This is a genomic window from Thermomonas fusca DSM 15424, assembly GCF_000423885.1.
GTDB classification, from domain to species: Bacteria; Pseudomonadota; Gammaproteobacteria; order Xanthomonadales; family Xanthomonadaceae; genus Thermomonas; species Thermomonas fusca.
The window spans coordinates 117,830-171,331 of sequence record NZ_KE384101.1 but is presented as its reverse complement, the minus strand read 5'-3'; the positions used below and the strand labels follow the sequence as shown (position 1 = coordinate 171,331).

The 53,502-nt window shown below is 69.4% G+C and carries 58 protein-coding genes (1 of these 58 running past the window's edge); 30 read left to right on the top strand and 28 right to left on the bottom strand.

What is annotated here, in order from left to right; genetic code table 11:
* The 3 genes in view from G582_RS0114130 to G582_RS0114120 are tightly spaced (at most 37 nt apart) and all read left to right on the top strand, a layout consistent with a single transcriptional unit that may run on beyond the window.
* Positions 1-266: the 3' portion of a DUF2069 domain-containing protein gene (locus G582_RS0114130; protein WP_028840374.1), read on the top strand. 73 nt of this gene lie to the left of the window's left edge; the window shows 266 of its 339 coding nt (coding positions 74-339); the start codon falls outside the window, past its left edge; its stop codon occupies positions 264-266.
* Positions 263-1,840, top strand: coding sequence for a tetratricopeptide repeat-containing sulfotransferase family protein (locus G582_RS0114125; RefSeq protein ID WP_028840373.1), 1,578 nt, complete (start codon positions 263-265; stop codon positions 1,838-1,840). The genes G582_RS0114130 and G582_RS0114125 overlap by 4 nt, the downstream gene beginning before the upstream one ends.
* A gap of 37 nt (positions 1,841-1,877) precedes the next feature.
* Positions 1,878-2,366: an asparaginase domain-containing protein gene (locus tag G582_RS0114120; protein WP_028840372.1), complete on the top strand. Its 489-nt coding sequence runs from the start codon at positions 1,878-1,880 to the stop codon at positions 2,364-2,366.
* A gap of 122 nt (positions 2,367-2,488) precedes the next feature.
* Here G582_RS0114120 and G582_RS0114115 read toward each other — a convergent pair whose 3' ends face one another.
* Positions 2,489-4,687 carry a M4 family metallopeptidase gene (locus G582_RS0114115; RefSeq protein ID WP_051247313.1) on the bottom strand — a complete coding sequence of 733 codons (2,199 nt, stop codon included), beginning with the start codon at positions 4,685-4,687 and terminating at the stop codon, positions 2,489-2,491.
* A gap of 438 nt (positions 4,688-5,125) precedes the next feature.
* Positions 5,126-5,677: a putative Fe-S cluster assembly protein SufT gene (gene sufT, locus G582_RS0114110; RefSeq protein WP_028840370.1), complete on the bottom strand. Its 552-nt coding sequence runs from the start codon at positions 5,675-5,677 to the stop codon at positions 5,126-5,128.
* Between the two features lie 74 nt (positions 5,678-5,751).
* Between sufT and G582_RS0114105 the strand changes: the two genes are divergently transcribed.
* The gene (locus G582_RS0114105) at positions 5,752-6,231 is read left to right on the top strand and encodes a hypothetical protein (protein ID WP_051247310.1); all 480 of its coding nucleotides are present in this window, start codon (positions 5,752-5,754) and stop codon (positions 6,229-6,231) included.
* On the opposite strand, the gene G582_RS0114100 is transcribed toward G582_RS0114105, so the two are convergent.
* Positions 6,197-7,633 (bottom strand): NAD(P)(+) transhydrogenase (Re/Si-specific) subunit beta, encoded by a 1,437-nt coding sequence (locus G582_RS0114100; protein WP_028840368.1) that lies wholly within the window; start codon positions 7,631-7,633, stop codon positions 6,197-6,199. The two genes, G582_RS0114105 and G582_RS0114100, sit on opposite strands and share 35 nt — an antisense overlap.
* The gene (locus tag G582_RS0114095; protein ID WP_028840367.1) at positions 7,630-7,929 is read right to left on the bottom strand and encodes an NAD(P) transhydrogenase subunit alpha part 2; all 300 of its coding nucleotides are present in this window, start codon (positions 7,927-7,929) and stop codon (positions 7,630-7,632) included. Before G582_RS0114095 ends, G582_RS0114100 begins: the two co-directional genes overlap by 4 nt.
* Before the next feature lie 139 nt (positions 7,930-8,068).
* Between G582_RS0114095 and G582_RS0114090 the strand changes: the two genes are divergently transcribed.
* From G582_RS0114090 to G582_RS0114080, 3 genes are read left to right on the top strand one after another with little or no spacing between them, the layout of a single operon-like run.
* Positions 8,069-8,641, top strand: coding sequence for an RNA polymerase sigma factor (locus G582_RS0114090; protein WP_038054447.1), 573 nt, complete (start codon positions 8,069-8,071; stop codon positions 8,639-8,641).
* The gene (locus G582_RS0114085) at positions 8,638-9,024 is read left to right on the top strand and encodes a hypothetical protein (RefSeq protein WP_051247308.1); all 387 of its coding nucleotides are present in this window, start codon (positions 8,638-8,640) and stop codon (positions 9,022-9,024) included. Before G582_RS0114090 ends, G582_RS0114085 begins: the two co-directional genes overlap by 4 nt.
* Positions 9,025-9,027: 3 nt before the next feature.
* Positions 9,028-9,465 carry a DUF3106 domain-containing protein gene (locus G582_RS0114080; RefSeq protein WP_028840364.1) on the top strand — a complete coding sequence of 146 codons (438 nt, stop codon included), beginning with the start codon at positions 9,028-9,030 and terminating at the stop codon, positions 9,463-9,465.
* Here G582_RS0114080 and G582_RS0114075 read toward each other — a convergent pair whose 3' ends face one another.
* The gene (locus G582_RS0114075; RefSeq protein ID WP_028840363.1) at positions 9,466-10,569 is read right to left on the bottom strand and encodes an NAD(P) transhydrogenase subunit alpha; all 1,104 of its coding nucleotides are present in this window, start codon (positions 10,567-10,569) and stop codon (positions 9,466-9,468) included.
* A gap of 71 nt (positions 10,570-10,640) precedes the next feature.
* Between G582_RS0114075 and G582_RS0114070 the strand changes: the two genes are divergently transcribed.
* The 3 genes from G582_RS0114070 to G582_RS0114060 all read left to right on the top strand — a co-directional run bounded on the left by G582_RS0114070 (position 10,641) and on the right by G582_RS0114060 (position 12,778).
* The gene (locus G582_RS0114070) at positions 10,641-11,210 is read left to right on the top strand and encodes a nitroreductase family protein (RefSeq protein WP_028840362.1); all 570 of its coding nucleotides are present in this window, start codon (positions 10,641-10,643) and stop codon (positions 11,208-11,210) included.
* Between the two features lie 7 nt (positions 11,211-11,217).
* Complete coding sequence (locus G582_RS0114065; protein ID WP_038054385.1) at positions 11,218-12,105, top strand: 5'-3' exonuclease; 888 nt, start codon at positions 11,218-11,220, stop codon at positions 12,103-12,105.
* A gap of 130 nt (positions 12,106-12,235) precedes the next feature.
* Positions 12,236-12,778, top strand: coding sequence for an NUDIX hydrolase (locus tag G582_RS0114060; RefSeq protein ID WP_028840360.1), 543 nt, complete (start codon positions 12,236-12,238; stop codon positions 12,776-12,778).
* A 4-nt stretch (positions 12,779-12,782) separates the two neighbouring features.
* Here the strand turns inward: G582_RS0114060 and pip are convergent, their stop codons facing one another.
* Entirely contained in the window at positions 12,783-13,730 is a 948-nt protein-coding gene (gene pip, locus G582_RS0114055; RefSeq protein ID WP_028840359.1) for a prolyl aminopeptidase, read from the bottom strand.
* Between the two features lie 73 nt (positions 13,731-13,803).
* Positions 13,804-14,637: a peptide chain release factor N(5)-glutamine methyltransferase gene (gene prmC, locus G582_RS0114050; RefSeq protein WP_028840358.1), complete on the bottom strand. Its 834-nt coding sequence runs from the start codon at positions 14,635-14,637 to the stop codon at positions 13,804-13,806.
* 189 nt (positions 14,638-14,826) lie between these two features.
* On the opposite strand from prmC, the gene ahpC reads away from it, so the two are divergent.
* The 4 genes from ahpC to oxyR all read left to right on the top strand — a co-directional run bounded on the left by ahpC (position 14,827) and on the right by oxyR (position 18,452).
* Positions 14,827-15,390 (top strand): alkyl hydroperoxide reductase subunit C, encoded by a 564-nt coding sequence (gene ahpC / locus G582_RS0114045; RefSeq protein WP_028840357.1) that lies wholly within the window; start codon positions 14,827-14,829, stop codon positions 15,388-15,390.
* A 156-nt stretch (positions 15,391-15,546) separates the two neighbouring features.
* Positions 15,547-17,127 (top strand): alkyl hydroperoxide reductase subunit F, encoded by a 1,581-nt coding sequence (gene ahpF, locus G582_RS0114040; protein WP_028840356.1) that lies wholly within the window; start codon positions 15,547-15,549, stop codon positions 17,125-17,127.
* Positions 17,128-17,130: 3 nt separating this feature from the next.
* Positions 17,131-17,550, top strand: a complete 420-nt coding sequence (locus G582_RS0114035; protein ID WP_028840355.1) for a VOC family protein — start codon at positions 17,131-17,133, stop codon at positions 17,548-17,550.
* On the top strand, positions 17,547-18,452 hold the full coding sequence (oxyR, locus tag G582_RS16885) for a DNA-binding transcriptional regulator OxyR (RefSeq protein WP_051247306.1): 906 nt from the start codon (positions 17,547-17,549) through the stop codon (positions 18,450-18,452). Before G582_RS0114035 ends, oxyR begins: the two co-directional genes overlap by 4 nt.
* A gap of 27 nt (positions 18,453-18,479) precedes the next feature.
* Here oxyR and G582_RS0114025 read toward each other — a convergent pair whose 3' ends face one another.
* Together G582_RS0114025 and G582_RS0114020 are read right to left on the bottom strand one after the other, a co-directional pair.
* The gene (locus tag G582_RS0114025) at positions 18,480-19,397 is read right to left on the bottom strand and encodes a DMT family transporter (protein WP_028840354.1); all 918 of its coding nucleotides are present in this window, start codon (positions 19,395-19,397) and stop codon (positions 18,480-18,482) included.
* Complete coding sequence (locus tag G582_RS0114020) at positions 19,394-19,657, bottom strand: putative signal transducing protein (RefSeq protein ID WP_028840353.1); 264 nt, start codon at positions 19,655-19,657, stop codon at positions 19,394-19,396. Before G582_RS0114020 ends, G582_RS0114025 begins: the two co-directional genes overlap by 4 nt.
* Before the next feature lie 107 nt (positions 19,658-19,764).
* Between G582_RS0114020 and G582_RS0114015 the strand changes: the two genes are divergently transcribed.
* The 3 genes from G582_RS0114015 to rlmM are packed head-to-tail and all read left to right on the top strand — an operon-like array spanning position 19,765 to position 23,138.
* Entirely contained in the window at positions 19,765-21,510 is a 1,746-nt protein-coding gene (locus G582_RS0114015; RefSeq protein WP_028840352.1) for a glutamine--tRNA ligase/YqeY domain fusion protein, read from the top strand.
* A gap of 7 nt (positions 21,511-21,517) precedes the next feature.
* The gene (locus G582_RS0114010) at positions 21,518-22,081 is read left to right on the top strand and encodes a nucleoside deaminase (protein WP_028840351.1); all 564 of its coding nucleotides are present in this window, start codon (positions 21,518-21,520) and stop codon (positions 22,079-22,081) included.
* Complete coding sequence (rlmM, locus tag G582_RS0114005; protein WP_028840350.1) at positions 22,077-23,138, top strand: 23S rRNA (cytidine(2498)-2'-O)-methyltransferase RlmM; 1,062 nt, start codon at positions 22,077-22,079, stop codon at positions 23,136-23,138. The genes G582_RS0114010 and rlmM overlap by 5 nt, the downstream gene beginning before the upstream one ends.
* Positions 23,139-23,159: 21 nt before the next feature.
* Here the strand turns inward: rlmM and G582_RS0114000 are convergent, their stop codons facing one another.
* Positions 23,160-24,362, bottom strand: coding sequence for an FAD-dependent oxidoreductase (locus G582_RS0114000; protein ID WP_028840349.1), 1,203 nt, complete (start codon positions 24,360-24,362; stop codon positions 23,160-23,162).
* Positions 24,359-25,591 carry a 2-octaprenyl-6-methoxyphenyl hydroxylase gene (gene ubiH / locus G582_RS0113995; protein ID WP_038054382.1) on the bottom strand — a complete coding sequence of 411 codons (1,233 nt, stop codon included), beginning with the start codon at positions 25,589-25,591 and terminating at the stop codon, positions 24,359-24,361. The genes G582_RS0114000 and ubiH overlap by 4 nt, the downstream gene beginning before the upstream one ends.
* Before the next feature lie 42 nt (positions 25,592-25,633).
* Here ubiH and G582_RS0113990 point away from each other — a divergent pair, with 42 nt between their 5' ends.
* The 10 genes from G582_RS0113990 to G582_RS0113945 all read left to right on the top strand — a co-directional run bounded on the left by G582_RS0113990 (position 25,634) and on the right by G582_RS0113945 (position 35,074).
* The gene (locus tag G582_RS0113990; RefSeq protein WP_051247304.1) at positions 25,634-26,203 is read left to right on the top strand and encodes a DUF6580 family putative transport protein; all 570 of its coding nucleotides are present in this window, start codon (positions 25,634-25,636) and stop codon (positions 26,201-26,203) included.
* A gap of 60 nt (positions 26,204-26,263) precedes the next feature.
* Entirely contained in the window at positions 26,264-26,815 is a 552-nt protein-coding gene (locus G582_RS0113985) for a cob(I)yrinic acid a,c-diamide adenosyltransferase (protein ID WP_028840346.1), read from the top strand.
* Positions 26,816-26,840: 25 nt separating this feature from the next.
* Positions 26,841-27,752: a histone deacetylase family protein gene (locus G582_RS0113980; RefSeq protein WP_028840345.1), complete on the top strand. Its 912-nt coding sequence runs from the start codon at positions 26,841-26,843 to the stop codon at positions 27,750-27,752.
* A gap of 101 nt (positions 27,753-27,853) precedes the next feature.
* Positions 27,854-30,154 carry an LPS assembly protein LptD gene (lptD, locus tag G582_RS0113975; protein ID WP_028840344.1) on the top strand — a complete coding sequence of 767 codons (2,301 nt, stop codon included), beginning with the start codon at positions 27,854-27,856 and terminating at the stop codon, positions 30,152-30,154.
* Positions 30,151-31,563 carry a peptidylprolyl isomerase gene (locus tag G582_RS16880; RefSeq protein WP_083961232.1) on the top strand — a complete coding sequence of 471 codons (1,413 nt, stop codon included), beginning with the start codon at positions 30,151-30,153 and terminating at the stop codon, positions 31,561-31,563. The genes lptD and G582_RS16880 overlap by 4 nt, the downstream gene beginning before the upstream one ends.
* A 7-nt stretch (positions 31,564-31,570) precedes the next feature.
* On the top strand, positions 31,571-32,545 hold the full coding sequence (gene pdxA, locus G582_RS0113965) for a 4-hydroxythreonine-4-phosphate dehydrogenase PdxA (RefSeq protein WP_028840343.1): 975 nt from the start codon (positions 31,571-31,573) through the stop codon (positions 32,543-32,545).
* Entirely contained in the window at positions 32,542-32,883 is a 342-nt protein-coding gene (locus tag G582_RS0113960) for a tRNA-binding protein (protein WP_343122289.1), read from the top strand. Before pdxA ends, G582_RS0113960 begins: the two co-directional genes overlap by 4 nt.
* 26 nt (positions 32,884-32,909) lie before the next feature.
* Positions 32,910-33,716, top strand: a complete 807-nt coding sequence (gene rsmA / locus G582_RS0113955; RefSeq protein WP_028840341.1) for a 16S rRNA (adenine(1518)-N(6)/adenine(1519)-N(6))-dimethyltransferase RsmA — start codon at positions 32,910-32,912, stop codon at positions 33,714-33,716.
* A 43-nt stretch (positions 33,717-33,759) separates the two neighbouring features.
* Complete coding sequence (gene apaG / locus G582_RS0113950) at positions 33,760-34,140, top strand: Co2+/Mg2+ efflux protein ApaG (RefSeq protein ID WP_028840340.1); 381 nt, start codon at positions 33,760-33,762, stop codon at positions 34,138-34,140.
* A 1-nt stretch (position 34,141) separates the two neighbouring features.
* On the top strand, positions 34,142-35,074 hold the full coding sequence (locus tag G582_RS0113945) for a symmetrical bis(5'-nucleosyl)-tetraphosphatase (protein ID WP_028840339.1): 933 nt from the start codon (positions 34,142-34,144) through the stop codon (positions 35,072-35,074).
* On the opposite strand, the gene G582_RS0113940 is transcribed toward G582_RS0113945, so the two are convergent.
* The 10 genes from G582_RS0113940 to G582_RS0113895 form a co-directional block, all read right to left on the bottom strand.
* On the bottom strand, positions 35,059-35,550 hold the full coding sequence (locus tag G582_RS0113940) for a dihydrofolate reductase (RefSeq protein WP_028840338.1): 492 nt from the start codon (positions 35,548-35,550) through the stop codon (positions 35,059-35,061). The genes G582_RS0113945 and G582_RS0113940 overlap by 16 nt on opposite strands.
* 7 nt (positions 35,551-35,557) lie before the next feature.
* The gene (locus G582_RS0113935) at positions 35,558-36,352 is read right to left on the bottom strand and encodes a thymidylate synthase (RefSeq protein WP_028840337.1); all 795 of its coding nucleotides are present in this window, start codon (positions 36,350-36,352) and stop codon (positions 35,558-35,560) included.
* Positions 36,352-37,233, bottom strand: a complete 882-nt coding sequence (gene lgt, locus G582_RS0113930; RefSeq protein WP_028840336.1) for a prolipoprotein diacylglyceryl transferase — start codon at positions 37,231-37,233, stop codon at positions 36,352-36,354. Before lgt ends, G582_RS0113935 begins: the two co-directional genes overlap by 1 nt.
* 38 nt (positions 37,234-37,271) lie before the next feature.
* Positions 37,272-38,021 carry a TerC family protein gene (locus G582_RS0113925; RefSeq protein WP_028840335.1) on the bottom strand — a complete coding sequence of 250 codons (750 nt, stop codon included), beginning with the start codon at positions 38,019-38,021 and terminating at the stop codon, positions 37,272-37,274.
* A 32-nt stretch (positions 38,022-38,053) separates the two neighbouring features.
* Entirely contained in the window at positions 38,054-38,434 is a 381-nt protein-coding gene (locus G582_RS0113920) for a diacylglycerol kinase (protein ID WP_028840334.1), read from the bottom strand.
* A 198-nt stretch (positions 38,435-38,632) separates the two neighbouring features.
* Complete coding sequence (locus G582_RS0113915) at positions 38,633-39,871, bottom strand: ABC transporter permease (RefSeq protein ID WP_028840333.1); 1,239 nt, start codon at positions 39,869-39,871, stop codon at positions 38,633-38,635.
* Positions 39,868-40,578 (bottom strand): ABC transporter ATP-binding protein, encoded by a 711-nt coding sequence (locus G582_RS0113910; RefSeq protein WP_038054378.1) that lies wholly within the window; start codon positions 40,576-40,578, stop codon positions 39,868-39,870. Before G582_RS0113910 ends, G582_RS0113915 begins: the two co-directional genes overlap by 4 nt.
* Positions 40,578-42,149 (bottom strand): efflux RND transporter periplasmic adaptor subunit, encoded by a 1,572-nt coding sequence (locus tag G582_RS0113905; RefSeq protein WP_028840331.1) that lies wholly within the window; start codon positions 42,147-42,149, stop codon positions 40,578-40,580. The genes G582_RS0113910 and G582_RS0113905 overlap by 1 nt, the downstream gene beginning before the upstream one ends.
* Before the next feature lie 100 nt (positions 42,150-42,249).
* Positions 42,250-42,960 (bottom strand): sensor histidine kinase, encoded by a 711-nt coding sequence (locus G582_RS16875; RefSeq protein ID WP_051247302.1) that lies wholly within the window; start codon positions 42,958-42,960, stop codon positions 42,250-42,252.
* A gap of 15 nt (positions 42,961-42,975) precedes the next feature.
* Positions 42,976-43,677, bottom strand: a complete 702-nt coding sequence (locus tag G582_RS0113895) for a response regulator transcription factor (protein ID WP_028840330.1) — start codon at positions 43,675-43,677, stop codon at positions 42,976-42,978.
* A gap of 101 nt (positions 43,678-43,778) precedes the next feature.
* On the opposite strand from G582_RS0113895, the gene G582_RS0113890 reads away from it, so the two are divergent.
* On the top strand, positions 43,779-44,120 hold the full coding sequence (locus tag G582_RS0113890; protein WP_038054375.1) for a DMT family protein: 342 nt from the start codon (positions 43,779-43,781) through the stop codon (positions 44,118-44,120).
* Positions 44,121-44,164: 44 nt separating this feature from the next.
* Here the strand turns inward: G582_RS0113890 and G582_RS0113885 are convergent, their stop codons facing one another.
* The 4 genes from G582_RS0113885 to nudE are packed head-to-tail and all read right to left on the bottom strand — an operon-like array spanning position 44,165 to position 46,650.
* Positions 44,165-44,467 carry an Mpo1-like protein gene (locus G582_RS0113885; protein WP_028840328.1) on the bottom strand — a complete coding sequence of 101 codons (303 nt, stop codon included), beginning with the start codon at positions 44,465-44,467 and terminating at the stop codon, positions 44,165-44,167.
* Positions 44,468-44,496: 29 nt separating this feature from the next.
* A complete protein-coding gene (gene mazG / locus G582_RS0113880; protein ID WP_028840327.1) occupies positions 44,497-45,321 on the bottom strand; it encodes a nucleoside triphosphate pyrophosphohydrolase in 825 nt (274 codons plus the stop codon).
* Positions 45,318-46,103: a 3'(2'),5'-bisphosphate nucleotidase CysQ gene (gene cysQ / locus G582_RS0113875; protein WP_425476555.1), complete on the bottom strand. Its 786-nt coding sequence runs from the start codon at positions 46,101-46,103 to the stop codon at positions 45,318-45,320. Before cysQ ends, mazG begins: the two co-directional genes overlap by 4 nt.
* Positions 46,096-46,650: an ADP compounds hydrolase NudE gene (nudE, locus tag G582_RS0113870; protein ID WP_028840325.1), complete on the bottom strand. Its 555-nt coding sequence runs from the start codon at positions 46,648-46,650 to the stop codon at positions 46,096-46,098. The genes cysQ and nudE overlap by 8 nt, the downstream gene beginning before the upstream one ends.
* A gap of 29 nt (positions 46,651-46,679) precedes the next feature.
* Here nudE and G582_RS0113865 point away from each other — a divergent pair, with 29 nt between their 5' ends.
* Both G582_RS0113865 and G582_RS0113860 read left to right on the top strand, forming a co-directional pair.
* Positions 46,680-48,080 carry an adenosylmethionine--8-amino-7-oxononanoate transaminase gene (locus G582_RS0113865; RefSeq protein WP_051247300.1) on the top strand — a complete coding sequence of 467 codons (1,401 nt, stop codon included), beginning with the start codon at positions 46,680-46,682 and terminating at the stop codon, positions 48,078-48,080.
* Positions 48,081-48,132: 52 nt separating this feature from the next.
* A complete protein-coding gene (locus G582_RS0113860) occupies positions 48,133-48,864 on the top strand; it encodes a 16S rRNA (uracil(1498)-N(3))-methyltransferase (protein ID WP_028840323.1) in 732 nt (243 codons plus the stop codon).
* Between the two features lie 36 nt (positions 48,865-48,900).
* On the opposite strand, the gene G582_RS0113855 is transcribed toward G582_RS0113860, so the two are convergent.
* The 3 genes from G582_RS0113855 to G582_RS18270 form a co-directional block, all read right to left on the bottom strand.
* Positions 48,901-49,371 (bottom strand): chemotaxis protein CheW, encoded by a 471-nt coding sequence (locus G582_RS0113855; RefSeq protein WP_028840322.1) that lies wholly within the window; start codon positions 49,369-49,371, stop codon positions 48,901-48,903.
* Positions 49,372-49,378: 7 nt separating this feature from the next.
* Positions 49,379-50,359 (bottom strand): chemotaxis protein CheB, encoded by a 981-nt coding sequence (locus G582_RS17325; RefSeq protein WP_028840321.1) that lies wholly within the window; start codon positions 50,357-50,359, stop codon positions 49,379-49,381.
* A partial coding sequence (locus G582_RS18270; protein WP_038054372.1) for a hybrid sensor histidine kinase/response regulator occupies positions 50,356-53,502 on the bottom strand: 3,147 nt, incomplete at its 5' end. The genes G582_RS18270 and G582_RS17325, both read right to left, overlap by 4 nt.

Genomic DNA, 53,502 nt, shown 5'->3' with positions numbered 1-53,502 from the left:
GCGCCGAGGCACTGCCTGGGCTGCTGGTATTCGCGCTGCCGCCCGCCCTGCTGGCGATCACTGCCCTGCGCGGCTGGCATCGCGCCGGCTTCACCGCCGCGGTGCTGGCCCTGCTGTGGTTCAGCCACGGCGTGATGCTGGCCTGGGCGGAACCCGCGCAGCGGCTGTTCGCACTGGCGGAAGCCGCGCTGGCGCTGCTCATCGTCCACGCTGCCTGCCTGCCCGGCATGCGCGCCCGCCGCGAGCGACGCCAAACCCCGGAATGAACGCCGATCCGCGCATGGCCGGGCTCGACCCGGAGGTTGTCGCGATGGTGCAAGCCGGCGCCCGCGCGCTGCGCGACCGCGATCCCGCGCGTGCGGAATCGCTCTTGGTGCAGGCCTGCCGACAGGCGCCCGCGCATCCGGAGCCGCTGCGTTATCTCGCGATACTGCAGTTGCATACGCGCCGCGCGCCGCAGGCCGTCGACACGCTGCAGCGTGCGCTGGCACGGACGCCGGGCGACGCGCTGCTGCATTCGGACCTCGGCAGCGCGCGCGCGGCCTGCGGCCACGCCGATGCCGCGCTGGACAGCTGGCGGCGCGCCTGCGAACTCGACCCCGCGCAGCCGACGCCATGGTTCAACCTCGGCCGCAATCTGCAGCAACGCGGCGATACCGATGCCGCCATCACCGCGCTGGAGCGCGCCACCGCGCTGGCGCACGCCCTGCTGCCCGCGCAGGTGCTGCTGGGCGACGCGCTGGCGCACGCCGGCCGCTTCGAAGAATCCGCGGCCCGCTACCGCGAGGCGCTGCGCCTGCATCCGGCCTGCGGCGATGCCTGGCGCGGGCTGTCCAACATCAAGACGGTGCCGTTGGATGAGGCCGATGCCGCCCTGCTGCGCGCGCAGCTGCAGCGTCGCGACCTCTCCAGCGCAGATCGGGTGGCGATGGGCCACGCGCTCGGCAAGCTGGAAGAGGACCACGGCCGCTACGACGCTGCCTACGTCGCATTCCAGGCCGCCAACGGGCTGCAGAAGCAGCTGACGCCGTGGCGCGCGCAGGCGTTCGAACGCTACGTTGAAGACGCGCTGGCGGCAACCGCCAGCCTGCCGCCGCCACTTGATCCTGCGCTGGGGCAGGAGGTGATCTTCATCGTCGGGCTGCCGCGCTCCGGCTCCACCCTATTCGAACAGATCCTGGCAGCGCATCCGCTGGTGGAAGGCGCGGGCGAACTGCCGGACCTCGGCATCGTGCTGCAGCAGGAATCGCTGCGCCGCGGCCGGGCCTATCCGCAGTGGGTGGCCGAGGCCAGCGCGACCGACTGGGACCGGCTGGGCCGCGACTACCTCGCGCGCACCGCGCGCTGGCGCAGCCGGCACCCGCGCTTCACCGACAAGCATCCGGACAACTGGAAGCATGCCGGCGTGCTGCGCGCGATGCTGCCGGGCGCGACGGTGATCGAAACCCGGCGCGAACCATTGGAAACCGCGTGGTCCTGCTACAAGCAGCAGTTCTACGCACAACCGCATTTCGCCAACGACCTGGCCGACATCGCCTGCTACCTGCGCGGCTGCGAGCAGGCGATGGCAACCTGGCGCGCGCGCGACCCGGCGCGCCTTTTCCTGCATCGTTACGAATCGCTGCTGGAAGACCCGGAGCCGGCCATCCGGGGGCTGCTGCGCGATTGCGGGCTCGCTTTCGATGCGGCTTGCCTGGCGCCGCATCGCGCCACCCGCAGCGTGCGCACGGCCAGCGCCGCGCAAGTGCGTCAGCCGCTGCGCGCCGGCACCGCCCGGGCCATCGCCTATGGCAGCCTGCTCGACCCGCTGGCATCGCTGCTGGGATCGCTGCTGTTCTAGCCGGGCATGCCGCCCGCTGGGGTTTTACAATGGGCGCATGGACAACCTGCTCATCGTCACCACCGGCGGCACCATCGACAAGATCTACTTCGACGACAAGTCGGACTACCAGATCGGCGATCCGCAGATCGGCATGATCCTGCGCGAGCTCGGGGTGACCTTCCAGTTCAACGTGATACCGATCCTGCGCAAGGATTCGCTGCACATCAGCGACGACGACCGCGAGCTGATCCGCGCCACCATCGCCGCGCAGTCCACCCGCCATGTACTCGTCACCCATGGCACCGACTCGATGGTCGCCACCGGCAAGGTGCTGCAGAGCATTCCCGGCAAGACCATCGTGATGACCGGTGCGCTCAGTCCGGCACGCTTCCGCGGCTCAGACGCCGAATTCAACATCGGCTGCGCCATCGGCGCTGTTCAGTCGCTGCCGGAAGGCGTCTACATCGCCATGAACGGCCGCATCTGGACACCCGACCGGGTGCGCAAGAACGTGGCCGAGAACCGCTTCGAAGCGGCCAACTGAGCCCGCCTGGCGCACGCCGGGCTTGACCCGCAACAGAAAACCCCGGCCGGAGCCGGGGTTTTTGTTGGTGCCACCGGAGCTGCGACAGGGCTGCGCCGTGAGGCGACGCAGCCCTGGCAGGCTCAGTTGGTGCTGCTGCTCAGGGTGACCCCGGAGAACGTCGAGTACGCGCGCACCTTGATGTAATAGGTGGTGGCGGTGGTAGGCGTCAACGTGCAGGTCTCGTTGTTGCCGGTGTTGTACGGACGGCAGGTGTAGGTACTGGTGGTCGGCTCGGCGCCGGCGCGGACGAACAGATCCGCATCGCCGGTGCCACCCGAGGTCTTGATGGTGGCGGTCTTGCCGGCCGCCACTGCGAGCGTGTAGGTCGAGGACCAGTTGCCGGTGCTCACCGTCGGCAGGTTCACCGAGGTGTCACCGCCGCCACCGCCGCCAGCGGTGTAGTCGCCCACCAGACTGACGCCGGTGAATGCCGAATAGGCCTTCAGGCGGATATGGTACGTGCCGCCGGCCGAGGTTGCGAAGGTGCACGTCTCGGCATTCCCGGTCTTGTACGGACGGCAATCGTAGACGGTGTCGGTCGGGGCGCTGCCCAGCTTGACGTACATATCCCCATCGCCGGTACCACCGGACATCACGAAGGACACGTTGGTGGCACCCGCCGGCACCACCATGGTGTAGCTGACCGTGTTGCCGGCGGTCTGGTTGATGCCGGTCACCGCCACGCCCTTGGTCAGCGCGCCGCCGGTGCTGCCACCGCCGCCGCCACCGCCGCCCGCACAGGCCACGCCGACCGAGCTGAACGCCGCGGTGACATCAGCCTTGCTGAAGCCCAGGTCGGTCGCCGCCGTTTCCACGCCGCAGGCACCCTGGTTGAAGGTGCTGCTGGAGGTCCAGTAGTCGCGATTGGCGCGGGCGAACGTCTGGAAGGCCTTGACCACGCCCCAGCCGGGCTTGTTGGAGAGCAGGTAGAACGCCTTGTTGTAGACGCCCGAACTGTAGTGCACGTCCATGCCGCTGGTGTAGTTCGAGGCATGCCCGATGGAGCGGCCATCGCGGGTGGGATCATCCATGTAGCGCAGCGCGCCAGTGCCCTTGAAGATTTCGGCACCCACCTTCCAGTCGTTGCTGCCGCGCATGTAGAACTCCGCGGCCTCGCCGGCCATGTCGGAGAACGCTTCGTTCATGCCGCCGGACTGGTTGGAGTAGACCAGGTTGGACTGCTGCTCGGTGAACCCGTGCGAAACCTCGTGCGCGGACACGTCCAGGCTGACCAGCGGGTAGAAAGTGCTGGCGCCGTCGCCGAAGGTCATCGCGCTGCCGTTCCAGGTCGCGTTCTCGTAGTTGTTGCTGTAGTGCACGCGCATGGTCAGCTGGAAGGTCAGCGGCGCCATGCCGATGTACGCCTGGTACATGTTGTAGATGCCGTTGCCGAAGTAGTGCGCGTCGTTCAGCGGCGAATAGGCGCCATTGATGGACTTCACCGTGTTGCGCGGGCAGGTGTACGAGAAGGCGGTGCTGCCACTGGTGCCGTGATTGAGGTTCACGGTCTTGACGTTGGGACTGGTCATGGTGCAGGTGTTGCCACTCTGCGTCACGTTCAGGTAGCCGTAGTCGGTGCCGTACTCGTACTGGCCGGTCTTCTGATTGCCACCGGGACCGGTGCCATTGGCATGCTGCAGGTTTTCCCAGCGCTTGATCACCTTGCCGGTGATGGCATCCATGATGATCACGGGACGGGTCGGTGCGGCGTTGCCGGAGACGGCATCGGCATAGAAGCTCACCGCGTAGGCCAGATGACCACGGCCGTTGTCGTCGACGAAGACCACCAGTTCGGAGGACTCGTTCTCGGTGAGCATGCCGGCGATGCCCTGGCCCAGCGCAAGCCGCTTGCCGGCGACCAGCGCCGCGGCCTTGCCGAACTTGGGCGTGGTCGAGGCGATGTCGGCCTCGAGCCCGGACACCAGGTTGCCGAACATGGTCCGGACGTTGCCGTTGCGGTCCTCGCTGACCACCACGCCCTGGCCAAACACGGGAATGCCGCGCCACGCCTGGTCATAGCGATAGTTACGGACGCCGCGGTCCTGGCGGGTGGCGCGCATCAGCAGGGTGCTGTCGGCGCCTGGGCGGATGAACTGCGCGTGGCGGCGGTTCGCCATGGAGGCGACGCCCTGGGTCGCGGTGAGCGACTGGTACTGCTGGCGCAGCTGGGTGATGTTGCGCTGGTGCAGGTCGGCCCGCTGCGCCGCGTGCGCGCCGGAGGCGGCAAGCGCGAACAGGATGGCGGTGCCGAGCAGGTTGGTAGTGCGGAAACGGTTCACTGGCGTTTTATCCCTGGGGTTGTTGGTTGGGTGGCCGCGATCGCGGCGACGGACGAACAACTTCACAGCCCACCTGCGCGCCCCCGGCGTGAACCGCCATGTAGTTGCGACACGGGTGTCGCCACGGAACCTGAACGGCTACGAAGCGATCGCCGACGGTCAGACTCCACCACAAGGCGCGGCAAAGAAGGATGGGTAATGGGGATATAACCAGAAATTGTGTGCCGCCAGAAAGCAAGCAGCATCAAGGTTTCAGTTGTTACGATAAACCTGCTGCGATGCAGCATCCAGCGCCATCGCGGGTTCGCGACGGGGTTTTTGCGGCACCGCATCACATTTCTGCGCTGCCGTAATGCGTCACATTGCGACGCTTCCGGCTAGTCCGATAGTCACAGCCTCGCATCCGGCGCGACCGCGCCGGCCTGCGCAGTGCCGGGCTCAGAACATCCCGGTTTCGAGCCTGGCCACGTCCGACATCAGGGTCTGGTTCCACGGCGGGTCGAATACCAGCTCGATGTCGGTGGCCACAACGGTCGGGATCTTCTCCAGCTTGCTGCGCACGTCATCCACGAGGATGTCGCCCATGCCGCAACCGGGCGCGGTCAACGTCATCCGCACCCGGACCCCGCGGTCACCCCCCTCCGGCTGGTACAGCTCAGCCAGGTACACCAGCCCCAGGTCCACGATGTTGACCGGGATTTCCGGGTCGAAGCAGGTCCGCAGCTGGTCCCACACCACCCGCTCGACATCGGCATCGGTGGCGCCCTCCGGCAGTTCCAGCGGTTCGGCCGGCTGCTTGCCGATGGCATCGCCATCCTCGCCGGCGATGCGCATCAGGTTGCCTTCCACGAACACCGTCCAGCTGCCGCCCAGCGCCTGGGTGATGTAGCCCACGGTGCCGGCAGGCAGGGTGACCTCGTCGCCCTGCGGGACTAGGACGGCGGCGCAATCGCGCTCGAAACGGACGGGTTCACTGCTACGGGAATACATGGCGGGAGATAAGGTCGGATCGAATCCGTACCATTCTAGTCCCAATCGAATTGCCCGTCTGCCATCGCAATGGGATGATCGCCGACTGTTTGACCTCGATCAGCTCCCGCATGCCCGACCACGCCATCTCCGCGCGCCGCTGGTACGCCCTGCCCCTGCTGGCGCTGGGCGCGGGCGGGTTCGCCGCCGCGTGGACGCTGCTGGCGCTGCTGCTGGAACGCCAGTGCGCCTGGCTGTCCCTGCTGGCCGCCGCGGACATGGTGCTGCTGCTGAAACTGTCCGGTCTTGCGGGCGGGAAACGACGCGCCGGCTGGGCGGTGGCGACGACCGCATGCGTGATCGGCACCGCCAATTTCCTGATCACCGCTGGCGAAGTCGGGAAGAGTTTCGGCCTGCGCCCATGGGAATCGGCGCTGCAGTTGGGGCCGGGCTATGCCTGGCTGCTCACGCGCCTGGCCAACAGCGACTTCGACCTGCTGCTGTACGCCGCCAGCCTGCTGCTGGCGGCGTGGCTGGGCCTCAGTGCCCGCCGTCCAGCGCCTTCAGCTCGCTGACCAGCGCGCTCGCCATCTCGCTGCCGTCGCCGTACAGCATGCGGGTGTTGTCGGCGTAGAACAGCGCGTTCTCGATGCCGGCAAACCCGGTGCCCTTGCCGCGCTTGATGACGATGGTGTTCTTCGAATTGACCACGTCGAGGATCGGCATGCCGTAGATCGGGCTGGCCGGGTCGGTCTTGGCCACCGGGTTGACCACGTCGTTGGCGCCGATCACCAGGCTGACGTCGGTATTGGCGAACTCCGGGTTGATGTCGTCCATGTCGGCAATCAGGTCGTAGGGCACGCCGGCCTCGGCCAGCAGCACGTTCATGTGCCCGGGCATGCGCCCGGCGACCGGGTGGATGGCGAATTTCACCTTCACCCCGCGCTCCTGCAGGCGCTGGGTCAGCTCCCAGATCTTGTGCTGCGCCTGCGCCACCGCCAGACCGTAGCCGGGCACGATCACCACGCGCTCGGCGTAGGCCATCATCGCGGCCACGTCGGCGGCCTCGATCGGTTTCATCGCGCCGCCGATGGCCTGCATCTGCGCGCCGCCACCGCCGAAATCGGAGAACAGCACACTGCTGATCTTGCGGTTCATCGCCTTCGCCATCAGCCGCGTGAGCAGCATGCCGGCCGCGCCTACCATGGTGCCGGCGATGATCAGCGCCTCGTTGCCCAGCACGTAGCCTTCGAACGCCACCGCCAGGCCGGTGAAGGCGTTGTACAGCGAGATCACCACCGGCATGTCGGCGCCGCCGATGGGCAGCGTCATCAGCACGCCGAGGGCGAGGGCCAGCACGAAGAAGGCGACGATCCACGGCATCGCCAGCGTAACCAGCGCCATCACCCCACAGACCACCGCCGCCAGCGCGACCAGCGCATTGAAGTACTGTTGGCCGGGGAAGGTGTAGCGCTTGTCCATGCGCCCGTCGAGCTTGGCCCAGGCGATGATCGAACCAGTCAGCGACACCGCGCCGATCAGCGCGCCGACCACCGCCAGCGGCAGGCCGACGTTGAATTGCGTGGTGGTGACGCCATTGGTGGTCGTCATCACGAAGCCGACCACCTGATGCGCGCCCGGCTGCGCGGCCAGCCTGACCAGCTCCACCGCGCCGATCGCGGCCGCGGACCCGCCGCCCATGCCGTTGAACAGCGCCACCATCTGCGGCATGTCGGTGAGCGCCACCTTGCGGCCCCAGACCCAGTTCAGGCCGACGCCGATCACGATTGCCGCGATCATCAGTCCGATGTTGTGCAGTCCCGGCAGGAAGAAGGTGGCGACGGTCGCGATCAGCATGCCCGCGCCGGCCCACTGGATGCCGCTGCGCGCGGTCTTCGGGCTGGCCATGCGCTGCAGGCCCAGCAGGAACAGGGTGGCGGCGACGAAATAACTCAGCTTCACCAGCAGCTCGGTCATGCCGCGCCCCCGGGCTTCTTCGAGGCCTTGAACATCTCCAGCATCCGCTCGGTCACCACGTAGCCGCCGGCGGCGTTGCCCGCACCCAGCAGCACCGCGACGAAGCCCAATGCCTGCTCCAGCGGAGTGTTCGCCTCGCCCAGCACCACCATCGCGCCGATCAGGACGATGCCGTGGATGAAGTTGGAACCCGACATCAGCGGCGTGTGCAGGATCACCGGCACCCGCGAGATGATGACGTGGCCGGCGATCGCCGCCAGCATGAAGATGTACAGCGCCACGAACCCGTCGCCCACGATGCCGCTCCCCGGTTGCCTGTCCGCATCATAAACACGGCTTGCGGCGACGCGCCATGTCAACCGCGGCCGGGCCCGTGCGTTTTCCAGCGCATGGCCGGCGCAATCCCGCGCCGCCTCAGCCACCTGGGCCACCATGCTGCTGCTCGCCACCGCTAAGCTTGGACCGGTGAACGCCGAAGTCCCGCCGCCCCAGCCCGAGCCGGTCACGCTGGAGACATTCCTGCGCGGCATCGACGCGCGCGCCTTCCGCTTCGCCGAGCTGGGCCTGCGCCATCGCGAGGACGCGCTGGACGCGGTGCAGGACGCGATGCTGAAGATGCTGGCCTACCGCGACCGGCCGGCGTCGGAATGGAGCCCGTTGTTCTGGAGCATCCTGCGCAACCGCATGGTGGACATGCAGCGCCGCGGCCTGCTGCGGCTGCGCTGGCTGCTGCCCGGCAGCACCGACAGGGACGGCGAAACGCTGGACTGGGCGGACGATGCGCCAGATCCCTCGCGCAGCCATGACGGCCGCGAAGCGTGGGAACACATCCGCGCCGCCCTGCGCAGGCTGCCGGCGCGCCAGCGCGAGGCGTTCACCCTGCGCGTGCTGGAGGAGCTGGACGTGGCCGACACCGCGCGCGTGATGGACTGCAGCGAAGGCTCGGTAAAGACGCACCTGTCGCGCGCGCGCGCGGCGCTGCAGAAGCAACTGGAGGATTTCCGATGAACACCCACCCGACCGACCGACTGCCGATGGATGCAGGCGCCGACGCCCGCTTCGACGCCGCCATCCGCACCCGCCACGCCACCGCGCTGGCGCAGCTGTCGCCGCAGGTGCGCGCACAGCTGGCACAGCGCCGGGTCGCCGCGCTGCGCGGCGAACGGCCGGGCGCGCGCCGGCACCGGCTGCGCTTTGCCGTCGCCGGCTTCGCCGCGCTGTCCGCGCTGGCGCTGGGCGTGCGCCTGTACCCGCAGGAAGCGCCGCCCGGGGCCGCGCCGGCATCGACGCAGCTTGCAAACAGCACCGGCGGCAGCCTGCCGCTGGACGAGGATCCCGATTTCTATGCCTGGCTGGGTTCGGCGGATGCCCCCCGGCTGGCAATGGAGTAAGCCATGTATCGCCACTTCGCCCCCCTGCTCCTGCTCGCCACTCTTGCGCTGGCGCCCACCACCGTCCTCGCACAGGAGGCCAAGGCCGACGCCATGCCGGCGTGGGACCAGCTCACCCCCGCCCAGCGCGAGCTGCTGATCGCGCCGGTGCGCGACCGCTGGAACCGCGAGCCTGAAAAGCGCGAGCGCTTCATGGCGTACGCCGAGCGCTGGAAGTCCATGCCGCAACCGCAGCGCGAGCGCGCACGCCACGGCATGCAGCGCTGGGAAGGGATGACGCCGGAGCAGCGCGAACAGGCGCGTGCGCTGTTCCACGCCGTGCGCGGACTGGACAAGGACGCACGCCATGACTTCATGGAGAAGTGGCGCCAGATGACGCCGCAGCAGCGCAGCGACTGGGTGAAGACGCACCCCGCGCCGGAGCGCCGGGGACACGACTGATCAGCTGGCCGGCGCCGCCCGCTCCGGCCAGACCGTCTTCGCCAGCAATTCGTCGTTCCAGTCGAACGCCAGCGCGCCGTCCTTGAGCAGCAGGCTGACGAAATTGAACACGTTGCGGGCGAACATCTCGCTGGCGTGCTGGGCACCCATCGAGGCCAGATCCAGCGGGCCGGCGATGGTGACGCCGCCGCTCTCCACATTTTCGCCGGGCCGGGTCAGCTCGCAGTTGCCGCCGGTTTCCGCGGCCAGGTCCACGATCACGCTACCCGGCTTCATCCCCGCCACCATCGCCGCTGAGACGATCTTCGGCGCCGGCCGCCCCGGCACCGCGGCGGTGCACACCACCACGTCGATGTTCTTCAAGTGTTCGGCCAGCCGGCGCTGCTGCTCGGCGCGCTCCTCGTCGGTCAGCGCACGCGCATAGCCGCCCTCGCCCGCGGCGCTGACACCGAGGTCGAGGAACTTGCCGCCCAGCGACTCGATCTGCTCGCGGGTTTCCGGCCTGACGTCGAAGCCCTCCACCTGCGCGCCGAGGCGCTTGGCGGTGGCAATCGCCTGCAGCCCGGCCACGCCGGCGCCGACGATCAGCACCTTCGACGGTCGGATGGTGCCGGCGGCGGTGGTCAGCATCGGGAAGAATCGCGGGGCCAGCTGGGCGGCGATCAGCACCGCCTTGTAGCCGGCCATGCCGGCCTGCGAGCTGAGCACGTCCATCGCCTGTGCGCGGGTGGTGCGCGGCAGCCGCTCCAGCGGGAAGGCGACGATGCCACGCGCGCGCAGCGCCTCACCGCGTTCAGGGTCGGCCTGCGGATGCAGGCTGCCCACCAGCACCGCCCCCTGCTTCAGCCCGGCGATGGCCGCATTCGATGGCGGCTGCACGCAAGCCACCAGATCGGCGTCGGCAGTGGCGTCTTCCGCCAGCTGCGCACCGGCGGCGACATAGGCCGCGTCGGGAAAGAACGCGCCAACGCCAATCCCCGGCTGTACCCGCACGGTGGCGCCGGCCGCCACCAGCTTCTTGCAGGTTTCCGGACTCAGCGCCACCCGGCGCTCGCCCGCCGCCGTTTCCCGCGCCACGCCCACGATTACCGCCGTCGCCGCCATCGCCCGCTCCGCGTCAGATTGGATTCCGCATCCTACCGTTACCATGGCCCTCCCCCGCAAGCTGGCCCGCCATGCTGACTCTGGATGCCCTCGACAGCCGTCGCTCCACGCCCACCCGCCAGCTGTGCGAGCCCGGCCCCGACGAGGCCCAGCTGCTGCGCATGCTGCATACCGCGGTGCGCGTGCCCGACCACGGCAAGCGGGTGCCGTTCCGCTTCCTGCGGATCAAAGGCGACGCCCGCACCGCGCTGGCCGAAGCCGCCGCGGCGCGCCTGCTGGTCCGCGAGCCGGAGGCGGGCGAAGCGGTGGTGGAGAAACTACGGGCCCGCTTCACCCTGCCGCCGCTGACGGTGGCGGTGATCGCGCGGCTGGATGAAGACGCGCAGATCCCTGCCTCCGAGCGTTTTTCCAGCGCCGCCTGCGTCTGCCTGCTGCTGCTGCAGGCCGCGCAGGCCGAAGGCTACGGCGCGCAGTGGCTGACCGGGTGGCCTGCCTACGACCGCGAATTCCTCGAAACCACGCTGGGGCTTGCAGCCGACGAACAACTGGTGGGCACCATTGCCATCGGCACGCCCGCGCTGCAAGCCCCCGAACGCGACCGGCCCGATCCGGCGGCGCTGCTGCGCGATTGGCATCGGTAGGATCGCCATGCCGCAGCCCACGCTCCACCTCGTCGACGCCTCGCTGTACGTGTTCCGCGCCTGGCATTCGATGCCGGACGAATTCCACGACGCCGACGGCTGGCCGACCAATGCGGTGCACGGCTTCGCCCGCTTCCTGCTGGAGCTGCTGGAACGCGAGCGCCCCGGTCACGTGGTGGTGGCCTTCGACGAGGCGCTGGACTCCTGCTTCCGCAATGCGATCTACCCCGCCTACAAGGCCAACCGCGACCCCGCGCCTCCGGAGCTGCGCCGCCAGTTCGCCTGGTGCAAGGCGCTGTGCCAGGCGCTGGGCCTGGCCACGCTGGCGCACGCCGACTACGAGGCAGATGACCTCATCGGCAGCGCCGTGCACCGCGCGCGCGCGCAGGGTTTCCGCAGCGTGATCGTTTCCGCCGACAAGGACCTGTCGCAGCTGCTGCACGATTTTGATGAGCAGTACGACTTCGCCAAGGGCCAGCGCTGGGGCGCGGCCGGGGTGAAGGCGCGCCACGGCGTGCACGCGCACCAGATCGCCGACTACCTGGCACTGACCGGCGATGCGGTGGACAACATCCCCGGCGTCACCGGCATCGGTCCGAAATCGGCGGCGGTGCTGCTGGCGCATTTCCAGTCGCTGGACGCGCTGCTGGCGCGCATCGACGAGGTACCGTTCCTGCGCCTGCGCGGCGCCGCCACCCTGGCCACGCGCCTGCGCGAGCAGCGCGAACACGCCCTGCTGTGGCGGCAGCTGACCACCATCGCGCTGGACGCGCCGCTGCCTGAGCACACCTTCGCGCGTGGCCGCGGCGATGCCGACGAGCTGGCCGCGCTGGCCGACTGGGTGAAGTTCGGACCGATGACGCGCAAGCGGCTGATCGACGCGGCCGGCCTGTAGCGCCGCGTTCGGCGCAGGGTGTGCTGCGGTTTGCTTCTGCCGTTCACTCGCACCCCCATCCGTTTCCGAGCACCGGGGCGCTGCCACGGTGCGAACGAAGACAGTCACCCGCCTGCGTTAGCATCGGCGGATGAGCAACCTCAAACAGACACTCTACGAAGGCCAGTGGCTGCGGCTGGTGCGGATTGGCCACTGGGAATCCTGCGAGCGCACGCATGCGCAGGGCATGGCGGTGATCGTGATCGCGGTGACGCCGGCCGACGAGGTGCTGTTCGTCGAACAGTTCCGCATCCCGCTGGGCGCGCGCACCATCGAGATGCCGGCCGGGCTGGTCGGCGACGACCACGCGGAAGACACCCTGGTGGATGCCGCGCGGCGTGAGCTGATCGAAGAAACCGGCTGGTCGCCGGGCCGCGTGGACGTGCTGCTGACCGGCCCCACCAGCTCCGGCATGAGCAACGAACGCATCGCCTTCGTGCGCGCCCGCGAGCTGGTGAAGGTGGGCGATGGCGGTGGCGTGGACGACGAGAACATCATCGTCCACGCGGTGCCGCGGAACGAGGCGCCGGCGTGGCTGATGCGCAAGCGCGCCGAGGGTTACGAACTCGACCTCAAGCTGTGGGCCGGGCTGTGGATGATCGACCACAACCCGGACGGCAGCCCGGCGGACTGAAGGCTCAGGCGCCGGCGTAGCGGTCGGTTGCTTCCACCAGCGCCGAAGTGTTCTCGGCCTCGAACGCGGAGTGGCCGGAGCCCGGGCTGACGACGAGTTCCGACTTCGGCCAGGCCTTGTGCAGGTCGAACGCGTTCTGGATCGGGCAGACCACGTCGTAGCGACCGTGCACGATCACGCCGGGGATGTCGGCGATCTTGTGGACGTCGCGCAGCAGCTGGTCTTCCACTTCGAAGAAGCCGCCGTTGACGAAATAGTGGTTCTCGATCCGTGCGAACGCCAGCGCGAATTCGGCGTCGCCGTGGGTATCCGCGTAGTCGGCCGGAATCTGCAGGTAGCTGGTGCCGCCCTCCCAGATCGCCCAGGCGCGCGCCGCGGCCAGCCGCACCTGGGGATCATCCGAAGTCAGCCGGCGGTGGAAGGCGGAGATCAGGTCGTGGCGCTCGACCGGCGGAATGGCCTCGATGTAGTGCTGCCACGCATCCGGGAACAGCCGCGAGGCGCCTTCCTGGTAGAACCATTCCAGTTCCCAGCGCCGCAGCATGAAGATGCCGCGCAGGACCAGCTCGGTGACCCGCTGCGGATGGGCCTGCGCATAGGCCAGCGCCAGCGTCGAGCCCCAGCTGCCGCCGAACACCTGCCAGCGCTCGATGCCCAGCCGCTCGCGCAGCTTCTCGATGTCGGCAACGAGGTCGCCGGTGGTGTTGTCGACCAGGTCGGCATGCGGCGTGCTGCGGCCGGCGCCGCGCTGGTCGAACAGCACGATGCGGTACTTCGCCGGGTCGTGGAAGCGGCGCATGTTGTCGCTGCAGCCGGCACCCGGGCCACCGTGCAGCAGGACCACCGGCTTGCCGTTCGGGTTGCCGCACTGCTCCCAGTACAGGGTGTGGCGGTCGTCGACCCGCAGGGTGCCGGTTTCGTAGGGGGCGATCTCGGGATACAGCGTGCGCATGGCGGAAATCCGTGCGGTGTGGGGGCGCACATTGTAGTGCGGCGCCCGCACCGCAGCCCCGCGCAGGCCTGCGCTACAGATGTCGCCCGAGGGTGATGCGGTCGCGACCTTCGAGGTCGCGCGCGGTGGCGGCATCGACGAAACCGGCTTCGGCCAGCAGCGCGCGCACCGCCTCGCCCTGGTCCCAGCCATGTTCCAGCAGCAGCCAGCCGCCGGGGCGCAGGCAGGCCGGCGCGTCGCGCACGATGATGCGGATCGCATCCAGCCCGTCCGGCCCGCAGGACAGCGCCATCGCGGGCTCGAAGCGCAGGTCGCCCTGCGAGAGGTGCGGGTCGCCGTCGGCGATGTAGGGTGGATTGCTGGCGATCAGGTCGAAGCATTCGCCCGCCAGCGGCGCCAGCCAGCTGCCCAGGCGGAATGCCACGTTGCCGATGCGGTTGCGCACCGCGTTGCCGCGGGCCACCTCCAGCGCCTCGGGGCTGGCATCGGTGGCCACCACGTGCGCCCGCGGCCGCTCCTTGGCCAGGGCCAGTGCGATCGCGCCGCTGCCGGTGCCAAGATCGGCCACCCGCACGGGCGCAACGGCAGGCAGCCGCGCCAGCGCCAGCTCCACCAGCAGCTCGGTTTCCGGGCGCGGCACCAGCGTGGCGGGGGTCACCGCCAGGTCCAGCGTCCAGAACCCGCGCGAGCCGGTCAGGTAGGCCACCGGCTCGCCGGCAACACGGCGCGCCAGCAGGGCGTCGAAGCGCGCCGCGTCCGCCTCGCCCAGCAGGTCGTCGGCATGTGCGAACAGCCAGCTGCGCGGTTTGCCCAGCGCGTGCGCCAGCAGCAGCGCGGCATCGGCAGGATCGATCAGGTCGCGGGCGCGGGCCAGCAGGCGGGTGGCGGTAGGAACATCGACAGTCATCGCCAGATGGTAGCCAGCGCACGCGTTGACGCCAAAGAAAGGCGCCGCCGCGCAGCATGGTTGAGCCAAACATCAATAGCTAACATCTATCAATTGAATGGCAATAATCAATTTCCAATATTGATTGCCGCCGCCTATGCTGGCCCCCGTTGCAGAGCATTCCACCCCAACCACCCGAGGAGCACATCCATGTCCCTGATCAATACCCAGGTCCAGCCGTTCAAGGCCAACGCGTACAAGAACGGCCAGTTCATCGAAGTGACCGAGAAGGATCTGCAGGGCAAGTGGTCCGTCCTGATCTTCATGCCGGCCGCCTTCACCTTCAACTGCCCGACCGAGATCGAAGACGCCGCCGAGCATTACGAAGAGTTCCAGAAGGCCGGCGCCGAGGTCTACATCGTCACCACCGATACCCACTTCAGCCACAAGGTGTGGCACGAAACCTCGCCGGCCGTCGGCAAGGCCAAGTTCCCGCTGGTGGGCGACCCTACCCACGCGCTGACCAACGCCTTCGGCGTGCACATCCCGGAAGAGGGCCTGGCCCTGCGTGGCACCTTCGTGATCGACCCTAGCGGCACCATCAAGACGATGGAGATCCACGACAACGCCATCGCCCGCGACGTCAGCGAGACCGTGCGCAAGCTCAAGGCGGCCCAGTTCGTCGCCAGCCATCCGAACGAGGTCTGCCCGGCCAAGTGGAAGGAAGGCGCGAAGACCATCACCCCGTCGCTGGACCTGGTCGGCAAGATCTGACCCCAGCACGCGCGCCCTCTTCCGCAAGGGAGAGGGTTGCGCGAAACCGATGCCACGCGCCGGTTTCGCGCAACCCTTTCGTCGCCCGTCCGCGCCGGCAACGCCGCGCGCATCGGCAACGCCTACCCGAATCCCGAACCCCCGCAGGAGACAGCCATGTTGGATGCCGCCCTCAAGACCCAGCTCGCCGCGTATCTGGAAAAGCTGCAGCAGCCGATCGAACTGGTCGCCTCGCTGGACGATTCCGAGGCTGCGCGCGAACTCGACGAACTGCTGGGCGACATCGCCGCGCTGTCGCCGAAGATCACCCGCGCCAGCGGCGACGACGCGCGCAAGCCGTCGTTCCTGATCCGCCGCACCGGCAGCGACGTGCAGGTCGGCTTCGCCGCGATCCCGCTGGGCCACGAATTCACTTCGCTGGTGCTGGCGCTGCTGCAGGTCGGCGGCCATCCGGTGAAGATCGACGATGCGCTGGCCGAGCAGGTGCGCAACCTGCCGGGCGATTACGCCTTCGAAACCTACATGTCGCTGCACTGCCAGAGCTGCCCGGACACGGTGCAGGCGCTGAACGCGATGAGCGTGCTCAATCCGCGCATCCGCCACGTGGCCATCGACGGCGCGCTGTTCCAGGCCGAGGTCGAGGCCAAGCAGATCCTGTCGGTGCCCACGATCTACATGAACGGCGAAGAGTTCGACGCCGGCCGCATGAGCATCGAACAGGTGCTGGCCAAGCTCGACACCGGCGCCGCGGCGCGCGCCGCGGAAGCGCTGAAGGAGCGCGAACCGTACGAAGTGCTGATCGTGGGTGGCGGCCCGGCCGGCGCGGCGGCGGCGATCTACGCCGCGCGCAAGGGCATCCGCACCGGCCTTGTGGCCGAGCGCTTCGGCGGCCAGGTGCTGGACACCATGTCGATCGAGAACTTCCCGTCGGTGGAGTACACCGAAGGGCCGAAACTGGCGGCCTCGCTGGAGGCACACGTGCGCAGCTACGGCGTCGACGTGATCACGGCGCAGCGCGCCAAGGCGCTGCACCCGGCCGGCGCGACCGGTGACATGACGGGCGTGGAGCTGGAGAGCGGTGCCACCCTGCGCGCGCGCACCGTCATCCTTGCCCCGGGTGCACGCTGGCGGCAGACCGGCGTGCCCGGCGAAGCCGACTACCGCACCAAGGGCTTGACCTACTGCCCGCACTGCGACGGCCCGCTGTTCAAGGGCAAGAAAGTGGCGGTGATCGGCGGCGGCAACTCCGGCATCGAGGCAGCCATCGACCTGGCCGGCGTGGTCGAACACGTCACCGTGCTGGAGTTCGACGGCAAGCTGCGCGCCGACGACGTGCTGCAGCGCAAGCTGCGCAGCCTGCCCAACACCGCGGTGCACCTGAACGCGCAGACCACCGAGATGGTGGGCGACGGCGCCAAGCTGACCGGCCTGCGCTTCACCGACCGCACCAATGGCCAGGTGAGCGACCTGGAGTTGGCCGGCGTGTTCGTGCAGATCGGCCTGCTGCCCAATACCGAATGGCTGAAGGGCGCAGTGGAATTGTCCCCGCGCGGCGAGATCGTGGTCGACGACCGCGGCCAGACCAGCGTGGCGGGCGTGTTCGCCGCGGGCGACGCCACCACCGAGCCCTTCAAGCAGATCGTGGTGGCGATGGGCGCCGGCTCGACCGCCGCGCTGTCGGCCTTCGATTTCCTGATCCGCCACTCTGCCCCGGCGGCCGTGGCGCAGGCGGCCTGAACGATGGCCACCCGGCCGTTCGACCTGCAGCGCCTCGACCACGTGGTGCTGCGCGTGCGCGATCTCGACCGCAGCGAAGCGTTCTATCGCGCGCTGCTGGGCTGCGAGGTGGTGCGGCGTCGCGACGATCTCGGCCTGCGCCACCTGCGCGCCGGCGCATCGATGATCGACCTGGTCGCGGTGGACGGGAAGCTGGGCCGGCGCGGCGGTGCGGCGGCGGGCGCGGAAGGCCGCAACCTCGACCACCTGTGCCTGCGCATCGAGCCGTTTGACGAGGCCGCCATCGTCGCCCATCTTGCCCGGCATGGCGTTGCGCCGCACGGACCCGCGGCCACCAACCTCGGCGCGGAAGGCGATGGCCTTTCGCTCTATTTCGACGATCCCGACGGCAATACCGTCGAACTCAAGGGCCCATCCGCTTGAATCTGCGCGATCTCCGTTACCTCGTCGCCCTCGCCGACCTGCGCCATTTCGGCCGCGCCGCGGATGCCTGCTTCGTCAGCCAGCCCACGCTGTCCACCCAGATCCGCAAACTGGAGGAGGAGCTGGGCGTGGTGCTGATCGAACGCGCTCCGCGCAAGGTCATGCTGACCGCGGCCGGACAGGATGCGGTGCAGCGCGCGCGCCGGATCGTGGCGGAAGTGGACGAGCTGAAGGAGTCGGCGCGGCGCAGCCGCGACCCCGCCTCCGGCGCGCTGCGGCTGGGCGTGTTCCCCACCCTCGGCCCCTATCTGCTGCCGCACGTGGTGCCGCAGCTGCGCGAGCGCTTCCCGCAGCTGGAGTTGCTGCTGACCGAGGAAAAAAGCGACGTGCTGCTGGCGCGCCTGCGCGAAGGCAAGCTGGACGCGGCGCTGCTGGCGCTGCCGCTGCACGACGACCAGCTGCACGCGCAGTTCCTGTTCGAGGAGCCGTTCCTGCTGGCCGCGCCGCAGCAGCACCCGCTGGCGCAGGCAAAGTCGCTGCGCGTCGATGCGCTGGGCGATGAAACCCTGCTGCTGCTGGAGGACGGCCACTGCCTGCGCGACCAGGCGCTGGACGTGTGCCGGCTGTCGGGCGCGCAGGAGAAGACCGGCTTCCGCGCCACCAGCCTGGAGACGCTGCGGCAGATGGTGGCTGCCGGCGTCGGCGTGACCCTGCTGCCGGCGCTGTCGGTGCACGACCCGATCGTGCAGCCGGCCGGCATCCGCCTGGTGCGTTTCGCCGAGCCGGCGCCCAGCCGCCGCATCGCGCTGGTCTGGCGCAAGTCATCGGCGCTGGACGGCTTCCTGCAGCAGCTCGCCGAGGTGATCGGCACGCAGGCGCGGGCACAATTGGCGCAGGACTGAGGGCGGCCACAGCCGCGACGACCCGGCTTACGCCTCCTGCGCGGCATGGTCCTGCCGGGACTTCATCCCGGCCACGAAGATCCCGGCCAGGCTGACCGCCAGCCCCAGCCACTGCCGCGGCGAGATGCTGGTGTCCAGGAACACGACATCGAGCAGGTAGGCCACGATCGGCTGCGCCAGCAGCAGCAGGCCGGCCAGCGCCACCGGCAGCACGCCCATCGCGCGCGAGATCAATACCCAGCTCAGGCAATGGCCGACCGCCGCCAGCGCCAGCAGCACGCCCCAGCTGCGCAGCGATGGCGGCGCGAACACCTCGCCTTCGGCCCAGCCGATCAGCCCCAGGCACAGCGCGCTGCCAAACGCGGCGTAGCACAGCACCTGCTCCACCGGCACCCGCGCGTGGCCCACTCCAGCCTCGGCCTGCGAACGCTTGATGCCGACGTTGTAGGCGGCGTAGCACACGCCCGCGCCCAGCCCCAACCACACCCCCCAGCGGTACTGGGCCGGCAACGTGGCCCAATCCGCGCCCAGCAGCAGCCACAGGCCGAAGAACGCCAGCAGCACGCCGGCAACAAAGCGCCCGTTCAGCCGCTCGCCGAACAGCAGCACGCCGGCCAGGGCCATGAAGAACACCTGCGCATTCGCCAGCAGGGTGGACAGCCCCGGCCCCACCAGCAGGATGCTCTTGTGCCACATCCACAGGTCGACCGCGAACGCGAGCACCGGCACCGCCAGCCACCGCCACGCCTTGCGCGGCAGTGGCTGCCAGCCGTGCCGCGCGCTCACCAGCGCGGCCAGCATCACGCCCGCCAGCAGCATCCGCCAGAACGCCACCGCGGTCGGCGGCATCGCCGCCATCCGCACCATCAGGCCGTTGCTGCCGATGATCGCCGCGCCAGCCAGCAGCTGCAGGCCGGCCGCCCGCTGCGGATGTGCGGCGCTCATGCGGGCTGCGCGCCGGGCAGCTCGTCTTCGTCGTCGATCGGCAGTGCGCACTCGCCCAGCTGCAACGCCATCACCACATCGCGCGCCTGCGGCCACGCCGCATCGGGCACCATCACCCCGATCAGCCCGAACACGCCCAGTTCGCCGATCCCGCCGGTCAGCGCCTCGCCGCGCACGAACGCGGGAATGCCCTCGGCCTCCAGCGCCTGCCGGACCAGATGGGCATCGATCAGGTTGGCGGCTTCGTACACGCTGCGCATCGGCACTCCTTAGGTTGCGGCAAGCGTACGCCCCGTCGCACCACCGCGAAACACTTGCCAGACGCGGCTCGGATAAACTACCGGACTACCCAGCAAGCACCCACGCCGTGTCCTCGACCCCCGCCCCGCCCGCCGCCGACGCCCCCGTCCGCACCGATTTCATTCGCCAGATCGTCAGGGACGACCTGGCCTCCGGCAAGCACAGCGCGATCAAGACGCGCTTCCCGCCGGAACCCAACGGCTATCTGCACATCGGCCATGCCAAGGCGATCTGCCTGGACTTCGGCGTTGCGGCCGAGTTCGGCGGCGTCTGCAACCTGCGCCTGGACGACACCAACCCGGCGCGCGAAGACCCCGAGTACGTGCGCGCAATCCAGGACGACGTGCGCTGGCTGGGCTTCGACTGGCACAGCCTGCGCCACGCCTCGGACTACTTCGGCGTGTACTACCTTGCCGCCGAGAAACTCATCCGCGACGGCAAGGCCTTCGTCTGCGACCTCAGCGCCGAACAGGTGCGCGAATACCGCGGCAGCCTGGTCGAGCCGGGCCGCAATTCGCCGTTCCGCGAACGCAGCGTCGAGGAGAACCTGGACCTGTTCCGGCGCATGCGCGCCGGCGAGTTCCCGGACGGCGCGCGCACCCTGCGCGCCAAGATCGACATGGCCAGCGGCAACATCAACCTGCGCGACCCGGCGCTGTACCGGATCAAGCACGTGGAGCACCAGAACACCGGCAATGAATGGCCGATCTACCCGATGTACGACTTCGCCCACGCGCTGGGCGACGCCGTCGAGGGCATCACCCATTCGCTGTGCACGCTGGAGTTCGAGGACCATCGCCCACTGTACGACTGGTGCGTGGACCACGTGGATCTGGCCGGCAACCCCGAGCTGCTGGAGCCGCTGGTCGCCAAGGGCCTGCCGAAGGAAGCCGGCAAGCCGCGCCAGATCGAATTCTCGCGGCTGAACTTCAACTACCTGGTGATGAGCAAGCGCAAGCTGATGGCGCTGGTCACCGACAAGCTGGTGGATGGCTGGGACGATCCGCGGATGCCCACCCTGCAGGGCATCCGCCGCCGCGGCTACACGCCGTCGGCGCTGAAGCTGATGGTGGAGCGCGTGGGCATCAGCAAGCAGAACTCGCTGCTGGACATTTCCATCCTCGAAGGCGCGCTGCGCGACGACCTGGATGCGCACGCACCGCGCAGGATGGCGGTCATCGATCCGCTGAAAGTCGTGTTGACCAACCTCGCGGCAGATCACGAGGAAACCCTGACCTTCGCCAACCACCCCAAGGACGAATCGCAGGGCGAGCGCAGCATCCCGTTCTCGCGCGAGCTGTGGATCGAGCGCGAAGACTTCGAGGAAGTGCCGCCGAAGGGTTTCAAGCGCCTGACCCTGAATGGTGAAGTGCGCCTGCGCGGAGCCGGCATCATCCGCTGCGATGAGGCCATCAAGGACGCCGACGGCCGCGTGGTCGAGCTGCGCTGCACGCTGGACCCGGAATCGCGCCCCGGCATGGAAGGCGCCAACCGCAAGGTCAAGGGCACCATCCACTGGGTCAGCGCGAAGCATGCGGTGACGGCGGAAGTGCGCCTGTACGACCGCCTGTTCACCGTCGCCGATCCCGACAACGACGAAGGCGGCAAGACCTACGTTGATTACCTCAATCCCGATTCGCGCAAAGTGGTGACGGGTTACGTGGAGCCGGCCGCGGCGCAGGCGGCAAACGAACAGGGCTTCCAGTTCGAGCGCTTGGGCTATTTCGTCGCCGACCGCTACGACCACAAGACCGCTGCGCCGGTGTTCAACCGCAGCGTGACCCTGCGCGACACCTGGGCGCAGAAGGCCTGACATGGCGATGCCGCTTCCCGCGCAGCTGCACATCACCCTGCCCATCTGGGTGCTGGAACTGGACGTAGCCGGCCGCGACTTCTCCAGCGACGAGGCCAAGGTGGGCTTCGCCATCGAGCTGTCCAGATACAACGTGGAGCGCCAAAGCGGCGGGCCGTTCGGCGCGGTGGTGTTCAGCCCGCAGCATCAGGTGATCGCGGTGGGCGTGAACCGGGTGGTGCGCCAGAGCTGCTCGCTGGCGCATGCGGAGACCATGGCCTACATGCTGGCGCAGCAGCGCCTGCAGCAGTTCCGCCTGAACGAGCTTGGCGGTCCGATGACCCTGGCCACGTCCGCGCAACCCTGCTGCCAGTGCTACGGCGCTACGATGTGGGCCGGCATCGACCGCCTGCTGATCGGTGCCCGCAGCGAGGACGTCGAAGCGCTGACCGCCTTCGACGAAGGCCCGCTGCCGCCGGACTGGGTGGGCGAACTCAACAAGCGCGGCATTGAAGTCGTGCGCGACGTGCAGCGCCACGCCGCCTGTGCGGTGCTGAAGACCTACGGCGAACTGGGCGGACCAAATTATTGACGGGTTGCTGTGCTACTGCCGCCAGGGCTTCGAACCGGAGCTGGCCGGCGAACTGACCGATCGCGCCGCGCAGGCCGGCATCGCCGGCTATGCGCGCACCGAGCGCGACAGCGGCCATGTGGTGTTTTTCTGCGAAGACGGCGACGCGCTGGACCGTGCCCTGCCGTTCGCACAATTGATCTTCGCGCGACAGAAGCTGCGCCTGTTGGCCGAGCTGAGCGGGCTTGACCCGAGCGACCGCATCGCCCCGATGCTGGCGGCACTGCAGGGCGGGCCGCGCTTCGGCGAGCTGGTCATGGAGCACCCCGATTCCGACGCCGGCAAGCCGCTGGCCGGCCTGGCGCGCAGCCTGGGCAACGCGCTGCGGCCGGCGCTGCGCAAGGCCGACCTGCTGACCCAGCAGGACAGCCGCCGCTTGCCGCGCCTGCATGTCTGCCTCGTCGCGGGCGACCACGCCCTGCTGGCCAGCAGCCACCCCGCCGACAGCGCGCCATGGCCGCTGGGCATCCCGCGCCTGAAGACCCACAAGGACGCGCCTTCGCGCTCCGCGCTCAAGCTGGAAGAAGCGCTGCTGGTGCTGCTGAGCGAAGAGGAACGCACCCGTCTGCTGAAGGAAGGCATGGTGGCGGCCGACCTCGGAGCCGCACCGGGTGGCTGGACCTGGGTGCTGATCCGCAACCGCCTGCGGGTTTCAGCCATCGACAACGGCCCGCTGCGCCAGCATGTGCTCGATACCGGCATGGTGCAGCACCTGCGCGCCGACGGTTTTTCCTGGCAGCCGCCCTACCCGCTGGACTGGATGGTCTGCGACATGGTCGAGCAGCCGCGACGCGTCGCGGAACGCATGGCCACCTGGCTGCGCGAAGGCTGGTGCCGGCACGCGATCTTCAACTTGAAACTCCCGATGAAGAAGCGCTGGCAGGAAACCCGGCTGTGCCTGGACCTGTTCGCACAGCAGGCCGACCGGCCGCTGACCATCCGCGCCAAGCAGCTCTATCACGACCGCGAAGAGATCACCGTGTTCGCCAGCGCCACGGTCGATCGCCCACGCGGCTGACCCGGCTCGACGCCGGCGCGCCTACCGTCCCGCCGCGTGCCGCCACAGCGCGCGCACCAGCGGTGGCATCCGCCCGGCCAGCCCCAGCGCATGCCCGCGCAGCAGCGTTGGCAGCAGGATGTCGTTGCTGAAGACGCGGTTGATGGCGTCGAAGGCGTGTGCGCCCAGCGCGTTGTCGCTGCGGCGCGCGCGCGCCCAGCGCGCCAGCCGCGTCTGCGATGCGATGTCACCGCCCTTGGCCAGCGCGTCGCGCAGCATCGCGCGCAGCGCGGAGACGTCGCGCAGGCCGTGGTTCACGCCCTGCCCGGCCAGCGGGTGCATCACGTGGGCGGCATCGCCGACCAGCAGCACCCGACCTTCGACCTGCCGTTGCGCCAGTTGCCGGCGCAGCGGGAATGCCGCGCGCGGCGACTGCAACGTGAAGCCGCCCAGCTCGCCCCCGAAGGCCGCCGACAGCTCGCGCTCGAACTGCGCCGGTGGCACCTCCAGCAGGCGCTGTGCCTCGGCTTCCGGCAGCGTCCACACGATCGAACCGAGGCGGCCACGCAGCTGCGCATCGCCATCGTCGTTGAACGGCAGCAGCGCCACCGGGCCGGTGGCCAGGAAGCGCTGCCAGCAGGTGTTGCGGTGTGGCGCTTCGCTGGCGACGAAGGCGACCAGCCCGCGCTGGTGGTAGTCGTGCGACGGCGCCTCGATGCCGGCCAGCCGGCGCAGCGCGGAGTGGCCGCCATCGGCGGCAATCGCCAGCCGCGCTTCCAGCACCAGCCCATCGTCGAGGCCCACGCGCACGCTGCTGGAATCCTGCGCCAGCGTTTCCACCTTCGCCGGGCAGTGCAGGCGCACGCCCGCCGCCGGCAGCGCGTTCCACAGCGCGTCCACCAGCAGGCCGTTCTCGACGATCCAGCCCAGCTGCGGTTCGCCCAGCGCGTCGGCATCGAAGGCCAGCGGCGCGCCGCCGGCCGCGTCCCAGACGCGCATGCCGCGATAGGGCTGCACGCGCGTCGCCTCGACCTGCGCCCACACGCCCAGATCCGCCAGCAGCGCTGCATTGTCTGGCGCGAACGCGAACACCCGCAGGTCGCGCGCCGCGCGCTGCCACGGCGTCGGCGCACGCGCTTCCACCAGTGCCACCTGCAGGCCTTCCCGCGCCAGCATCAAGGCGCTGGCGGCGCCGACCACGCCGCCGCCGACGACGACTGCATCCAGCATGCCGCGCCGGTTCATGCGGCCACCTTGCGGCACAGCGCCGGCACGTCGGCGCGGTAGCCCATCGCCCCGCCCACCAGCCAGCCCTGCAGCCAGCCGAAGGCATCGCCCGCCACCAGGCCGGCGCTGCGCAGCGGGCGCAGCAGCGGCGCGTCGTTGGCGGTGAGCCTGGCCAACCCATCGGAGAACGCGATGGTGCGGTTGCGGTCCTCTTCGCGACGCGCGGCGTGACGGCGCAGCACGGCGTCATCGCCGGGATCGGCGGCGTACCCGGCGATGCATTCGGCCAGCGTCAGCGCATCGCGCAGACCGAGGTTGAAGCCCTGCGCGCCGAGCGGATGGATCGACTGCGCGGCATTGCCCACCAGCACCGCGCGCGGCGCCACCAACGCATCGGCCACGCAGCCCAGCATCGGGTAGCGGCTGCGTTCGCCGACCGACAGGAAGCGGCCGGCGCGCCAGCCGAAGGCGTCCTGCACGCGCGCGAGGAAAGCCGCATCGTCGAGCGCGGCCACGGCCTCCGCGTCCTCGCGTGGCACCCCGTGGACCAGGCCGTAATGGCCATCGCCGCGCGGCAACAGCGCGGTCGGGCCGTGGTCGGTCAGGCGTTCGAAGGCGGTGCCGTCCGGCGCGCGCTGCGTGCGCAGGCGGGCGATGAACAGGGTCTGGCCGTAGTCGTGTTCGCGGGCGGTGATGCCCAGTGCCTCGCGCAGCGCGCTGCGGGCGCCGTCGGCGGCCACCAGCAGCTTCGTGCGAAGCGTGCGCTCGCCATTCGCGTCGGCGATGCGGACATGGCGCATGCCGTCGCCACTTTCGCCAAGGCCGATGAAGCGCGCGGGCCGGTAACGGGTCAGGTGCTTCAACTGCAGCAGCCGTACCTCCAGGGCCTCGCCGAAATCGCGCGCCACCACCACCCGGCCGAACTCGCCGCGCCCGAAGGCCTCCGCGTCCAGCAGCATGCGCCCGAAGTCGCCGCGGCGGCTGACGTGGATGCGCCGGATCGGGCCGGTGGGCGCGCGCATCAGCGGCAGCACCCCCAGCGCCTGCAGCGCGTTGAGGGTGGCCTCGGCGAAGCTGAGGTTGCGCTGGTCGAACACCGGCGGCAGCGCGCCGGCGGGTGCCGCCTCGACCATGCCGACGTCCAGCCCCTGCGCATCCAGCGCGATCGCGAGGCTGGCACCTACCAGGCCGCCGCCGACGATCAGCACGTCATGCACGGGGCCGTTTCCAGGGGCTTGAGTGGACATTGCGCTATGCTAACGGCTCCGCAGTCCAGCCGTCCCAATGCCATGAATCGCCCCGCCTCGACGCTCCCCGCCGGCCCGCTGCTGCTTACCGCGCTGATCTTCGTCGCGGCGCTGAGCCGGGTCATTCCGCACCCGCCGAATTTCTCCCCGATCGAGGCGGTCGCGCTGTTCGGCGGCGCCTATTTCGCCAAGCGCCACTGGGCGCTGATCGTGCCGCTGGTGGCGATGTTCGCCTCCGACCTGATCCTGGGCCTGGTCAATGGCGGCATCTACTGGAGCTACTTCGCCAGCGCCGGTTACCTGATGGTGTATGCCTGCATCGCCCTGTCCACCGTGCTGGGCTTCGGCTTGCGCGGCAAGGTCGGCGCCGGCCGCGTGCTGGGCTATTCGCTGGCCGGCTCGCTGCTGTTCTTCGTGCTGACCAACGCCGGCGTGTGGGCGTTCGGTGCGATGTATCCGCACAACGCTGCCGGCCTGGCTGCCGCCTTCATCGCCGGCGTGCCGTTCTTCCAGTGGACCGTGCTGGGCACGCTGTTCTACGCGGCGCTGCTGTTCGGCGGCTTCGAGCTGCTGCGCCGGCAGGTTCCGGCGCTGCGCGCGCAGACGGCGTAACAGTCCCCCTCCCGCCTTCGAACGCTTCTCCCGCAAACGGAAGAAGGAAAGCAGGAATCCATGGGCAATCGCCTCAGCAAGATCTATACCCGCACCGGCGATGACGGCAGCACCGGCCTCGGCGACGGTTCGCGCGTCGGCAAGGATTCGGCTCGGGTGGAGGCCTATGGCACCGTCGACGAGGCCAATTCGTGCATCGGCGTGCTGCTGGCGGCAGAGCTGCCGGACGACGTGCGCGAACTGCTGGTACGCATCCAGCACCAGCTGTTCGATCTTGGCGGCGAGCTGTGCATTCCCGGCCATTCGGCCATCTTCGATGCCGACATCGAAGCGCTGGAAGCACAGGTGGACCACTACAACCATGACCTGCCGCCGCTGAAGGAATTCATCCTGCCTGGCGGCGGGATCGCTGCGGCGCGCTGCCACGTCGCCCGCACGGTGGTGCGCCGCGCTGAGCGCCGCACGGTGGAACTGGCGCGGCTGGAAAGCGTGCGCCCGCAGCCGGTGCATTATCTGAATCGCCTTTCCGACCTGCTGTTCGTGCTGTGCCGCGTACTGGCCCGCGCCAGCGGCCACGGCGAAGTGCTGTGGAAGCACGAGCGCCGCAGGTAGAACCCGGACGGAGGGACGGCAGGTGATGCAGATCTACACCCACGCTGCCTGCCTGGCCCACGACACCGGCCCCGACCACCCCGAGCGCCCGGCACGGCTGCGCGCGGTGCTGCATGCACTGGAAGCCGCGCACCCCGACCTGGATTGGCAGCAGGCGCCGCCCGCCAGCCGCGGCCAGCTGCTGCGCGTACACGATGCGCATCTGCTCGACGCGGTGCTGGAAACCGCGCCGCGCGAACTGCAGCCGCTGGATCCCGACACCCTCCTGTCGCCGCAGTCCGCCGAGGCCGCGCTGCGTGCCGCCGGCGCCGGCGTGGCGGCGGTGGATGCAGTGATGTCCGGACGCACGCGGCGCGCGTTCTGCGCGGTGCGCCCGCCCGGCCACCACGCCACCCCGGCAGCGGCGATGGGCTTCTGCCTGTTCAACAACGTGGCGGTGGCGGCGCGCCATGCCATCGATCGCCATGGCCTGGAGCGGGTGGCAATCGTCGATTTCGACGTCCACCACGGCAACGGCACCCAGGCGGTGTTCGAACTCGAGCCGCGGGTGCTCTACGCCAGCTCGCACCAGTGGCCGCTGTATCCGGAGTCGGGCGCGCGCAACGAAACCGGCTGCGGCAACATCTTCAACGCGCCGCTGCCGAAGGGTAGCGACGGCGTCGACTTCCGCACCGTTTGGCGCGAGGAGCTGCTGCCGGCGGTGAATGCATTCAAGCCGCAGCTGCTGCTGGTGTCGGCCGGTTTCGATGGCCATCGCCGTGACCCGCTGGCCGGGCTGCTGCTGGACACCGAGGATTTCGCTTGGCTGACCCGCGAACTGGTCATCATCGCCGACCGCCATGCCGACGGCAGGCTCGTCTCCACGCTGGAGGGCGGCTACGACCTCGCCACGCTGGCCGAATGCGTGGTGGCGCACATCGACACGCTGCGTTTCTGAGCCCGCGCCTGAAGCGCACGCAAACGCGCGGTGCGTCCTGCGTTTGCCGCTGCTGGCCGCTTCCGGCAAGCTAACGATCCGTTTTTCGCCCCGGATCGCCCGTGCGCCCCGTCCTGCGCCTGCTTCCCCTGTCCCTGTGCGTCGCGTTCTGCCTGCAGGCGCGCGCCGCCGACGACCCGCCGCAGACCTGGCGGCTGTGCCCGATCGGCGACGTGGTGCCGCCGTTCGCCGACGCCATCCGCGCGCCGGAAGGCCTGAACATCGATCCCACCGGCGACACGCCCACCGATATCGAGGGCGACCTGCTCTCTGGTACCGACGCCAACCCGGTGTTCCAGGGCAACGTGACCATGCGTCGCGGCAACCAGTTCATGGGCGCGGACCAGCTCATCTTCGACAAGGAGGCGGGCAACTACGCGGCGGAAGGGAGCGTGCGCTTCCAGGCCCGCGGCCTGCGCCTGCGCGCGGCCCGCGCCGAGGGTGACCAGAACACCGACACCCACACCATGCAGGATCTGCAGTACCAGCTGCTGTCACGGCGCGGCAACGGCAAGGCGGACAGCCTGAACCTGACCGGCGAGCTCGGCAGCCTGCGCGGCGCCACCTTCTCCAGCTGCCCGCCTGAACAGCGCCATTGGGAAGTGAGCGCGCGCCGGATCGACATCGACACCGAATCCGGCATGGCGGTGGCGCGCGGCGCCAGCCTGAAGGTGGGCAAGGTGCCGGTGCTGTACATGCCCTGGTTCATGTTCCCCACCGACGAGCGCCGCCGCACCGGCCTGCTGTATCCGTCGATCTCCAATTCCGGCCGCAACGGCTTCGACTGGCGGCAGCCGGTCTACCTGAACCTGGCGCCCAACTACGACGCCACCCTCAGTCCGCGCTGGATGAGCAAGCGTGGCGCGCTGCTGGGCGGCCAGTTCCGCTACCTGCTGGAGGACGGCGAGGGCACGCTGGACGGCGTGTGGATGCCGAACGATCAACTGCGCGACCGCAGCCGCGGGCTGGGGCATTTCGAAGGCGTGCACAACCTCACCCCCGACTGGCAGGCGCGCGCCAGCCTCAACTGGATCAGCGACCCGCGCTACTACGAAGACTTCAGCAGCAGCATCGACGGCCTGTCACAGGCGACCTCGTACAGCGCGCTGGGCGTGTACGGCCGTGGCCGCGACTGGACCGCCGGTGTGGTCGCCGACCACTGGCAGCTGGCCGACTACACCCTGACCGACGCGGTGCTGCCCTATGACCGCCTGCCGCGCGCCTACCTCAACTGGGAGCGCCGCGTCGGTGGCCTGCTGCACGCCGGCGTCGATGCCGAGGCGGTGCGCTTCCACCATCCGCTGTACGCCGCCGGTTCGCGCGTGGACCTGCGCCCGTGGATCGGCGCGCCGCTGGAAGGCGACGCCTGGTTCCTGCGCCCCACCCTGGCCTGGCGCTACACCGGCTATTCGCTGGACCGCGCGCTGGGGCAGGCGCTGGGCGGCGAGTCACCGACCCGCGCGCAGTCCATCTTCAGCGTCGACACCGGGCTGTTCTTCGACCGCGAAACCCAGGTGAAAGGCAAGCGCTATCTGCAGACCATCGAGCCGCGCCTGTTCTACCTGAACGTGCCCTACGAAGACCAGGCCGACATGCCGGTGTTCGACACCCAGCCGCTGACCTTCAGCTGGGGCCAGCTGTTCCGCGAAAACCGCTATTCCGGCGCCGACCGCCAGGCCGATGCCAACCAGATCACGCTGGCGGTCAGCTCGCGCATGATCCGCCAGGCGGATGGTTTCGAACGCTTTTCCGCCAGCCTCGGCCAGATCCGCTACCTCAAGGAATCGCGGGTGCGCCTGCCCAACGAGCCGGTGACCGAAAAGGGCCGCTCGGCGTGGGTGGCCGATGTCAACTACGCGCCCACCGACCGCTGGACCATCGGCGCTTCCTACCAGCGCGACCCGAAGTTCGGACGCACCGACCTCGCCAGCCTGCGCGCGCGCTACCTGCTGCCCGACCAAGGCGTGTTCAACCTCGCCTACCGCTATCGCCGCGCGCTGCTGGAGCAGGTGGACGTGTCGTTCCTGTACCCGCTCAATCCCAGCTGGAGCCTGGTCGGCCGCAGCTACTACTCGCTGCGCGACCGCAAGGCGCTGGAAAGCCTGGCCGGGGTGCAGTGGGACAGCTGCTGCATCGCCATGCGGCTTGTAGCCCGCCGCTACGTGCACAACCGCGCCGGTGACCTGAGCAATGCGCTGATGTTCGAAATCGAACTCAAAGGTCTGGGTTCGGCCGGCCAGGACGCGCGCAGCGCCTTGCGCCGGGCGATCCTCGGCTACAATCGAGACGACCTTTATCTGGTGCCGCCGCAGACCGCCACGGGCCAGCCTTCCCCGCCCGACAACGCGAACGCCAATCCATGACCTCCATCCATCGTGCTCCCCGCTACCTCGCCGCGCTGCTGCCCGTGCTGCTGCTTGCCGGTGGCGCGTCCGCGCAGGACGCCGCCGCCCTCCAGCCGGTCGACCGCATCGCCGCCGTGGTCAACGAGGACGTGATCCTGCGCAGCGAACTGGACCGCGCGATCGCCAACATCCGCGCCCAGTACGCCGGCCAGGCCACCCAGCTGCCGCCGGCGGACGTGCTGGAGCGGCAGGTGCTTGAGCGCCTGGTGCTGCTGCGCCTGCAGATTTCGCGCGCCACCGACGCCGGTATCACCGCCACCGACCAGGACCTGGAACGCGCGGTGCAAGGCGTCGCCCAGCAGAACGGCATGAGCATCGATCAGCTGCGCGAGCGGCTGGCGCAGGACGGCATGTCGTTCACCGATTTCCGCAACAGCCTGCGCGACGAAATCATCACCCAGAAGCTGCGCCAGAGCTTCGCCCAGGGCCGCATCAACGTCAGCGAAGCCGAAGTCGACGCGGCCATGGCCAACGTCTCCGCCACCGCGACCCAGCAGTTCCACCTCGCCCATATCCTGGTGGGGACGCCGGAAGCGGCCAGCCCGGAGCAAATCGCCATTGCGCAGAAGAAGATCGAGGGCGTGAAGGGCCTGATCGACCGCGGCGAGATGACCTTCGCCGCCGCCGCGGTGCGCTATTCCGACAGCCCCAACGCGCTGGAAGGCGGCGATCTGGGCTGGCGCAGCGCCAACGAGATCCCGCCGTCGTTCGCATCGGCCATCCAGCAGATGCAGGACGGCCAGGTGATCGGCCCGATCCGCGGCCCCAGCGGCTTCCAGCTGCTGCAGCTGGTCGGCACCCGCACCCAGGCCGCCGCCGGTGGCGACAAGGTCACCCAGTTCTCGGCGCGGCAGATCCTGGTCAAGGTCGACGACAAGACCAACGATGCCGCCGCCAAGGCGAAGATCGACACGCTGGCGGCGCGCCTGGCCGGTGGGGCGGAGTTCGCCAAGCTGGCCAGCGAGGATTCCGATGATGCCACCACCCGCCGTCGCGGCGGCGACCTCGGCTGGTTCGGCGCCGACACCTACGGCACCGCCTTCGGCATGCAGGTGGCCGCGCTGTCCGACGGCCAGACCTCGGCGCCGTTCAAGACCGATGCCGGCTGGGTGATCGTGCAGCGCAACGCCAGCCGCGAGATCGCCGCCGGCGACGAGAACCTGCGCGCACAGGTACGCGAGACCATCGGCCGCCGCAAGCTGGAAGAAGAGTGGGACCGCTTCCTGCGCGAGACGCGCGGCGAAGCCTACGTGGACGTGCGCAACGAGCAAGGCAAGTCCACCCAGCCCGAGCTGCCGCAAACCGAGAAGGAAAAGCCCAAGATGGCCCCGGTCGAACGCCCCGAGGGCAGCCGAGCAGTCTTCTGAGGCATCCATGCGCCCGCTGCTAGCGCTGGTTCCCGGCGAGCCCGCGGGCGTTGGCCCGGAACTCGTCGTGCAGGCGGCCCAGCGCGACTGGGACGCGGATCTGGTCGTGTTCGGCGATGCCGCAAGCCTGCATCGCGCCGCCGCCGCGCTATCGCTGCCACTGGTCCTGCATCGCGCCGGTGAAACCCCGGCGACGCCGCGCAGCCTGGAGATCGTGGACATCCCGCATCCGCACCAGGTTGCGCCCGGCACGCCCGAGCCTGCCAACGCGGTGTCGGTCATCGCCGCGCTGACCAGCGCCGCGCAGGCCTGCCTCGACGGGCGCATGCACGGTCTGGTCACCGGCCCGGTGCACAAGGCGGTCATCAACGACGGCGGTATTCCGTATACCGGCACCACCGGCCTGCTGGCCGCGCACGCCGGCGCCGAGGTGGTGATGATGCTGGCCAACCCGACGATGCGGGTGGCCCTGCAGACCGTGCATCTGCCGCTGCGCGAAGTGGCCGACCGGATCACCCCGGACGCGCTGGAGCGCACGCTGCGGATCGTCGATGCGGCCCTGCGCCTGCAGTTCGGCATCGCCGCGCCCGTGATCGCGGTGCTGGGGCTGAACCCGCACGCCGGCGAAGACGGCCATCTGGGCCGCGAGGAGCTGGACATCATCATTCCGACGCTGGAGCGCCTGCGCTCCGATGGCCTGCACCTGGTCGGCCCGCTGCCGGCCGACACCGCCTTCCTGCCCGGCAAGCTGGCGGGGTTCGACGCAGTGCTGGCGATGTACCACGACCAGGGCCTGCCGGTGCTCAAGCACGCCGATTTCGCCAACGCGGTGAACATCAGCCTCGGCCTGCCCTACCCGCGCGTGGCGGTGGATCACGGCACCGCGCTCGACCTTGCCGGCACCGGCAAGGCCGATCCGTCCAGCCTGTTCGCCGCCATCCGCTGCTGCGCGCAGCTGGCGGCGCGGCAAGCGGACGCATGATGGAAACCATCGGCTTCGACGACTTCCTGAAGGTCGAACTGCGCGTGGGCCGGGTGCTTGCCGCCGAACCGTTCGCACAGGCGCGCAAGCCGGCCTACGTGCTGCAGGTCGACTTCGGCCCCGAACTCGGCGTGCGCAAGTCCAGCGCGCAGATCACCGTGCACTATCGCCCCGGGGATCTGGTTGGCCGGCTGGTCGTAGCGGTGGTCAACTTCCCCAACAAACAGATCGGCCCGCTGATGTCCGAATGCCTGGTCACCGGCTTCCACGACGCCGACGGCGCGGTGGCGCTGTGCGTACCGGACCGCGACGTGCCGCTGGGAACACGCCTGCTATGAGCCCGCCTGCCACGAGCCCGCCTGCCATGAACACCGGCTTCACTGAACCGGCCAAGAAGCATCTGGGCCAGAACTTCCTGCACGAGAAGGGCGTGATCGAGAAGATCGTGCAGGCGATCGACCCGCGGCCGGGCGATGTCCTCGTCGAGATCGGCCCTGGCCAGGGCGCGCTGACCTTCCCGCTGCTGAAGAAGCATGGCGAGCTCACCGCCATCGAATTTGACCGCGACCTGCACGCGCCGCTGCAGGCCGCTGCACGCGAGCACGGCACGCTGCACCTGATCGAGGGCGACGTGCTGGGCGTCGATTTCACCGCGCTGGCCGCGCAGCGTGGCGATAGCCGCGGGCAGATCCGGCTGGTCGGCAACCTGCCCTACAACCTCAGCTCGCCGATCCTGTTCCACGCGCTGGACCACGCCGCGGCGATCCGCGACATGCACTTCATGCTGCAGAAGGAAGTCGTCGAACGCATGGCCGCCGGCCCCGGCAGCAAGGTGTACGGTCGCCTGAGCGTGATGCTGCAGGCTTATTGCTCGGTGACGCCGCTGTTCGTGGTGCCGCCGGGCGCGTTCCGGCCGGCGCCGAAGGTGGACTCGGCGGTGGTGCGGCTGCTGCCGAAACCGGCGGAATGCATCGAGGTGCGGGACCGCGCGGTGTTCGCCAACGTCGTCCGCGCCGCCTTTGGCCAGCGCCGCAAGACCCTGCGCAACGCCCTCAATGGGGTTGCCGATGCCGCGGCCATCGAAGCCGCCGGCCTGCGCGCGGACGCGCGCGCGGAGCAGGTCGAAGTGGCCGGCTTCGTGCGCTTGGCCAACCTGCTGCTCGGCGCCTGAACGGAACCGGCGCGGCGCGCCACGCGCCCGCTAGAATGTCCGCATGAGCAGCAACGATTACCAGTTCGACATCGACGTCGATACCCGCTTCCTCGACGACCAGTCGGCGCCGGAGGAAGACCGCTACGTGTTCGCCTACACCATCCACATCCGCAACCAGGGCCGCGTGCCGGCACGCCTGCTGGGCCGCCACTGGCTGATCACCGACGGCAACGGCAAGGTCCGCGAGGTGGTGGGCGAAGGCGTGGTGGGCGAGCAGCCGTGGCTGCGCCCGGGCGAGGGCTTCCAGTACACCTCCGGCGCGGTGCTGGAGACCGACATCGGCACCATGCGCGGCAGCTATGACGTGCTGGCCGACGACGGCACCCGCTTCGCCGCGCCGATCCCGGCGTTCACCCTGTCCATCCCGCGCACGCTGCACTGAGATGGCCGTCTGGGCAATCGGCGACCTGCAGGGTTGCTACGACGTTACCCAGCGCCTGCTGGAGAAGATCAACTTCGACCCGGCGGCCGACCGGCTGTGGTTCTGCGGCGACCTGGTCAACCGCGGCGGGCAGTCGATCGAAACCCTGCGGCTGGTGCATTCGCTGCGCGAACACTGCGAAGTGGTGCTGGGCAACCACGACCTGTCGCTGCTGGCGGTGGCCGAGCGCACGCCGGACGAACAGCGCCGGGTCAACCCCGACCTGCAGGGCGTGCTGTTCGCCGACGACGCGCCGGAGCTGCTGGCATGGCTGCGCGGGCGCAAGCTGGCCCACGTGGACCGCAAGCTGGGCTGGATGATGGTGCATGCCGGGCTGGCGCCGAAATGGACCACGCAGCTGGCCGAGAAACACGCCCGCGAGATCGAGGCCCGGCTGCGCGGCGACGGCTATCGCAAGCTGCTGAAGAACATGTACGGCGACGGCCCGGACTGGTCGCCAAGGCTGCAGGGCAGCGAGCGCGACCGCGCCATCATCAACATCTTCACCCGCATGCGCTATTGCAGCCCGCGCGGGCGCATCGCGTTCGAACACAAGGGCGCACCCGGCAGCCAACCGCCGGGCCTGTATCCGTGGTTCTCGGTGCCCGGCCATGCGCCGCGCGACCTGAAGATCGTCTGCGGCCACTGGAGCACGTTGGGGCTGTTCATCGGCCACGGCGTGCACGCCATCGACACCGGCGCGGTCTGGAGCGGCAAGCTCACCGCGCTGCGGCTGGATGGCGACGAGTTCCAGCTGGCGCAGGTGCCCGGCCGCGACGTGCCCGCGCCGGCGCCGAAGCAGCGCCCGCCGCGACAGGGCAACAAACCGCATGGGCAACAAGGCCCGCGCCGCCACGACGGCGGCCGGCCGGCCGAAGGTCAGGCGCGCTCGTAGTCGACGAAGTCGAACGCGAACGGGTGCGCCGCGTCCGCCGGATGGTGGCTGCGCGCGGTTTCCCGCCAGCGCTGCGCGTCCAGGCGCGGGAAGAACGCATCCGCGCCTTCGACCACGGTCTCGACATGGGTCAGGTGCAGATGGGTGGCCAGCGACAGCGACAGCGCATAGACCTCGCCGCCACCGATCACGCAGAGCTCGTCGCCTTCGCCCGCGGCCAACGCGATGGCCGCTTCCAGCGAGGCCACGGCCTGCATCCCCGCGAACGGCACCGCGCCGCCGCGGGTCAGCACCAGATTGCTGCGCTTCGGCAGCGCGCGGCCCAGCGACTGCGCGGTCTTGCGCCCCATCAGCACCGGCTTGCCCAGGGTCAGCGCCTTGAAACGCCTGAGGTCGTCGGGCAGGTGCCACGGCAGCGCGTTGCCGCGGCCGATGGCGTGGTTGCGGTCCAGCGCGGCGATCAACGAAACGCGCATGGCTGGTTCAAACCGCCACCGGCGCCTTGATCGCCGGCAGCGGGTCATAGCCTTCGATGGCGATGTCCTCGAAGCCGAAGCCGAAGATGTCGCGCACCTCGGGGTTGAGCTTCAGCATCGGCAACGCCCGCGGCGCGCGCGCCAATTGCTCGCGCGCCTGCTCGAAATGGTTGCTGTACAGATGCGCGTCGCCCAGCGTGTGCACGAAATCGCCCACGCCCAAGCCGCAGACCTGCGCCACCATGTGGGTCAGCAGCGCGTAGCTGGCGATGTTGAACGGCACGCCGAGGAAGATGTCGCCGCTGCGCTGGTACAGCTGGCAGCTCAGTTTTCCGTCCACCACGTAGAACTGGAACAGGCTGTGGCAGGGCATCAGCGCCATCTTCGGCAGGTCGGCCACGTTCCAGGCCGACACGATCAACCGGCGCGAATCCGGGTTGCGGCGGATCTCGTCTGCCACCCAGCGGATCTGGTCGAAGGTTTCGCCATTGGCGCCTTCCCAGCTGCGCCACTGCTTGCCGTAGACCGGGCCGAGTTCGCCATTGGCATCGGCCCATTCGTCCCAGATCGAAACCTTGTTGTCCTTCAGGTAGGCGATGTTGGTGCTGCCCTGCAGGAACCACAGCAGCTCGTGGATGATCGAGCGCAGGTGCAATTTCTTGGTGGTCACCAGCGGGAAGCCTTCGGCCAGATCGAAGCGCATCTGCCAGCCGAACACGCTGCGGGTGCCGGTGCCGGTGCGGTCGGCCTTGTCGCTGCCGTGCTCCAGCACGTGCCGCAGCAGTTCCAGGTATTGCCGCATCAGCGCACTTCCGGCGCCAACGTGGGCGCGCTGCGCGAGCGCCACAGCCAGAACAGGCCCAGCAGGATCAACGGCGTGCTCAGCACCTGGCCCATGGTCAGCCAGCCGAAGGCCAGGTAGCCCAGCTGCGCGTCCGGTTCGCGCACGAATTCCACCAGGAAGCGGAAGCTGCCGTACAGCAGCGCGAACAGCCCGGCCACCGCGTAGCGCGGGCGCGGCCTGCGTGAATACCAGACCAGCACCGCGAACATCACCAGCCCTTCCAGCGTGGCCTGATACAGCTGCGAGGGATGGCGCGCAAACGCATCCAGTATTCCGCTGTCGAATTGCGCCTTCAGCGTCGCCGCATCCATCGAGGCGAACGGCTCCGGCAACGCGTGCGGGAACACCACGCCCCAGCCCTCGAACGCCGTGCCCTGGGTGGGCTTGCCCCACAACTCGCCGCCGATGTAATTGCCGAGGCGACCGAAACCGAGCCCGGCCGGCACCAGCGGGGCGACGAAGTCGACCGTGTCGAAGAAGTGCAGGCGCTGCCGCCGCGACCACCATGCACCCGCGACCAGCACGCCCAACAGACCGCCGTGGAAGCTCATCCCGCCTTCCCATACCCTGAACAGCATCAGCGGGTTCTGCAGGAAGCTGCCGAAGTCGTAGAACAGCACGTAGCCGATGCGGCCGCCCAGCACCACGCCCAGCATGGCGTAGAACATCAGGTCGCCGAACCCGTTGTCGTCCACGCCGGGCAGGCGGCCGGCGCGCACGCGGCGGCGGCCCAGCCACCAGGCCACCGCGAAGCCGAGCAGGTACATCAGCCCGTACCAGTGGATCTTCAGCGGCCCCAGCGCAACGGCGACGGGGTCGATCTGGTGCAGGATGGGCATGCGGCTGCGGCTCCGGAAAGGGGGTCAGTTCGGGACGGTTACCACTCGCCGGCGCCGGGCACCTTGTGCGCCACCGCCTTGCGGCGCATCAGCAGGTTCAGCCACTCGACCAGCACCGAGAAACCCATCGCGAAGTAGATGTAGGGCTTGGGCACGTGCACGTCCAGGCCGTCCAGGATCAGCACCGCACCGACCAGCAGGATGAAGGTCAGCGCCAGCATCTTCACGGTCGGGTTTTCGTCGATGAAGCGGCCCAGCGGGTTTGCCGCCAGCAGCATGATCGCCACCGCGGTGAGGATCGCGAACACCATGATCGGGATGTGCTCGGCGATGCCGACCGCGGTGATCACCGAATCCAGCGAGAACACGATGTCGATCACCGCGATCTGCGCGATCACCATGCCGAACACCGCCGAGGTCTTGGTGGTGCGCGGGTCCTCGTCCTCGCCGCCGGTGATCATGTCGCGCACTTCCTGCAGGCCTTTCACCAGCAGGAAGGCGCCGCCCAGGATCAGCACCAGGTCGCGGACCGAGATGCCCAGGCCGAACAGCACGAACAGGTCCTCCGACATCCGCGCCAGGTGCGCCAGGGTCACCAGCAGCAGGATGCGGGTGATGCATGCCACCGCGATGCCCAGCTTGCGCGCGAACGGCTTGCGGTGCTCCGGCAGGCGGCTGACCGCGATCGAGATGAACACCAGGTTGTCGATACCCAGCACGATTTCCAGGGCGCTCAGGGTCACCAGGGTGAGCCAGGCATCCGGGGAAGCAAGAAAACTCAGGTCCATTCTTTACTCTTCATGTCGCGCCGGAGCGCGGTCTACAGATAGCGCGGCAACAGCAGCAGCGCCCACACCAGTGCCACGTTGATCATCAGCACGAATACCGCGGCCGAGCCCATGTCCTTGGCCCGGCCGGCCAGTTCGTGGCGTTCGGAACCGAAGCGCTCGATCACCGCTTCCATCGAGGAATTCATCAGCTCCATCGCCATCACCAGCAAGCAGCTGCCGATCAGCAGCACCTGTTCCACCGGGGTGGCGCCCAGCCACCAGCCCAGCGGGCCGAGCACGGCGAACAGGCAGACTTCCAGCCGGAACGAGGACTCGTGCAGCCAGGCAGCGCGCAGGCCCAGCATCGACCAGCGCGCGGCGCGCAGCACCCCGGCGGGGCCGCGCGGAAGGTGTCCGTACAGGTCAGCCACGCGGGCGCACTCGAGTGCTGGCGGGCATGGCGGGAAGGCGGGCTGGCATCAGGCTGCGGACATCGACGATCGAATGCGCCATTTTGCCACAGGCCCCGCTTCGAGCTTCGTTAAGCGACGCCCGCCGGTCGCAAGGGCCGTAAGCCCGGCGGTGCCGGACAGGCCTCTTGCCGCCAGGCGGAAATAGGAACCGCCACGCTACTGCGCGCGCAGCGCCTCGATCGGGTCCAGCAGCGAAGCCTTGCGGGCCGGGTAGTAGCCGAAGAACAGCCCGGTGCTGATCGAGAACGCCGCCGCCAGCAGCACCACCCTGGCGTTCAGCTCCACGGGCAGGTTGCCGAACTTGCCGACCAGCAGCGCGCCGACCACGCCGATCCCGATCCCGATCACCCCACCGATCAGCGAGATCAGCATCGCCTCGGCCAGGAACTGCCGGCGCACGTCGCGCGGGCCCGCCCCCACCGCCATGCGCAGGCCGATTTCCTTGATCCGCTCGGTGACCGACACCAGCATGATGTTCATGATGCCGATGCCGCCGATGATCAGGCAGATGCCGGCTACCGCGCCCAGCAGCTTGGACATCAGGTTGGTGGTGGCGGTGCGGGTGGCGACGATCTGGCTGATGTTGCGCACCGCGAAGTCGTCGTCGGCGCCGGGCTCGATCTTGTGGCGCTGGCGCAGCAGGCCCTCGATCTCGGCCTGCGCGCTGGCCAGGTTGCGCGGGTCGTCGACGCCGACCGCAATGCTCTGCACCGCGCCCGGCGGCATGCCCTGTGCGCTCGACAGCCGGCGCCGCGCGGCTTCCAGCGGCACCACCACGATGTCGTCCTGGTCCTGGCCGAAGCCACCCTGGCCTTTCGAGCCCAGTACGCCGACCACGGTGAACGGCACCCGGCCCAACCTCACGGTCTGGCCGATGCCTTCCTCGTCGTCGCCGAACAGCGCCTTGCGCACGGTTTCGCCGAGGATGACCGGCTTGGCGCCGCCGCCGTAATCGCCCGCGTCGAAGCCCTGGCCCTTGGCGATCTGCCAGTCGTTGATCGCGAACCAGTCGGCCTGCACGCCCTGCCACTGGGTGGAGGCGTTGTTTTCGGCGAACACCACCTGGGTGCCGCCGCGCAGCGAACCGGCAACGTACTGCACGCTGGGCACTTCGGCGCGGATCGCCTCCACGTCGCCCTCGCTCAGGCTCCAGCGGCTGCCCTGGGCCATGCGCGCACCGCCCGCGCCCATGCCACCGGCGCTGCCGATGTCGAGCCGCTGCGAGCCGAGGCCGGACACCATCTTGTCGATCTCGGCTTGGGTGCCTTGGCCGATCGACACCATCACGATCACCGCAGCAATGCCGATGATCACGCCCAGCGAGGTCAGCGCGCTACGCATCCAGTTGCCGCGCAGGGCGAAGAACGCGGTGCGCAGGATGTCGAGGAAACTCATGCGGCCTCCGCTTCGGTCTGTTCGTGCAGCTCACCATCGCGCATCACGTAGGTGCGGTCGGCGTGGGCGGCAACGTGGGCATCGTGGGTGATCAGGATGACGGTATGGCCGTCATCGCGCAGGCGCTTGAACAGGGTCAGGATTTCCTCGCCGGTCTTGCTGTCCAGCGCGCCGGTGGGCTCGTCGGCCAGCAGGATCGGCGGCTGGTTGACCAGCGCGCGGGCAATCGCCACGCGCTGCTGCTGGCCGCCGGAGAGCTCGTTGGGGAAATGCCCGGCGCGCGCGCCCAGGCCCACCGCTTCCAGCGCCGCCAGCGCGCGGCGGCGGCGTTCGGCCGGGGGGATCTGTGCATAGCCCATCGGCATCGCCACGTTGTCGGTGGCACTCATCCGCGACAGCAAGTGGAAGCCCTGGAACACGAAGCCGATCTTGTCGCGGCGCAGCGCCGCCAGCGCTTCGGCGTCCAGGGTCGCCACGTCCACCCCGTCGCACTCATAAGAGCCGCTGGTGGGCGTGTCCAGGCAGCCGATCAGGTTCATCAGGGTGGATTTTCCGGAACCGGACGGGCCCATGATCGCGACGAACTCGCCGCGGTCGATGCGCATGTCCACGCCGCGCAGCGCCACCACCTCGGCCTCGGTGCCGGCCGAGTACACCTTTCCCAGGCCATGGGTGAGGATGACCGGGACCGCCTCCGGAGCCGCCATCACTTGCTCTCCGCCGCCGAACGCTCGCCGGAGATGATCAGGTCGCCTTCCTTGATGTCGCGGCCGGAGATTTCGGTGCTGCTGCCGTCGCTGGCGCCGACCTTGAGCATCACCGGCTGCGGCTTGCCGCCGACCAGCTTGTACGCCTGCACCCGCTTGGCGCTGAGCTGCGCCTCCAGGCCGGCGTTCCACTTGCCGCGCTGGGCATCGTCGAGGGCGGACACGAACGCGCCGAATTGCTGGTTCAGGCGGTCGCGCATGCGCGCGCGCATCTGCGCCAGCATCGCCGGGTTGGCGCCGCCGCTGCCGCCGCCCATGCGCATGCCGCCACCGCCGAACAGCCGGTTGCCGCCCTGCTGCTGGCCCGACGCGCCCTGCTGCGTCTGTGCCTGCGCCATACGCTCGGCCTGGCGTTTCTGCATTTCTTCCAGCGCAGCGTCGAACGCGACCTTCTGCTGGGGGTTCAAGTCCAGCGAGCCGGCCAGCGCCTGCAGGTCCTCGCCCATGCCCGGACCGCGGTTGGTGCCATTGCCGCCGGTACCACCGGCAGGTGCGCCCTGCACCTGCAGCTCGGCCAACGGCGAACCTTCAGCCGGCTTGAACCGCAGCGCGGCGTTGCCGATCCGCAGCACGCCTTCGCGTTTGCTGACCTCGATTTCGGCGTTCACGGTCAGGCCCGGCAGCAGGGTGCCGTCGCTGTTGTCCACGGTCACCACCACCGGGTAGGTGACCACGTTGTTGTTGGTGGTGGCGGCCAGCCGCACCTGCTCCACCACGCCCTTGAAGCGGCGGTCGGGGAAGGCGTCGGCGGTGAAGCCCACAACCTGGCCGGTGCGGACCTGGCCGATGTCGGATTCGTCGACCGCAAGCTCGATCTTCATCTTCGACAGGTCTTCGGCGATGGTGAACAGCTCCGGCGCCGAGAAGCTGGCGGCCACGGTCTGGCCGGGCTCGATCTTGCGGGTCAGCACCACGCCGTCCACCGGCGAACGGATCACCGCGCGGTCGATGTTGACTTGGGTGTTCTTCAGCGACGCGGTCTGCTGGCGGATCTGCGCCTGCGCGGCGTTGACCTGGGCGCGGGCCTGGTCGAGCGCGGCGCGCGACAGGTCATAGTCGCTGCGCGCGATCAGCTTCTGCGCGGACAGCGACTGCTTGCGTTCGAAGTCCAGGGTGGCGTTGTGCAGGCTGGCCTGCGCCTGCCGCAGTTGCGCCTGCGCGTTGGCGATCTGCGCGTTGCCCTGCTCCAACTGAGCCTGGTAGGTGGAGGGATCGATCCGCGCCAGTACCTCGCCCTTCTTCACCGGCGAGTTGAAGTCCACCAGGATGTCGGTGACCTGGCCGGAGATCTGGCTGCCCACAGTGACCGTGGTGATGGCGCTGAGGGTGCCGGTGGCGGAGATCGCCACCCGGATGTCGCCGCGCTGGACGGTTTCGGTGCGGTAGCCGTCGGCTTCGCCTGCGGCGCCGCGCTTGCTCCAGAAATACCAGCCTGCGGCCAGCACTGCGATGGCGGCAACGGCCAGGCCGGCCTTGGGAAGGGTGCTGCGGGTACGGCGTGGCTGGCTCATGCGGGGCAGTCGGGAAGGATTGACGGATGGGAACGCACGGATGCGCGTTCGGTTGACAGCCGCGCATCCTGACCGCGCTGCCCGCGCGGCGACCGTGCCTTCAGTCCCGGCAAGCCCTTCCGAACAGGATGCTGGCGCGGGTGCCCTGCCCCGGCGTGCTGTCCAGCCGCAGGGGCCAGCCGCAGCGCTGACCCAGCCGATGGGCAATCGACAATCCCAGCCCGGAGCCGACGTACTGTTCGCCCTCGCCGCGGTAGAACGGCTCGAACGCGCGCGCCAGCGTGGCCGCGTCCATGCCGATGCCGGAATCCTCGACCTCTACGCTGCCTTCCTTCAACCGCACCACCACCCCGCCGGCATCGGTGAACCGCACCGCATTGGCCAGCAGATTGCCCAGCATCACCTGCAGCACCCGCGGCGGCGCATGCAGCACCGGTTCCGCCTCCACCTCCAGGTGCAGCGCCAGCTCCTTGTGCCGCAGCGCCGGGCGGATGCGATCGATCTCACGCTCCACCACCTCGCGCACCACGACGTCGTCCACGCCCAGCGGTGCCTGTTCGCAGCGGGCCAGGAACAGCAGCGCGTCGATCACCGCCTCCATCCCCGCCACCGCGTCCTGGATGCGCGCCAACGAGCGCCGCGAGGCCGATGACAGGCCCGCGTCGTGTGCGATCAGGTCGCTGGCGACCCGGATCACCGTCAGCGGCGTGCGCAGCTCATGGCTTGCGTCGCGGGTGAAATCGCGCTCGCGCTCGGCCGCATCCGGCGGTGGATCGGCGGCGATGGAGGGGCGAGGCAGGGGCAAGGACATGAAGTTGGGCCGGTGTCAGTCGGCCAGATCGGCAAGCCGGTAGCCGGCGCTTTGCACGGTGTGCAGCAGCGGCCGATCGAACGGTTTGTCCATCACCTTGCGCAGGTTGTAGAGATGGCTGCGCAGGGTGTCGGAATCCGGCAGCTCGTCGCCCCAGATCTCGCGCTCGATCTCCTGCCGGCTGACCACCCGCGGCGACTCGCGCATCAGGATCGACAGCAGGCGCAACGCGATCGGCGAAAGCTGCAGTTCGCAGCCACCGCGGGTTGCCCGCAGCGACGCCGGATCCAGCACCAGATCCGCCACCTGCAGCACTTCCGAGCCCACCTGGCGGCGATCACGGCGGATCAGCGCATGCAGCCGCGCTTCCAGTTCGCGGATCGCGAACGGCTTGGTCAGGTAGTCGTCGGCCCCAGAGGACAGCCCGGTGAGCTTGTCGTCGAGGGTATCGCGCGCTGTCAGCATCAGGATCGGCGTGGCCTTGCGCGCCTCACCGCGCAAGCGCTTGCACACCTCGATGCCGTCCAGCCTCGGCAGCATCAGGTCCAGCACGATCGCGTCATAGACGTTTTCCGACGCCAGCCGGTAGCCGTCCAGGCCGTCGGCCGCATAGTCGATCTCGAAGCCGCGGCTTTCGAGGTATTCGCCCACCATCTCGGAGATGTTGCGGTTGTCCTCGACGATGAGTACCAGTCCCGCCTGTTCCTGTTCGCGCATGCGCGCCTCGCTCCAATTCGCTTGCGAAACGATGCCAACTGCGCGGTAGATGCCGTGTGAAGGCGTAATCTGCGCGCTACTGCGCCCATATCCCGCCCCGCATGCCCTACGCCCGCCTGCTGCCGCCGTTCCTGCTGGTGCTGTCCAACGTGTTCATGACCTTCGCGTGGTACGGCCACCTGAAGTACCGGGACACCGCCCTGCCCAAGGTCATTCTGGCCAGCTGGGGGATCGCGTTCTTCGAATACCTGCTGATGGTGCCAGCCAATCGCCTCGGCAGCACGGTCTACAGCGCGCCGCAGCTCAAGGGCATGCAGGAAGTCATCACCCTGCTGGTGTTCGCCGGATTTTCCGCCTGGTATCTGGGCCAGCCGCTGAAATGGAACCACTGGGCCGGGTTCGCGCTGATCGTGGCGGCGGCGTGGCTGATCTTTCTGGAGTGACCGCGCCCACAGCAGCGGGAGCATCCGCGTGGCCGCCAGCAACGCTAGAACGGAATCCGCCCGATCAGGATGTCCCGGTACATCACCCAGTCGCCGGCGAAGGAATAGAACGGGTGCTTGAAGGTGGCCGGGCGGTTCTTCTCGAAGAAGAAATGGCCCGCCCAGGCAAATGCGTAGCCTGATAGCAGCGCCGCCAGCAGCCACCACGGATTGCCGCCCTTGACCGCCAGCACGATGAAACCGATGGCGAAACTGGTGCCGACGAAGTGCAGGCGCCGGCAGGTGCGGTTGCGATGCTCGCCCAGGTAGTACGGGTAGAACTCGCGGAAGCTCGAAAAGCCGGCCATCGTTTCCCATCCCCGCGGCATTCGCCGCCCTACGATTCCTTGCGCTCCGCCAGCTTGGCGCGCACCCAATAGCGATCCTGCGCGTCCAACGATTGCCCGGCAAGGCCGCCATCGGCTGCCGCCATCGCCTCCATCGCGCGGAAGCGGCGCTCGAATTTGGCGTTGGCGCGGCGCAGCGCGCTGCCCACGTCGACCTTGGCATGCCGCGCAAGGTTGGCGCAGACGAACAGCACATCGCCGAGTTCGTCCTCCAGCCGGTCGTGCGCGGCGGCATCGCCGGGATCGGCGGCCACCGCATCGAACTCGGCGCGCACCTCGTCGATTTCCTCGTGCAGCTTGTCCAGCACCGGCGCCGGATCCGGCCAGTCGAAGCCGACCTTGGCCGCCTTGTGCTGCAGCTTCACCGCTCGCTGCCATTCCGGCAGGCCGCGGGAAATGCCGGCCAGCGCCGAGGTATCGGTCTCGCCCCTGGCGTCGCGCTCCGCGCGCTTGATCGCATCCCAGTTGCGCAACACCGCGGCACTGTCGCCAGCCGCATCGGCGGTCCCTGCGGCGAACACATGCGGGTGCCGGCGCACCATCTTGTCGCAGATCGCCGCCACCACGTCGCCGAACGCGAACGCACCGGCCTCCTCGGCCATCCGCGCATGGAACACCACCTGCAGCAGCAGGTCGCCCAACTCGTCCCTGAGGTCGGCCATGTCGCCGCGATCGATCGCATCGGCGACCTCGTAGGCTTCCTCGATGGTGTACGGGGCGATGGTCGCGAAGTCCTGCTGCAGATCCCACGGGCAGCCGCCGTCCGGGTCGCGCAGCCTGGCCATGATGGTGAGCAGTTCCGCGATGTCGCTCATGCCGGCAGCCGCGCGCGCACCGCGACATCGCCCAGCGCGATGAAGTCGCCGTTGAGCAGGGTGTCGCGCTGGTTGTAGCGGAACGGCCGGCCCTGCGGGTCGAGCACCGCGCCACCGGCGGCCTCCAGGATCGCCTGCCCGGCGGCGGTATCCCATTCGCTGGTCGGACCGAAGCGCGGGTACAGATCCATCGCGCCCTCGGCAATGCGGCAGAACTTCAGCGACGATCCGCAGCCGAGCACCTCGCTGCCCGGCAGCGCGTCCAGCAGCGCCTGCGTGCGCGCATCGCGGTGCGAGCGGCTGGCGGCGATGCGCAGCGGCGAAGCCGCCGGAATTCGTGCATGGATGGCGACATCGGCACCGCCGTCGCGACGGAATGCACCGTGTCCCGGCACGCCGTGCCAGAGCGCGCCGGTGACCGGCTGCTGGATCACGCCGAACACGGCCACGCCATCCTCGATCAGGGCGATGTTGACGGTGAACTCGCCATTGCGCTTGATGAACTCGCGGGTGCCATCGAGCGGATCGACCAGCCAGAACCGCGTCCATTGCCGGCGATCGGCGATGTCGTGATCCCTCGACTCTTCCGACAGCACCGGGATGGCGGGCGTCAGCTCCGCCAGGCGCGAAACGATGCAGCGATGGGCGGCAAGATCCGCGGCCGTCAGCGGCGAGCGGTCGTCCTTGTGCTGCACCGCGAATTCGCCGTCATAGACCGCCAGGATCGCCGCGGCGGCCTGACGGGCGACAGCAATCACGCCATCGCGGAGTACGTCATTCACCTGCATGCTGCTGCAACCATTCGCGGACCATGAACAGCGCCGCGATGCTGCGGCCTTCGGAAAAATCATCCTGCAGGATCAGCTGGCCCAGGTCGGCCAGTTTCCACGGCACCACTTCCAGCTCCTCCGGCTCGTCGCCGGGCAGGCGCTGCGGATACAGGTCGCGCGCCAGCACCACATGGGTCTGGTGGCTCATGTAGGTCGGCGCCAGAGTGAGGCTGCGCAGCACGCGCAGGTCGCGCGCACCGTAGCCGGCTTCTTCCATCAGCTCGCGGTTGGCGGCTTCGAGCGGCGTCTCGCCGGCGTCGATGCGTCCCTTCACCAGCCCCAGTTCGTAGCGGTGCACGCCGGCCGCATATTCGCGCACCAGCAGCACGGTGTCGGCATCCAGCATCGGCACCACCGCCACCGCGCCATGGCCGCGCCCGTGCAGGCGCTCGTACAGGCGGCGCTCGCCGTTGGCGAACTCCAGATCGAGCCGCTCCATCCGGTACGGGCCGGCGTCGTGCTCGGTGATGCCGTGGATGACCGGCAGGCGGCGGCTCATGCGGTCGCCCCGGCGGCGATAATGGCGGAATGGAAAGCTTTCACGATGACCCCATGATAGCCGCCGCGGATGACTGGCGGACGCGCGACCTGGCCGTACTCTGGCACCCGTGCACGCAGATGCGCGAGCACCCGCACGCGCTGCCGCTGTTCCCCGTGGCGCGCGGCGAAGGCGCCTGGCTGGTGGGCTTCGACGGCAGGCGCGTCCTCGACGGCGTCAGCAGCTGGTGGACCAACCTGCACGGCCATGCCGAGCCGCGCATCGCCGAAGCCATCGCCCGGCAGGCGCGCACCTTGGAGCAGGTGATCCTGGCCGGCTGCTCGCACGCGCCCGCCGTCGAACTGGCCGAGCGCCTGCTCGCCCTCGCTCCGCGCGAGGTCGATCGCGCGCCGCTGGCCAAGGTGTTCTACGCCGACAACGGGTCGGCCGGGGTGGAAGTGGCGCTGAAGATGGCCTTCCACTGGTTCCACAACCGCGGCGCCGAAGGCCGCACGAAGTTCGTCGCGTTGACCGGCAGCTACCACGGCGAAACGCTGGGAGCGCTGTCGGTGGGTGACATCCCGCTGTACCGCCGCGTGTACGCGCCGCTGCTGCTGGAAACCCTGTTCGCGCCGTCGCCGGATGCCTACGGTGCGTGCGGCGAAGCCGCGGCGATCGCCTGCGCCGAACGCGCCGCCGACGCCCTGGCCGACCTGCTGGACGCGCACGCCGGCGAAGTCTGCGCGCTGATCGTGGAGCCGCTGCTGCAGTGCGCCGGCGGCATGCGCATGCACCACCCGCGCTACCTGCAGCGCGCGCGCGAACTCTGCGACGCGCACGGTGTGTTCCTGATCGCGGACGAAATCGCCACCGGCTTCGGCCGCACCGGCAGCCTGTTCGCCTGCCAGCAGGCCGGCATCCAGCCCGACCTGCTGTGCCTGTCGAAGGGCCTGACCGGCGGCTTCCTGCCGCTGTGCGCGGTGCTGGCCACGCAGGCCATTTACGACGGCTTCCTCGACGACTCGCGCGAGCGCGCCTTCCTGCATTCGCACAGCTACAGCGGCAACCCGCTGGCCTGCGCGGCGGCACTGGCCTCGCTGGACATCCTCGAAGGCGACGGCGTACTGGCGCGCAACCGCGACACCGCCGCGAAGATGGCCGCGCTGGCGGCAACATTCAAGGCGCATCCGGCGGTGGCGGAAGTGCGTCAGGTGGGGATGGTGGTGGCCATCGAACTGCAGCCCGAGGCCGGCAACGTCGAGGACGGCCACGCGGTGGAAATCGCCGGCCGCCGCGGCCTGCGCATGTACCGCGCGGCGCTGGATGCCGGCGTGCTGCTGCGCCCACTGGGCGACGTGCTGTACTGGATGCCGCCCTACTGCATCGACGACGCGCAGCTGGAACAGCTGGCGGCGGCCACCCACGCGATGCTGGCGGAGGCATCAACGTGAATCCGACCCGCATTCCAAAGCGCCGCCGGACGCGATCCGCGAGGGCAAACCCATGCGCCTGACCCGCAGCTTCGTCGCCCAGCCGCTGTCCGTTGGCAGCACCATCACCCTGCCCGAGGACGCCGCCGCCCATCTGGTGCGGGTGCTGCGCCTGCAGGCCGGCGATCCCTGCGTGCTGTTCAATGGTGACGGCTTCGACCGCGAAGCGCGCATCGCCTCGGTCAGCAAACGCGAGGTGCTGGCGGACATCATCGCCAGCCGCCAGGTCGACAACGAGTCGCCGCTCGCCATCACCCTGCTGCAGGGCATCGCCCGCGGCGAGAAGATGGATCTGATCCTGCAGAAGGCGACCGAGTTGGGCGTGGCCAGCATCCTGCCGGCGTCCAGCGAACGCAGCGAGGTGAAGCTGGACGCCCAGCGCGCCGACAAGCGCGTGGCGCACTGGCGAGAGGTGGTGGTGTCGGCCTGCGAACAAAGTGGCCGCGCACGCGTGCCGGAGGTCGCCCCGCCGCTCGTGCTGGCGCAGGCGGCGGCGCGGCGCGAGGGCCGCGGTTTCATTCTTGATCCGTTCGCGCCACAGGCGCTGTCGACACTGCAGGGCAGCCAGCTGCGCGCGTGCACGCTGGCCATCGGCCCGGAAGGCGGCTGGTCGCCGCGCGATCGCGAACAGCTGGTGGCGGCGGGATTCGAGGGACTGCGGCTGGGCCCGCGCATCCTGCGCACCGAAACCGCCGGCATCGCCGCGATTGCCGCGCTGCAGGCGATGGCTGGGGACTTGGGCTGACACTTCCCGGCCGCCGCTGCGGCCGGGCGCCGTATCTCAGGCAGCCGCCGCCAGCGCGGCGTGCAGGTGCTGCTCCAGCGCGGCCAGGTCGGGCACCATCGCGTCGTTCTCGCCCAGGCGCACGCGGGCCAATACGCCGGCAGGCAGGTCGCCGCCATCGCCCTGCGTCGCCAGCGTGTCTTCGGTCACCGTCACCAGCCGCGGGAAGCCCTGGGTCAAAAGGGCAAAGTAGGGGCGCTTGGGGTTGCCGCCCAACGCCTTCAGCACGATCACCTTGCTGCCCAGGCCGCCCTGCTCGTCGGCGATGCCCGCAAATCGCGCGAACGATACCAGCGGCAGCTGCCAGCCGCGCCAGCGGATCCTGCCCAGCAGCCAGTCAGGCGCGTTCTCCAGCGGTTCCGGCGCGGCGTAGGACAGCACCTCGGCGATGGTCGCGTTGGGCAGCAACAGGCGTGCGTCCGCCACCTGGATGAGCACGCCGCGGATGATGTATGCGATGTCGGACATGGAAACCTCAGGCGGGCCAGCGTTGCAGCAATTGACGGGAGATTCCGGCGAGGCTGTCCGCTTCGCCGCCACGTGCCGCCAGCGCCTGGCTGGCGGCGGGATCGAAACAGTTTTCGGCCGACTGGCCCAGCGCGAGCCCCCCGGCCATGCGCATCGCCAGGGCAAGGTCGACCAGCGCCGGAGGCGCGCCGCTGAGCAGCAGCATGGCGCTGTCGCCCGGGCGCAGCGGGGCGAAGCGCGGCTCGCCGGAAGCCTCCACGAAATGCAGGCCGGCCGGTGCCTCGCCCACGTCGACACCATCCGGCACGACGTACACATGGCCGCGACGCAGCGGTTCGCCGGCACAGGCAAGCACCACGGGCATCTGCGCGGCCCGCTGCATCTGCCGGACCAGGCGGTCGTACTGGCCGCCCTCGATGCGCTGCCGCAGCAGCAGCGCGCGCGGGAAAGCCGCAGGCAGTCCGCCCAGCAACTGACGCACCGCGTCGGGCCCGCCGATGCCGGCCGCCACCACCACCGCGCCGTCCGGCTGGGCCAGCGCCGAACCCTGCACCGCCGGCGGTAGCGGCTGCATCGCCGCCATTTCCATGCTCAGGTCCTGCATCTCCTGCTCGAAATCGCGATCCGGTGCGCTGCCTGCCGGCGGCGCCGGCAGCACGTTGCGGTGCCCCTGCAGCTTGGCCGCCAGGTGGCGCGCCCAGCGCGCCGCTTCCCAGCCATCCCGGCGCGCCGCCACTTCGGCGTCGTCAAACAGCACCAGCAGCGACGGGTCGGCCAGCACCGCGTCGAACTTGTCCAGCGCAGCTTCGGTCACCGGGTCCAGCACCACCAACAGCGCATCCGGCGCAGCCGCGCGGACCTGCGCCTCGTCGACAGTGGCCGGATCCAGCACCGCCGCCAGCGCTGCGCCAGCCTGCCGCAGCGCCATCTCGGTGCGGTCGCGCGCGGCCCCCGCGCGCGCCAGCACCAGCACGCGGTGCGTGTTCACTGCTCGGTTCCGGCGCCCGCGTGCTCCAGCCCCAACAGCTCGAACACGTTACGCATCAGCTCGACTTCCTGGTACGGCTTGCCGAGGTAACGCTCCACGCCGATCTCGAATGCGCGCTGACGGTGCTTGTCGCCGGTACGCGAGGTGATCATGACGATCGGTACGTTGCGCAGGCGCGGGTCCGCCTTCATCGCGGTAGCCAGCTCGTAGCCGTCCATGCGCGGCATCTCGATGTCCAGCAGCATCAGATCCGGCACGAAATCGGCCATCCGCTCCAGCGCATCCAGACCGTCCTTGGCGGTCGCTACCTCCAGGCTGTGGCGCTCCAGCACGCGGCCGGTGACCTTGCGCATGGTGACCGAGTCGTCCACCACCATGACCAGCGGCACCTTTCGGTGCGTAGTCGGCACATGAACGACCGCCTCGTCGGCCAGCGCCGCCGCGGCCTGCCTGCGTACCAGCGGCGCCACGTCCAGGATCACCACCACGCGGCCATCGCCCATGATGGTGGCACCGAAGATGCCCGGCACCGACGTCAGCTGCGGACCGCCGGTCTTGACCACGATTTCGCGGCTGCCCAACACCTGGTCGATCGCCACCGCCGCCCGCAGCTCGCCCGAGCCGACCAGCAGCAGCGGCATCTGCAGATGCCCTTCGGCACGCGCCGGCGCGGTGCCAACCAAGGTGCCGAGGTCGTGCAGCGCGTAGTCCTCGCCGCCGTAGCGGTAGCCGGCGCCCGGCTTGGCCAGGTCTTCGCGGGAGATGCGTCCGACGCCGCGCACCGAGGCGATCGGTACCGCGTACTCGGTCTCGCCGATCTTGACGAACACCGCCTGGGTGACCGCCAGGGTCTGCGGCAGGCGCAGGGTGAACACCGTGCCGTCGCCGGGCTGCGAGGCGATGTCGATGGTGCCGCCCAGCTGGCGGACCTCGCTGGCGACCACGTCCATGCCGACGCCGCGCCCAGCCAGGCGGCTGACGGTTTCGGCGGTGGAGAAGCCCGGCTGCATGATCAATTGGTCGAGTTCGACGTCGGTCAACTGCGCATCCGCGGCAATCAGCCCGCGCTCGACGCCACGCGCGCGGATTGCCGCGCGGTTGAGACCGGCGCCGTCGTCGGAGATCTGCAGGACGACTTCGGAACCTTCGCGACGCACCACCACCCGGATGCTGCCTTCTTCCTGCTTGCCGGCGGCACGGCGCGCCTCCGGCGCCTCCAGGCCATGCGCGATGGCGTTGCGCAGCATGTGCTCCAGCGGCGCAGTCATGCGCTCCAGCACGTTGCGGTCGAGTTCGCCCTGCGCGCCATCCAGCTTGAGTTGCGCCTGCTTGCCGGTTTCGGTGGCGGCCTGGCGGATGACCCGGCGCAGGCGCGGCACCAGCGAATCGAACGGCAGCATGCGCGTGCGCATGAGGCCTTCCTGCAGCTCCGAGCTGACCCGCGACTGCTGGGTGAGCAGGGTTTCGTACTGACGGGTCAGGTCATCCATCGACCCGTGCAGGCTCTGCAAGTCGGCCGCCGATTCGGCCAGACCGCGCGAGAGCTGTTGCAGGGTGCTGAAGCGGTCGAGCTCCAGCGGGTCGAAGGCTTCGTTGCCGGTGTCGTGCTCGCGCTGGAAGCGGGCGATGATCTGCGCTTCGGTTTCCGAATCCAGGCGACGCAGCTGGTCGCGCAGGCGCAGGTTGGTCTGCTCCATTTCCTGCGCGGTGCTGCGGAACGCGGCCAGCTGCTGTTCTAGGCGGGCGCGGTAGATCGCGACTTCGCCGGCGTAGTTCACCAGCCGGTCGAGCAGGTCGGCGCGGATGCGCACCTGTTCCTGCGGCGCGCGCACGCCAACCTCTTCGTCCTCGGCGAAACCCTCCTGTCCCAGCGGCGCCGACAGCGGCTTGAGTTCGATCTTCGAGGTCGGTGCAGGCCTGGCGTCATCAGCCGACGCAAGCGCCGCCACCACAGGGCGTTGCTCGGCGCGCGCGTTGAATTCCTCGATCAGCGCCTCGGGCATGCCCAGCGCGCGGCGCGCGGCGATGCGCGTGATCATCCCATGCAGGCGATCGAACCCACGCTCCAGCAGCGGTACGCCGTCGGTGCCGAAATCGACCTTCTGCGCGGCCACCGCTTCCAGCAGCGATTCCATGGCGTGACCCAGCTCGCCGGCCGGCATCATCCCGGCCATCCGCGCACCGCCCTTGAGCGTATGCAGGTCGCGCTGCAGACCCACCACCAATTCGTTGTCGTCCGGCGTCTCGCGCAGCTTCGCCAGCAAGCCGTCGGAATGGTCGAGCAGGTCGCCGGCCTCCTCTACGAAGATGTCGACCAGCTCCAGGTCCAGTTCGCTGGTATCCAGCGCCTCGTCCGGGTCCTCGCTCGCGCCCGATGTCGCCTGCAACGCGGCCAGCGCCGCCTGCTCCCGCGCCCAGGCGCCAGCTGCGGCGTCCGCAGCGCGACGCTCGGCTTCGGCGCGCTCGACCTCCGCGCGGCGCGCGGCGGCACGTTCGGCTTCCTGGCGTTCGGCCTCGGCGCGCGCGGCGGCGATGCGCTCGGCTTCGACGCGTTCGGCCTCGCGTTCGGCCTCGCGTCGGGCCGCTGCCTCCGCGGCGATGCGCTCGGCCTCCTGGCGCGCCGCTTCTTCCGCGGCCACACGCTCGGCTTCCGCCTGCTCGGCGGCCAAGCGCGCGGCCTCGGCTTCTTCCGCGGCAATGCGTTCGATATCCAGGCGCGCGGCTTCTTCCGCGGCTTGGCGTTCGGCCTGTTCAGCGGCGGTACGCTCGGCTTCCAGGCGCGCCGCTTCTTCCGCGGCAGTGCGTTCGGCTTCCGCTTGCTCGGCGGCCAGACGCGCGACCTCGGCTTCTTCCGCGCCCAGGCGTTCGGCTTCCAGGCGCGCCGCTTCTTCCGCGGCAATGCGTTCGGATTCCGCCTGTTCGGCCGCCAGGCGCGCGACCTCCGCCTCTTCCGCTGCAAGGCGTTCGGCTTCTAGACGCGCCGCTTCTTCCGCAGCTTGGCGCTCGGCTTCAGCTTCCGCCGCAGCGATGCGTTCGGCTTCCGAGCGTGCGGCTTCTGCCGCCGCACGACGCTCGGCTTCGGTCTGCTCGGCGGCCAGGCGTGCAGCCTCGGCTTCCGCGGCGGCGATACGTTCGGCTTCCAG

What these genes read in the sequence shown, in the direction of transcription:
- G582_RS0114060 (WP_028840360.1), top strand. Translation starts at nt 12,236, where the DNA reads ATGAGCAACCTCAAACAGACACTCTACGAAGGCCAGTGGCTGCGGCTG.
- G582_RS0114105 (WP_051247310.1), top strand. Translation starts at nt 5,752, where the DNA reads ATGATCGCCGACTGTTTGACCTCGATCAGCTCCCGCATGCCCGACCAC.
- G582_RS0114020 (WP_028840353.1), bottom strand. Translation starts at nt 19,657, where the DNA reads ATGCGCAGCGTGTACGAAGCCGCCAACCTGATCGATGCCCATCTGGTC.
- G582_RS0114010 (WP_028840351.1), top strand. Translation starts at nt 21,518, where the DNA reads ATGCCGCTTCCCGCGCAGCTGCACATCACCCTGCCCATCTGGGTGCTG.
- G582_RS0114080 (WP_028840364.1), top strand. Translation starts at nt 9,028, where the DNA reads ATGTATCGCCACTTCGCCCCCCTGCTCCTGCTCGCCACTCTTGCGCTG.
- G582_RS0113940 (WP_028840338.1), bottom strand. Translation starts at nt 35,550, where the DNA reads ATGCGCGTTTCGTTGATCGCCGCGCTGGACCGCAACCACGCCATCGGC.
- G582_RS0113865 (WP_051247300.1), top strand. Translation starts at nt 46,680, where the DNA reads ATGGAAAGCTTTCACGATGACCCCATGATAGCCGCCGCGGATGACTGG.
- G582_RS0114070 (WP_028840362.1), top strand. Translation starts at nt 10,641, where the DNA reads ATGCTGACTCTGGATGCCCTCGACAGCCGTCGCTCCACGCCCACCCGC.
- G582_RS0113910 (WP_038054378.1), bottom strand. Translation starts at nt 40,578, where the DNA reads ATGGCGGCTCCGGAGGCGGTCCCGGTCATCCTCACCCATGGCCTGGGA.
- G582_RS0113945 (WP_028840339.1), top strand. Translation starts at nt 34,142, where the DNA reads ATGGCCGTCTGGGCAATCGGCGACCTGCAGGGTTGCTACGACGTTACC.
- G582_RS0114065 (WP_038054385.1), top strand. Translation starts at nt 11,218, where the DNA reads ATGCCGCAGCCCACGCTCCACCTCGTCGACGCCTCGCTGTACGTGTTC.
- G582_RS0113925 (WP_028840335.1), bottom strand. Translation starts at nt 38,021, where the DNA reads ATGGACCTGAGTTTTCTTGCTTCCCCGGATGCCTGGCTCACCCTGGTG.
- mazG (WP_028840327.1), bottom strand. Translation starts at nt 45,321, where the DNA reads ATGAGCGACATCGCGGAACTGCTCACCATCATGGCCAGGCTGCGCGAC.
- G582_RS0113980 (WP_028840345.1), top strand. Translation starts at nt 26,841, where the DNA reads ATGCAGATCTACACCCACGCTGCCTGCCTGGCCCACGACACCGGCCCC.
- G582_RS0114025 (WP_028840354.1), bottom strand. Translation starts at nt 19,397, where the DNA reads ATGAGCGCCGCACATCCGCAGCGGGCGGCCGGCCTGCAGCTGCTGGCT.
- G582_RS16875 (WP_051247302.1), bottom strand. Translation starts at nt 42,960, where the DNA reads ATGTCCTTGCCCCTGCCTCGCCCCTCCATCGCCGCCGATCCACCGCCG.
- G582_RS0113855 (WP_028840322.1), bottom strand. Translation starts at nt 49,371, where the DNA reads ATGTCCGACATCGCATACATCATCCGCGGCGTGCTCATCCAGGTGGCG.
- G582_RS0114075 (WP_028840363.1), bottom strand. Translation starts at nt 10,569, where the DNA reads ATGGCGGCGACGGCGGTAATCGTGGGCGTGGCGCGGGAAACGGCGGCG.
- G582_RS0114125 (WP_028840373.1), top strand. Translation starts at nt 263, where the DNA reads ATGAACGCCGATCCGCGCATGGCCGGGCTCGACCCGGAGGTTGTCGCG.
- G582_RS0114000 (WP_028840349.1), bottom strand. Translation starts at nt 24,362, where the DNA reads ATGAACCGGCGCGGCATGCTGGATGCAGTCGTCGTCGGCGGCGGCGTG.
- G582_RS0114120 (WP_028840372.1), top strand. Translation starts at nt 1,878, where the DNA reads ATGGACAACCTGCTCATCGTCACCACCGGCGGCACCATCGACAAGATC.
- G582_RS0113890 (WP_038054375.1), top strand. Translation starts at nt 43,779, where the DNA reads ATGCCCTACGCCCGCCTGCTGCCGCCGTTCCTGCTGGTGCTGTCCAAC.
- rsmA (WP_028840341.1), top strand. Translation starts at nt 32,910, where the DNA reads ATGAACACCGGCTTCACTGAACCGGCCAAGAAGCATCTGGGCCAGAAC.
- G582_RS0113990 (WP_051247304.1), top strand. Translation starts at nt 25,634, where the DNA reads ATGAATCGCCCCGCCTCGACGCTCCCCGCCGGCCCGCTGCTGCTTACC.
- ahpF (WP_028840356.1), top strand. Translation starts at nt 15,547, where the DNA reads ATGTTGGATGCCGCCCTCAAGACCCAGCTCGCCGCGTATCTGGAAAAG.
- nudE (WP_028840325.1), bottom strand. Translation starts at nt 46,650, where the DNA reads ATGAGCCGCCGCCTGCCGGTCATCCACGGCATCACCGAGCACGACGCC.
- ubiH (WP_038054382.1), bottom strand. Translation starts at nt 25,591, where the DNA reads ATGTCCACTCAAGCCCCTGGAAACGGCCCCGTGCATGACGTGCTGATC.
- G582_RS0113985 (WP_028840346.1), top strand. Translation starts at nt 26,264, where the DNA reads ATGGGCAATCGCCTCAGCAAGATCTATACCCGCACCGGCGATGACGGC.
- G582_RS0113935 (WP_028840337.1), bottom strand. Translation starts at nt 36,352, where the DNA reads ATGCGGCAATACCTGGAACTGCTGCGGCACGTGCTGGAGCACGGCAGC.
- G582_RS0113915 (WP_028840333.1), bottom strand. Translation starts at nt 39,871, where the DNA reads ATGAGTTTCCTCGACATCCTGCGCACCGCGTTCTTCGCCCTGCGCGGC.
- G582_RS0114085 (WP_051247308.1), top strand. Translation starts at nt 8,638, where the DNA reads ATGAACACCCACCCGACCGACCGACTGCCGATGGATGCAGGCGCCGAC.
- apaG (WP_028840340.1), top strand. Translation starts at nt 33,760, where the DNA reads ATGAGCAGCAACGATTACCAGTTCGACATCGACGTCGATACCCGCTTC.
- lgt (WP_028840336.1), bottom strand. Translation starts at nt 37,233, where the DNA reads ATGCCCATCCTGCACCAGATCGACCCCGTCGCCGTTGCGCTGGGGCCG.
- sufT (WP_028840370.1), bottom strand. Translation starts at nt 5,677, where the DNA reads ATGTATTCCCGTAGCAGTGAACCCGTCCGTTTCGAGCGCGATTGCGCC.
- G582_RS0114035 (WP_028840355.1), top strand. Translation starts at nt 17,131, where the DNA reads ATGGCCACCCGGCCGTTCGACCTGCAGCGCCTCGACCACGTGGTGCTG.
- G582_RS0114100 (WP_028840368.1), bottom strand. Translation starts at nt 7,633, where the DNA reads ATGACCGAGCTGCTGGTGAAGCTGAGTTATTTCGTCGCCGCCACCCTG.
- G582_RS0113860 (WP_028840323.1), top strand. Translation starts at nt 48,133, where the DNA reads ATGCGCCTGACCCGCAGCTTCGTCGCCCAGCCGCTGTCCGTTGGCAGC.
- G582_RS0113960 (WP_343122289.1), top strand. Translation starts at nt 32,542, where the DNA reads ATGATGGAAACCATCGGCTTCGACGACTTCCTGAAGGTCGAACTGCGC.
- G582_RS0113885 (WP_028840328.1), bottom strand. Translation starts at nt 44,467, where the DNA reads ATGGCCGGCTTTTCGAGCTTCCGCGAGTTCTACCCGTACTACCTGGGC.
- G582_RS0113895 (WP_028840330.1), bottom strand. Translation starts at nt 43,677, where the DNA reads ATGCGCGAACAGGAACAGGCGGGACTGGTACTCATCGTCGAGGACAAC.
- prmC (WP_028840358.1), bottom strand. Translation starts at nt 14,637, where the DNA reads ATGACTGTCGATGTTCCTACCGCCACCCGCCTGCTGGCCCGCGCCCGC.
- pdxA (WP_028840343.1), top strand. Translation starts at nt 31,571, where the DNA reads ATGCGCCCGCTGCTAGCGCTGGTTCCCGGCGAGCCCGCGGGCGTTGGC.
- ahpC (WP_028840357.1), top strand. Translation starts at nt 14,827, where the DNA reads ATGTCCCTGATCAATACCCAGGTCCAGCCGTTCAAGGCCAACGCGTAC.
- G582_RS16880 (WP_083961232.1), top strand. Translation starts at nt 30,151, where the DNA reads ATGACCTCCATCCATCGTGCTCCCCGCTACCTCGCCGCGCTGCTGCCC.
- G582_RS0113905 (WP_028840331.1), bottom strand. Translation starts at nt 42,149, where the DNA reads ATGAGCCAGCCACGCCGTACCCGCAGCACCCTTCCCAAGGCCGGCCTG.
- pip (WP_028840359.1), bottom strand. Translation starts at nt 13,730, where the DNA reads ATGCGCACGCTGTATCCCGAGATCGCCCCCTACGAAACCGGCACCCTG.